This is a genomic window from Paenibacillus sp. FSL H8-0175 (assembly GCF_045040615.1).
Classification (GTDB): Bacteria; Bacillota; Bacilli; order Paenibacillales; family Paenibacillaceae; genus Paenibacillus_AQ; species Paenibacillus_AQ odorifer.
In genome coordinates this window covers 6,918,354-6,976,024 of record NZ_CP150299.1, presented here as the reverse complement: position 1 = coordinate 6,976,024, position 57,671 = coordinate 6,918,354, and the positions used below count along the sequence as shown (strand labels likewise).

53 protein-coding genes and 1 riboswitch (2 of these 54 cut by a window edge) are annotated in these 57,671 nt (G+C 44.6%); of the genes, 43 read left to right on the top strand and 10 right to left on the bottom strand.

Going from position 1 to position 57,671, the window contains the following annotated elements; all coding sequences use genetic code 11:
• Positions 1 to 69 carry the 5' end (the start) of a metallophosphoesterase gene (locus MHH46_RS30955; protein ID WP_076191614.1) on the bottom strand. 780 nt of this gene lie to the left of the window's left edge, so the window shows 69 of its 849 coding nt (coding positions 1-69); its start codon is at positions 67 to 69; its stop codon lies beyond the left edge, outside the window.
• A 108-nt stretch (positions 70 to 177) separates the two neighbouring features.
• Between MHH46_RS30955 and MHH46_RS30950 the strand changes: the two genes are divergently transcribed.
• From MHH46_RS30950 to MHH46_RS30940, 3 genes are all read left to right on the top strand, one after another.
• Positions 178 to 999 carry a methyl-accepting chemotaxis protein gene (locus MHH46_RS30950; RefSeq protein WP_036682244.1) on the top strand — a complete coding sequence of 274 codons (822 nt, stop codon included), beginning with the start codon at positions 178 to 180 and terminating at the stop codon, positions 997 to 999.
• 80 nt (positions 1,000 to 1,079) lie between these two features.
• Positions 1,080 to 1,358 (top strand): hypothetical protein, encoded by a 279-nt coding sequence (locus MHH46_RS30945; protein WP_038573810.1) that lies wholly within the window; start codon positions 1,080 to 1,082, stop codon positions 1,356 to 1,358.
• A gap of 139 nt (positions 1,359 to 1,497) precedes the next feature.
• Complete coding sequence (locus MHH46_RS30940; RefSeq protein WP_076191616.1) at positions 1,498 to 2,619, top strand: nitric oxide synthase oxygenase; 1,122 nt, start codon at positions 1,498 to 1,500, stop codon at positions 2,617 to 2,619.
• A 123-nt stretch (positions 2,620 to 2,742) separates the two neighbouring features.
• On the opposite strand, the gene MHH46_RS30935 is transcribed toward MHH46_RS30940, so the two are convergent.
• A complete protein-coding gene (locus tag MHH46_RS30935; RefSeq protein ID WP_076181870.1) occupies positions 2,743 to 3,384 on the bottom strand; it encodes a TetR/AcrR family transcriptional regulator in 642 nt (213 codons plus the stop codon).
• A gap of 187 nt (positions 3,385 to 3,571) precedes the next feature.
• On the opposite strand from MHH46_RS30935, the gene MHH46_RS30930 reads away from it, so the two are divergent.
• Entirely contained in the window at positions 3,572 to 4,324 is a 753-nt protein-coding gene (locus MHH46_RS30930) for an SDR family NAD(P)-dependent oxidoreductase (protein WP_038573803.1), read from the top strand.
• A 163-nt stretch (positions 4,325 to 4,487) separates the two neighbouring features.
• Positions 4,488 to 5,903, top strand: coding sequence for a hypothetical protein (locus MHH46_RS30925; RefSeq protein ID WP_076132753.1), 1,416 nt, complete (start codon positions 4,488 to 4,490; stop codon positions 5,901 to 5,903).
• Positions 5,904 to 5,970: 67 nt separating this feature from the next.
• On the opposite strand, the gene MHH46_RS30920 is transcribed toward MHH46_RS30925, so the two are convergent.
• Complete coding sequence (locus MHH46_RS30920) at positions 5,971 to 7,461, bottom strand: peptide MFS transporter (RefSeq protein WP_076191619.1); 1,491 nt, start codon at positions 7,459 to 7,461, stop codon at positions 5,971 to 5,973.
• 255 nt (positions 7,462 to 7,716) lie between these two features.
• Here MHH46_RS30920 and MHH46_RS30915 point away from each other — a divergent pair, with 255 nt between their 5' ends.
• The 4 genes from MHH46_RS30915 (at position 7,717) to MHH46_RS30900 (ending at position 11,030) form a co-directional block, all read left to right on the top strand.
• Positions 7,717 to 8,073 (top strand): nucleotide excision repair endonuclease, encoded by a 357-nt coding sequence (locus MHH46_RS30915; RefSeq protein WP_036682230.1) that lies wholly within the window; start codon positions 7,717 to 7,719, stop codon positions 8,071 to 8,073.
• Positions 8,074 to 8,207: 134 nt separating this feature from the next.
• On the top strand, positions 8,208 to 8,873 hold the full coding sequence (locus MHH46_RS30910; RefSeq protein ID WP_179086280.1) for a glycosyltransferase: 666 nt from the start codon (positions 8,208 to 8,210) through the stop codon (positions 8,871 to 8,873).
• A gap of 208 nt (positions 8,874 to 9,081) precedes the next feature.
• Positions 9,082 to 9,771 (top strand): hypothetical protein, encoded by a 690-nt coding sequence (locus MHH46_RS30905; protein WP_239498760.1) that lies wholly within the window; start codon positions 9,082 to 9,084, stop codon positions 9,769 to 9,771.
• A gap of 5 nt (positions 9,772 to 9,776) precedes the next feature.
• Entirely contained in the window at positions 9,777 to 11,030 is a 1,254-nt protein-coding gene (locus MHH46_RS30900) for a polysaccharide deacetylase family protein (protein ID WP_076191622.1), read from the top strand.
• 16 nt (positions 11,031 to 11,046) lie between these two features.
• Here MHH46_RS30900 and MHH46_RS30895 read toward each other — a convergent pair whose 3' ends face one another.
• Entirely contained in the window at positions 11,047 to 12,105 is a 1,059-nt protein-coding gene (locus MHH46_RS30895; RefSeq protein WP_076191625.1) for an endonuclease/exonuclease/phosphatase family protein, read from the bottom strand.
• A 155-nt stretch (positions 12,106 to 12,260) separates the two neighbouring features.
• Between MHH46_RS30895 and rlmN the strand changes: the two genes are divergently transcribed.
• From rlmN to MHH46_RS30875, 4 genes are all read left to right on the top strand, one after another.
• Positions 12,261 to 13,331, top strand: coding sequence for a 23S rRNA (adenine(2503)-C(2))-methyltransferase RlmN (gene rlmN / locus MHH46_RS30890; RefSeq protein WP_076181880.1), 1,071 nt, complete (start codon positions 12,261 to 12,263; stop codon positions 13,329 to 13,331).
• A gap of 79 nt (positions 13,332 to 13,410) precedes the next feature.
• A complete protein-coding gene (locus MHH46_RS30885; RefSeq protein ID WP_036682221.1) occupies positions 13,411 to 13,698 on the top strand; it encodes a DUF6509 family protein in 288 nt (95 codons plus the stop codon).
• A 222-nt stretch (positions 13,699 to 13,920) separates the two neighbouring features.
• Positions 13,921 to 14,400: a transcription elongation factor GreA gene (gene greA / locus MHH46_RS30880; protein WP_036682220.1), complete on the top strand. Its 480-nt coding sequence runs from the start codon at positions 13,921 to 13,923 to the stop codon at positions 14,398 to 14,400.
• 156 nt (positions 14,401 to 14,556) lie between these two features.
• Positions 14,557 to 15,486, top strand: a complete 930-nt coding sequence (locus tag MHH46_RS30875; RefSeq protein WP_076191627.1) for an AEC family transporter — start codon at positions 14,557 to 14,559, stop codon at positions 15,484 to 15,486.
• Between the two features lie 4 nt (positions 15,487 to 15,490).
• On the opposite strand, the gene MHH46_RS30870 is transcribed toward MHH46_RS30875, so the two are convergent.
• From MHH46_RS30870 to MHH46_RS30855, 4 genes are all read right to left on the bottom strand, one after another.
• On the bottom strand, positions 15,491 to 16,333 hold the full coding sequence (locus MHH46_RS30870) for an aldo/keto reductase (protein WP_076181884.1): 843 nt from the start codon (positions 16,331 to 16,333) through the stop codon (positions 15,491 to 15,493).
• Between the two features lie 58 nt (positions 16,334 to 16,391).
• The gene (locus tag MHH46_RS30865) at positions 16,392 to 17,600 is read right to left on the bottom strand and encodes an MFS transporter (RefSeq protein ID WP_076191630.1); all 1,209 of its coding nucleotides are present in this window, start codon (positions 17,598 to 17,600) and stop codon (positions 16,392 to 16,394) included.
• A gap of 209 nt (positions 17,601 to 17,809) precedes the next feature.
• Entirely contained in the window at positions 17,810 to 18,352 is a 543-nt protein-coding gene (locus MHH46_RS30860) for a hypothetical protein (RefSeq protein WP_081387818.1), read from the bottom strand.
• A 129-nt stretch (positions 18,353 to 18,481) separates the two neighbouring features.
• Positions 18,482 to 19,450 carry a Gfo/Idh/MocA family protein gene (locus MHH46_RS30855; protein ID WP_076191635.1) on the bottom strand — a complete coding sequence of 323 codons (969 nt, stop codon included), beginning with the start codon at positions 19,448 to 19,450 and terminating at the stop codon, positions 18,482 to 18,484.
• Between the two features lie 196 nt (positions 19,451 to 19,646).
• Here MHH46_RS30855 and MHH46_RS30850 point away from each other — a divergent pair, with 196 nt between their 5' ends.
• The 20 genes from MHH46_RS30850 (at position 19,647) to MHH46_RS30755 (ending at position 43,507) form a co-directional block, all read left to right on the top strand.
• Positions 19,647 to 20,594 (top strand): sugar-binding transcriptional regulator, encoded by a 948-nt coding sequence (locus tag MHH46_RS30850; RefSeq protein WP_076191638.1) that lies wholly within the window; start codon positions 19,647 to 19,649, stop codon positions 20,592 to 20,594.
• Between the two features lie 160 nt (positions 20,595 to 20,754).
• Positions 20,755 to 20,858, top strand: a riboswitch (purine riboswitch).
• 168 nt (positions 20,859 to 21,026) lie between these two features.
• Positions 21,027 to 21,641 carry a xanthine phosphoribosyltransferase gene (locus MHH46_RS30845; protein WP_076181891.1) on the top strand — a complete coding sequence of 205 codons (615 nt, stop codon included), beginning with the start codon at positions 21,027 to 21,029 and terminating at the stop codon, positions 21,639 to 21,641.
• Positions 21,635 to 22,954: a nucleobase:cation symporter-2 family protein gene (locus MHH46_RS30840; protein ID WP_076105084.1), complete on the top strand. Its 1,320-nt coding sequence runs from the start codon at positions 21,635 to 21,637 to the stop codon at positions 22,952 to 22,954. Before MHH46_RS30845 ends, MHH46_RS30840 begins: the two co-directional genes overlap by 7 nt.
• Before the next feature lie 211 nt (positions 22,955 to 23,165).
• Complete coding sequence (locus MHH46_RS30835; RefSeq protein WP_036682204.1) at positions 23,166 to 24,464, top strand: GntP family permease; 1,299 nt, start codon at positions 23,166 to 23,168, stop codon at positions 24,462 to 24,464.
• 33 nt (positions 24,465 to 24,497) lie between these two features.
• The gene (locus MHH46_RS30830) at positions 24,498 to 25,649 is read left to right on the top strand and encodes a glycerate kinase (protein ID WP_076124101.1); all 1,152 of its coding nucleotides are present in this window, start codon (positions 24,498 to 24,500) and stop codon (positions 25,647 to 25,649) included.
• Between the two features lie 109 nt (positions 25,650 to 25,758).
• Positions 25,759 to 26,793, top strand: coding sequence for a sugar diacid recognition domain-containing protein (locus MHH46_RS30825; protein ID WP_076181893.1), 1,035 nt, complete (start codon positions 25,759 to 25,761; stop codon positions 26,791 to 26,793).
• Between the two features lie 92 nt (positions 26,794 to 26,885).
• Positions 26,886 to 28,241: an MFS transporter gene (locus MHH46_RS30820; RefSeq protein ID WP_248548928.1), complete on the top strand. Its 1,356-nt coding sequence runs from the start codon at positions 26,886 to 26,888 to the stop codon at positions 28,239 to 28,241.
• Positions 28,242 to 28,308: 67 nt separating this feature from the next.
• A complete protein-coding gene (locus tag MHH46_RS30815; RefSeq protein WP_036682196.1) occupies positions 28,309 to 28,527 on the top strand; it encodes a hypothetical protein in 219 nt (72 codons plus the stop codon).
• A gap of 28 nt (positions 28,528 to 28,555) precedes the next feature.
• Entirely contained in the window at positions 28,556 to 29,245 is a 690-nt protein-coding gene (locus tag MHH46_RS30810; protein ID WP_076124098.1) for a hypothetical protein, read from the top strand.
• Positions 29,242 to 30,444, top strand: a complete 1,203-nt coding sequence (locus tag MHH46_RS30805; RefSeq protein ID WP_076181895.1) for a glutathionylspermidine synthase family protein — start codon at positions 29,242 to 29,244, stop codon at positions 30,442 to 30,444. Before MHH46_RS30810 ends, MHH46_RS30805 begins: the two co-directional genes overlap by 4 nt.
• A gap of 69 nt (positions 30,445 to 30,513) precedes the next feature.
• Positions 30,514 to 31,107: a hypothetical protein gene (locus tag MHH46_RS30800; protein WP_232061559.1), complete on the top strand. Its 594-nt coding sequence runs from the start codon at positions 30,514 to 30,516 to the stop codon at positions 31,105 to 31,107.
• Positions 31,104 to 31,496, top strand: a complete 393-nt coding sequence (locus MHH46_RS30795; RefSeq protein WP_038573772.1) for a DUF350 domain-containing protein — start codon at positions 31,104 to 31,106, stop codon at positions 31,494 to 31,496. Before MHH46_RS30800 ends, MHH46_RS30795 begins: the two co-directional genes overlap by 4 nt.
• 117 nt (positions 31,497 to 31,613) lie before the next feature.
• Positions 31,614 to 32,597 (top strand): ion channel, encoded by a 984-nt coding sequence (locus MHH46_RS30790; protein ID WP_339281506.1) that lies wholly within the window; start codon positions 31,614 to 31,616, stop codon positions 32,595 to 32,597.
• Between the two features lie 137 nt (positions 32,598 to 32,734).
• Positions 32,735 to 34,780, top strand: coding sequence for a catalase (locus MHH46_RS30785; protein WP_076191644.1), 2,046 nt, complete (start codon positions 32,735 to 32,737; stop codon positions 34,778 to 34,780).
• A gap of 171 nt (positions 34,781 to 34,951) precedes the next feature.
• On the top strand, positions 34,952 to 36,106 hold the full coding sequence (locus tag MHH46_RS30780) for a glycosyl hydrolase family 8 (protein ID WP_256717191.1): 1,155 nt from the start codon (positions 34,952 to 34,954) through the stop codon (positions 36,104 to 36,106).
• 31 nt (positions 36,107 to 36,137) lie between these two features.
• Complete coding sequence (locus tag MHH46_RS30775) at positions 36,138 to 37,691, top strand: hypothetical protein (RefSeq protein WP_081383189.1); 1,554 nt, start codon at positions 36,138 to 36,140, stop codon at positions 37,689 to 37,691.
• On the top strand, positions 37,688 to 39,238 hold the full coding sequence (locus MHH46_RS30770) for a hypothetical protein (RefSeq protein WP_076191647.1): 1,551 nt from the start codon (positions 37,688 to 37,690) through the stop codon (positions 39,236 to 39,238). The genes MHH46_RS30775 and MHH46_RS30770 overlap by 4 nt, the downstream gene beginning before the upstream one ends.
• Before the next feature lie 28 nt (positions 39,239 to 39,266).
• Entirely contained in the window at positions 39,267 to 40,517 is a 1,251-nt protein-coding gene (locus MHH46_RS30765; protein ID WP_036682179.1) for a glycosyltransferase, read from the top strand.
• Positions 40,518 to 40,569: 52 nt separating this feature from the next.
• Positions 40,570 to 42,666, top strand: a complete 2,097-nt coding sequence (locus MHH46_RS30760) for a cellulose biosynthesis cyclic di-GMP-binding regulatory protein BcsB (protein WP_081387819.1) — start codon at positions 40,570 to 40,572, stop codon at positions 42,664 to 42,666.
• Positions 42,656 to 43,507 carry a diguanylate cyclase domain-containing protein gene (locus tag MHH46_RS30755; RefSeq protein WP_076191650.1) on the top strand — a complete coding sequence of 284 codons (852 nt, stop codon included), beginning with the start codon at positions 42,656 to 42,658 and terminating at the stop codon, positions 43,505 to 43,507. Before MHH46_RS30760 ends, MHH46_RS30755 begins: the two co-directional genes overlap by 11 nt.
• 6 nt (positions 43,508 to 43,513) lie before the next feature.
• On the opposite strand, the gene MHH46_RS30750 is transcribed toward MHH46_RS30755, so the two are convergent.
• Positions 43,514 to 44,065: a helix-turn-helix transcriptional regulator gene (locus MHH46_RS30750; RefSeq protein ID WP_076191653.1), complete on the bottom strand. Its 552-nt coding sequence runs from the start codon at positions 44,063 to 44,065 to the stop codon at positions 43,514 to 43,516.
• Between the two features lie 144 nt (positions 44,066 to 44,209).
• Here MHH46_RS30750 and MHH46_RS30745 point away from each other — a divergent pair, with 144 nt between their 5' ends.
• From MHH46_RS30745 to MHH46_RS30710, 8 genes are all read left to right on the top strand, one after another.
• Positions 44,210 to 44,863 carry an alpha/beta hydrolase gene (locus MHH46_RS30745; protein ID WP_076191656.1) on the top strand — a complete coding sequence of 218 codons (654 nt, stop codon included), beginning with the start codon at positions 44,210 to 44,212 and terminating at the stop codon, positions 44,861 to 44,863.
• A complete protein-coding gene (locus MHH46_RS30740; protein WP_076181911.1) occupies positions 44,860 to 45,630 on the top strand; it encodes a class III extradiol ring-cleavage dioxygenase in 771 nt (256 codons plus the stop codon). Before MHH46_RS30745 ends, MHH46_RS30740 begins: the two co-directional genes overlap by 4 nt.
• A gap of 16 nt (positions 45,631 to 45,646) precedes the next feature.
• Positions 45,647 to 46,435 (top strand): SDR family oxidoreductase, encoded by a 789-nt coding sequence (locus MHH46_RS30735; protein ID WP_076191658.1) that lies wholly within the window; start codon positions 45,647 to 45,649, stop codon positions 46,433 to 46,435.
• 222 nt (positions 46,436 to 46,657) lie between these two features.
• Positions 46,658 to 46,906, top strand: a complete 249-nt coding sequence (locus MHH46_RS30730) for a type B 50S ribosomal protein L31 (protein ID WP_036682161.1) — start codon at positions 46,658 to 46,660, stop codon at positions 46,904 to 46,906.
• Between the two features lie 131 nt (positions 46,907 to 47,037).
• Complete coding sequence (locus MHH46_RS30725) at positions 47,038 to 47,559, top strand: YcxB family protein (RefSeq protein WP_076124082.1); 522 nt, start codon at positions 47,038 to 47,040, stop codon at positions 47,557 to 47,559.
• A gap of 83 nt (positions 47,560 to 47,642) precedes the next feature.
• A complete protein-coding gene (locus tag MHH46_RS30720; RefSeq protein ID WP_076191661.1) occupies positions 47,643 to 49,217 on the top strand; it encodes a diguanylate cyclase in 1,575 nt (524 codons plus the stop codon).
• A gap of 33 nt (positions 49,218 to 49,250) precedes the next feature.
• Complete coding sequence (locus MHH46_RS30715) at positions 49,251 to 49,958, top strand: DNA alkylation repair protein (RefSeq protein WP_076191766.1); 708 nt, start codon at positions 49,251 to 49,253, stop codon at positions 49,956 to 49,958.
• Between the two features lie 213 nt (positions 49,959 to 50,171).
• A complete protein-coding gene (locus tag MHH46_RS30710; protein WP_081387820.1) occupies positions 50,172 to 52,889 on the top strand; it encodes a CHASE3 domain-containing protein in 2,718 nt (905 codons plus the stop codon).
• Between the two features lie 459 nt (positions 52,890 to 53,348).
• Here the strand turns inward: MHH46_RS30710 and MHH46_RS30705 are convergent, their stop codons facing one another.
• Positions 53,349 to 54,389 (bottom strand): copper amine oxidase N-terminal domain-containing protein, encoded by a 1,041-nt coding sequence (locus MHH46_RS30705; protein ID WP_076181920.1) that lies wholly within the window; start codon positions 54,387 to 54,389, stop codon positions 53,349 to 53,351.
• A 191-nt stretch (positions 54,390 to 54,580) separates the two neighbouring features.
• Between MHH46_RS30705 and MHH46_RS30700 the strand changes: the two genes are divergently transcribed.
• Positions 54,581 to 57,166, top strand: coding sequence for a DUF2339 domain-containing protein (locus MHH46_RS30700; protein WP_076191664.1), 2,586 nt, complete (start codon positions 54,581 to 54,583; stop codon positions 57,164 to 57,166).
• 34 nt (positions 57,167 to 57,200) lie between these two features.
• On the top strand, positions 57,201 to 57,671 hold the 5' portion of the coding sequence (locus MHH46_RS30695) for an HAD family hydrolase (protein ID WP_076191666.1). 243 nt of this gene lie beyond the right edge of the window; the window shows 471 of its 714 coding nt (coding positions 1-471); the start codon lies at positions 57,201 to 57,203; the stop codon falls past the right edge of the window.

The window sequence follows — 57,671 nt, the reverse complement described above, 5'->3', positions numbered from 1 at the left end:
TGTTCCAAGAAGGCCTAGAGTTACTTGAGCGCTTTTCTGTAGAAATTGTCGTCTGCTAATAGTATTCATAAACAAATCATACGCGGGGATTGTTACTCTACTATGACAATATTCATTTAATAACCCATTGTGACGATAAAACTACATATACATTTTTTTAATATGGGAGATGAAGAGATGAGTATTATCGATGCCTTAGTCCTCGCAGCACCTTATTTCAAAAAGATTCACTCGCAGGATATTATGATTGGAATCACGGACAGGGAGATCTTCCATTATTACGCACCAAGTAAAGTTATTGATCTCGGATTGGTTAAGGGTAACCCTATCCCTCCTGAAGATCTGTCGCTTTCAAATGGACTGAAAGGTATAGCAAGCTCTAACCGAATCCCAGCAGAAATTTATGGAGCTCCTGTAATCTCAACATGTGTACCTATCTACGGAACGGATGATGATGTAATCGGGGTTTTTGCCATTGCCTATACACTAGAGAACGAGAATAAGCTTGAAGGATTCACAGATGAGATTAATGAGATAAGCAGTCATCTAATGGAGATGGTGCAGAGCGTAGCTGCCCAATCTCAGGAATTATCAGCAACCTCGCAGCAAATATTAGATAATACGCGTAGAGCCGTAACAGAATCACAAGAAGTGAATAAGGTTGCCGGCTTCATTCGTGAGATTTCTGAGCAGACGAACCTGCTTGGGCTGAATGCGGCAATCGAAGCCGCGCGTGTAGGAGAGCAAGGGGCAGGTTTTGGGGTGGTTGCTACGGAAGTACGCAAACTGTCCGTTAACACTAAAGAAGCAACCCATAATATTGAAAAATCACTGAGTGATGTTCAAAAGTCCATTAAGCAAATGGAGCAAGAAATTGAAGCGATCTCTGCTTCTTCACACTCACAAGCAGAATTGGTCACTGAATTCAGCGGTGTCATTGAGCGCCTGAATAAAGCGAGTAATGAAATGACGTCCTTTATGCAATCCATTATCCAGTAGATAGTGAATGCATAAGATGACTTCACCCAAACCATGCTAGAAGAGAACAGGCGCATTTCAGAAGGGAGCGTATTTCATTTATGAAACAACCCGATTCCAGTCTGCAAGCGAATGACAATGTAACTCAAGCCAAAAATTCTTTGGGCAAGCTTCATTTCTCTGTCTCTCAGGCACTTAGTCATCCAACAGAACAGACTTTGGCACAGGCTGAGAACCGCCTGGCACATACTGAGCAGGCGATTCAGCAAGCTCAGGACTGGCTAGGTCCTCAAGGTGTGGAGTTGGCTGAAGAACTGTTGACCGAGGATAAGAGCAGACTTGCCTCATTGAATAAGCAAGGGAAACGTTCAGAGCGCTAAATGTTCCTGCCACAACCTGTGAAGCTCCAAGCTTCACGGGTTGTTCTTATGCGCTTTTCCCTGAAAGATGTGGCATAGGAAGAGGGATGTTATACTGGATTGAGAGTTTAAGCAAGGGTTTAGATGGGGGATAAGGGATATGAATGGCAAGCACATCGAAGAATTAACCCGGCAGGCGGAAGCTTTCATTCGACAATGTTACGCTGAACTAGATAAGTCTGAAGCCGAGACGGATCATCGCATTCTAGCCGTACATGAGGAAATTAACCAATCAGGCAGTTACACACATACAACGGAAGAATTAGCGCATGGTGCAAGAATGGCCTGGCGCCACAATAGCCGCTGCATTGGGCGTCTTTTTTGGCAATCCATTGAGCTAATCGATGAACGCCAAGCAGAGACTGAGGAACAAGTTGCTGAAGCGTTGCTGCGACATCTGGAAAAGGCGAACAACGGAGGACGTATTCGTTCACTCATCACGGTCTTCCGCAGCGGAGAAGATCCGAATCAGCGGATTCGGATCTGGAACCACCAATTGATTCGTTATGCCGGGTATCCTGGCGATGAAGAACACGGACGTGCAGGCGATCCGGCATCGGATGAATTCACAAAAATGTGCCAGCAACTAGGTTGGCAAGGAACGGGTGGCGATTATGATGTATTGCCGTTAGTGATCAGTATTGGCAACGGGCATCCTTACGTTTTCCCTATTCCTGATCACCTCATTCAGGAGGTACCGTTAACACATCCTGAAATTGAACGTTTTGCTGAGCTTCAGCTCCGTTGGTATTCTGTACCCATTATCGCGGACATGCAGTTGGAAATTGGCGGTATTCTGTACACGGCTGCTCCTTTTAACGGTTGGTACATGGAGACTGAAATCGGCTCGCGTAACTTGGGGGATACCGGACGATACAACACTTTGCCGGCTATAGCTGATGTGATGGGACTGGATCGCTCCACCAACACAACGCTTTGGAAGGATCGGGCGCTTCTTGAGCTGAATCGCGCAGTGCTGCATTCCTTCAAGCAAGCAGGTGTCAGCATCGTGGATCACCATACAGCAGCAGATCAATTTGTTCGATTCCAGCAACAGGAGAACGAGCAGGGGCGCCAAGTCTCAGGGCGCTGGTCCTGGCTGATTCCGCCTATGTCACCTTCGTCTACACCGATTTGGCATGATCGTAGGTTAAAAGAATATGATTTCAGCCCTCGTTTTCTTTATCAACAATCACCCGTCGCAACCTGCCCGTTTCACTAGCTAACGAAGGTAGTATATAGGTCGCAACTTGAATCTGGATAGAGGCATTTTCCTCGGAAATGTCTCTTTTTGTTTGACTATAGAAAAAGCGCCAAGTTCCCCTTCTAAGGAAACTGGCGCTTTTTAGGCTTTTAAATGATCCAGAAAAATTTGTTTAAGCAGCTCAAGCTGATCGTCGGAGTCTAGATCCGATTCCAGCAGGAGAATGTTTTTTTTCATCGTTAGTTTTCTGGAAAAGAGGGCAAAGCTATTCATGAGCGTAATTAAGGTCTCTTTTACGGGGAGACCCGCACGAATAGAGCCGTCTTCTACCCCATTTTGAATGATCCTGGAGTATTCATGCCAAATTTTGCGGTTGAGTGCATTGAAGCTCAGAACATCCTCAATAGGTTCACTTGAGTGTGAGGCGTAGCTTTCGAAATTGACCATAAAAATAATACTTAGATGATTTTGATCCTGAATAAAGAAATCAAATAATTTCTCGATTTGTTCAAGACAAGTAAGGGGCAAGTCAGCTACGTATTTAAAATGATCGAGCATAGGCTCCAGCATTCGGGTGGCTACAGCCACTACGAGTTTTTCTTTTCTGGGAAAATAGCGAAATAACGTCGCAATCCCGATATTGGCTTCGCTTGCGACATCTTGCATCGTCGACTTTTCGATTCCTTTTTGTGATAATACTCGTTCTGCGGATTCGAGGATCGTAATTAATCGTTGCTGCTTACCATCGGATCTTTCTTTTTCGTATCGTGTTTTAGGATTCATGAGGGCTAGACCCTTCCATTTTTTGATTGGGATTTTCAATTATTAGTATTATATCCACCGTTTATTGGATTAAGCAAGGAGTGGTTGTAGTTCTTTTGTAAAAATGATATGATGTATATCACAGTGATAGTGTGACTATCATCACTCAAATATTATATCACAATATGATTATAGAGGAGACCTAATTATGAATCGTCTAACTAATAAAGTAGCAATTATTACAGGTGCAGGCAGCGGCATGGGCCGTGAAGAAGCCCTTTTATTGTCCAAAGAAGGTGCTACAGTTGTAGCCACTGATATTAACGAGGCTGCCGTACAAGCAGTTGTGAAGGAAATTGAAGCAAATGGTGGTCAAGCAGCAGCTTATGCACATAATGTGGCTTCCGAAGAAGACTGGATCAAGGTTGTAGAAGATGTGATTAGCAAGTTCGGGAAAATCGACATTTTGGTAAACAATGCAGGGATCTCATTCCCGGTTCAATTGCTCGAATCCACTGTTGATCAATGGAACAAAGTAATGAACATCAACGTGAGCAGCGTATTCCTTGGCATGAAGCATGTTGTTCCTCAAATGAAGAATAATAAAGGTGGTTCCATCGTTAATATTTCATCCATCGCAGGTTTGACTGGCAGCAGCGGTGCTGGTGCTTATACAGCTTCAAAAGGTGCAGTTCGTATGCTTAGTAAAGCAGCGGCTGTAGACTTTGGTAAAGATAACATTCGTGTGAACTCTGTTCACCCAGGATTTATCGAAACCCCAATGAGTGCTGAATTTGTAAATAACGAAAAAATGCATAGCTTCTTTATGTCTCAGACTGCGCTGCCACGTGTTGGACGTGCTTCTGAAGTAGCTGAAGCTGTATTGTTCTTGGCTTCTGATGAAGCTTCTTACATTACAGGTGTTGAGCTGCCGGTTGATGGCGGAGTTGTAGCTAAATAATAATCTCTAATTAAGAAACATTAAGAAGCCGTCCCATACGTAGATTTTCTCTACGCGCGGGACGGCTTCTTTTGCTGTTTTAGGCCCATTTCTACTGAACATTAGCCTACACCCCTGCATACCATATAGCACTCGGATAGTAGGAGAAGGGTGTGGTGCAGAGATGGGCATCCAGTTAACAGCGCTCCATTATGTATATCTGGCATTTATCGTATTTATAATGGCACTTCTGATCAAGAGACGGGACACAACGATGATCTGTATTGCGGGCATCTTTGTACTTGGGTGGTTAGCCACGGAAACCGTCAGTGGTTCAGTCACAGGTGTATTCAACTCTTTTGTATATGCAACCAAGGAGCTAATGGGTACGATCATGATTATTTCGATCATAGTAGCCATGAGCCGGGTATTAACACGCACGGGGATTAACGAAATCATGGTTGCTCCACTTACCCGCTTTTTGCGCACACCGTTCATAGCCTTTTGGGGGATCGGTCTGATTATGATGGTCACCTCATGGTTCTTCTGGCCTTCACCCGCAGTGGCCTTGATCGGGGTTGTGCTGCTGCCGGTTGCCATTCGAGTGGGACTGCCGGCTCTTGGAGCGGCGATGGCAATGAATTTATTTGGCCACGGGATTGCGCTCTCAGGTGATTACATTATTCAAGGTGCACCTAAACTAACAGCAGATGCGGCCGGACTTCCGGTGACCAGTGTCATGGAGGCGAGTGTTCCGCTTGTAATTGTTATGGGCGTGGTGACTACGATAACGGCGTATTGGATGATGCGCAGAGATCAGAAGAAGGGAACTTGGCGAGACGGGCTTATTGCCGGGAAAAGTGCCGTGAGTGCGTTATCTGCAGAGAATGATACGGCAGAAGATCCAGCGGTGATTCATCCAGCATTGAAACAATGGCTGGCCATCGCCATTCCCATCCTGTTTTTAGCCGATGTAGCAGGCATGTTCCTGCTCGATTTGCAGGGTGGAGACGCAACTGCCTTAGTTGGTGGTACTGCGGTATTCATTCTGGTTGTAGTAACCTTGTTGGCACATCGTAATAAAGGATTGGAGCAAGTAACCTCTTATCTGATTGATGGACTTACGTTTGGCTTCAAAGTATTTGGTCCTGTGATACCGATTGCCGCTTTTTTCTATCTGGGGGATTCGGCGTTTGCTGAATTATTCGGCAAGGTGCTGCCCGCCGCATCTCAGGGGATTGTAAATGATCTAGGGGTCGCTCTAGCGCATAACGTTCCTCTGAACGGCGCAGTGGGTGCTGTGACCGCAACTATAACCGGAGCCATTACAGGCCTAGATGGTTCAGGGTTCTCGGGCATTTCACTTGCCGGGTCTATTGGGAAATTGTTTGCGGTGGCCACACATTCCGATGCGGCGACTTTAACTGCGCTGGGTCAGGTAGCTGCAATTTGGGTAGGTGGAGGCACGCTGATTCCGTGGGCATTGATTCCGGCCGCCGCTATTTGCGGAGTAAGCCCCTTTGAGCTGGCGAGACGGAATGTTAAGCCTGTACTCATTGGGCTGGTAGTCACGACGATTGTCGCCATGTTTCTGGTGTAGAGGCTGGATAACTATAGGAAACTAAAAAAAGGCTGCCGAGAAGATCTCGGGCAGCCTTTGGATGTCTTTAATGTATCCCTTTCATGAAATTCTGAATTTTGGAAGAGAATAGGAAGAGGATAAGCGCAAGGATAAGGGCCACTCCACCAATTACTCCAAAGTACATCATTTCGGTATCCGGGGTATAGAACTTCACAATCTGAGCATTAATTGCTTGGGCAGCGGCATTCGATAAGAACCACATACTCATCATTTGAGCGGTAAAAGCCGCCGGTGCCAGTTTGGTCGTTGCTGATAAGCCCACAGGGGACAAGCATAACTCCCCGATTACAATGATAAAATAGCTGAGTACCAGCCATAATGGATTCACAAGTGAATTAGCTCCACCGAAATAAGCAGGTACTAGAATCACCAGGAAGGATAAACCGGCAAACAATAAACCAAGCGAGAACTTTTGCGGAATCGAGGGTTGACGGTTACCGAGCTTTAACCACAACCAGGCAAATATAGGTGCAAGAGTGATAATAAACAGCGGGTTAAGCGATTGGAACCAAGCAGGAGAAATGTGTAAACCTGCAAAATCCAGTTGGGTCCGTTTATCAGCAAAACTAGCTAGAACTGTGGAAGTCTGCTCTTGAATCGCCCAGAACATAATCGATGCGATAAATAAAGGAATGTATGCGAGAATTCTTGACCGTTCAACGGCTGTTGTTTTGGGACTGCGGTACATCATAATGAAATACATCGTAGGAATAAGTAAGCCTAATACCCCTACTATTTTTATTAATGTTTCAAAGGTAAGCACTCCGGTAAGAATGCCGATCGTAATCAAAATCGCAAGTACAACTAATCCTACACCAATCCAAGTAAAGATCTTTTTCTTCTGATCTGCAGGAATAGGGTTGTGTACAATCGTACCGGCCAGACCCAGATTTTTTGTGCGAGTCATAATATAAACGACTAGTCCAATAAACATTCCGACTGCGGCAATCGAGAAACCAAGATGGAAATTATTCATGCCTACTGCGCCAACAATTAGTGGGGAGAGAAATCCTCCCAGGTTGATGCCCATATAAAAAATGCTGAAGGCAGCGTCACGGCGGTTATCCTGCTCGCTATAAATTTCGCCGACAATACTTGAAACATTGGGTTTCAGTAGACCCGTTCCGAGTACGATTAAAACCATCGAAGCAAAAAACAATGTGGTATTGCCTGGAATAGCCAGTAGTATATGCCCGAACATGATTAAAACGCCGCCGTAGAAAACAGCCCTCGAAGTCCCGAGGAGCCGATCCGCAAGCCAGCCTCCGATGATCCCTGACATATATACAAGCGATCCATAGATAGACATAATAGAAAGTGCCATATCTTCAGGTAATCCGAGACCGCCTTGGCTCACTTCATAATACATGTAGTAGACAAGGATAGCTCGCATGCCATAATAAGAGAAACGCTCCCAAAATTCTGTGAAGAAAAGGGTGAAAAGTCCCTTAGGATGTCCGAAGAAACCCTTTTGCGGGACGCTATCTACTATTTTTTGCCGGTCTGTTACTGCCATGAATCAAATCCTCCTAGATGACAAATATCTATATATCATGATGCAAACGCCTCTATTTTATTTATAATCCTCTACTGTCTAAGACCGCAACCCTTGGGCAGGAAGGTTTTGAATAATGCCATAATTTTTAGTGATATTTCCATTAGATCAATCGAACTTGCTTTTATTGTATTTATTTGACTGCGCCAGATTGAATGGTCTTACTTAGCGATTTATGATACTATTTACTCCTATATAGAAAGAGGACGTGAGCTAATGATCAACATAACGATTCCAAAAGCGGATGTTAGTATTACTAAACAAATTAACCCGCAGTTAAGCAATATTTACGGATTTACGGACTTTCACCTGATTCCGAGAGATTACGGCGGTATCTTTATGTTCTACAATGATCAGGATGAGTTGTTGTTTGTAGGTAAAGCGAGAAAGCTAAGACCAAGAATTAAAAAACATTTTGAAGACACCGTATCTGACATCAAGCAACATCGGGACGAGGTCACCAGAATTGATGTGTGTTTGATCGAAAGTCCAGTTCATAGAGAGATCTATGAAACCTATATCATTAATGAACTGAAATCTAAATACAACGTAGATAAAGTGATGTTTAGATAAAAGTAAGACCCAGGCACCGTCCACGTGATGGTGCTTTTTTGTGTTCTGAGAATAGTTGCGAATGAAATGGAAGTAAAGGTGCACAATATACAAGATATTCAAATCCATCACTGTTCACAAGGAGATAGGTCATATTGAAAAATAAGTATTTGATGTTGAAGCTAACCTTATTGTGTATGTTTCTGGTTGTAAGTGTTACACCTACAATTGCCGATGCTGCAGCAGCTAAAGAGAAAAAGAGCTCCCACAAGCAATGCTTAACCCCCTCCGTAATTGAGCTTAAGGATAATCTTAGGAAGTTATGGATCGATCATGTGGTATGGACAAAGAACTACATTGTTAGCGCCTTTGCAGATTCTGAGGACAAGGATGAGGTACTGGCAAGGCTGTTACAGAATCAGCAGGACATAGGGGATGTCTTTAAACCGTATTACGGTGAGGCAGTTGGAGATAAGCTGGCTCAATTATTGCGGGAGCATATTCTTATTGCCGGAAAAGTTCTAGGTGCTGCAAAGGCTGGAAATCAGGCCGATGTGGAAAAATACAATAAAGAGTGGTATGCCAACGCTGATGACATTGCCAAGTTTCTTAGTAGCCAGAACCCCAAATATTCTTATGAACAATTAAAGGAAATGCTTCATGAACATCTGGAATTGATTACTGATGACGTGACAGCTAGAGTTAAAAAGGATTGGGATGCCGAAATTGCCGCATTTGATAAAGGGCTGGAACATATGATCATGTTCGCAGATATCTTAACCGAGGGATTGATCAAACAATTTCCCGATAAATTCAATTGAAATCAAAGCACCCGAAGGGGTGCTTTTTTTATTTTGCAGAAGAGAATAGGTCTTTAGGTGCATTTCAGAAAGTTAGATATAAAGGCTCACTTACATACAAGATAAGTAAACTATAATAGACTCGTGGGCACTCGACATTTTTTGACATTTTTTTATAATTGAGGTGATAAAATCGATGATTTCCCCCTTTTTTAAAAAGAAAGATTCAGTGGATAAGCAATCCAAGTCGGATATGGTTCAAAAGGTACAATTATTAGATGAACAGGTCGAAGAAATAGAAGAAAAGACCTCGGACGAGACTTTAGCTGGATTGGTTACTACAGGCAAAGCTCAGCTTGATAAAAAATCACTCGATTTGATCTTCTCCGTGGAGCAGATTATTCAGGCCAGACAACATGCGGAGACCAATATTAATGAGCTTCAGGATCGGTTAACCCATTCCAGCAGTCATGTGGAGCGCTTAAACCGGGATATGAAGAACCTCAATAAGGTTATTGAGGAAAGAGAAAAGAATGTCCGCGAGCTTGAGCATAAGTTGATTGAGAGAAATTTGAAGGTCGATCAAGTGCTGGAGGATTACCGGGAGCTTCAAACTACGCTCACAGCTGAGATTGAGGAATTGAAGAGTACCATTGAGCTGGAGCAGCAAAAATATGTAAATCTGATTCAAAAACATAACGAAGCCCATGCAGAGAAACTCAAAAAGATGAATGATCTGGAAGAGAAAATCGGACGGGTTGAGATTGAGAATGCACATCTAAAACAAAAGTACGATACGATTCGCCAAGAAAAGGCGTATCTCTCGGGTATGATCAGCGATTTCACCAATCGGATGACGGTTCCTTTTGGGAGTGGCAGTAGTCTGACGGATCGAAACGATGGAAACGGAGATACATAGGATTCATGGCATCTAAGGAACCGGACACCATTCTAATGATTGAGTTACTGTCGCTTGAGCATGAACAGGCCGGTTATCAGATTGAGGTAGGTCTAACCCGTAATGTTGGGTACGCAAGAAGCAAGCTCACCATAGATGAATTTACATACGAACAATTGAAGGCGCTAGGTCCCTTTTCCGGAGGGAGAATGAGATTGTCGCTGTATCCGAAGTGGGATCCGTTTCGGAATAGTTACTACAGCACGCTGATTATAATGAACAGAGCTTACAGCGAAACATTGTATTTTGCCTGTTCTGAAAATTATGTAACCCAACTTCTTCAATTAAAGCAGCAGGACTATCCTCAAGTAGAAGAGGAGAGGGTAGTTCAGACCATGCTTCCCTCTACAGAACCAGGGCATAGGATAAGCAGAAAGAAGACCAAACGAATTGGACTGGTTGCACTGCTGTGTCTCATGTTCGCTTGTTTGATATTTGTGTTACCTCTGCGAATGGATGGACAACTCGTAGATAGTGCTGAAGCGCTGGAGGAACCCGTATTAGGGGCCGACTCTGAGCCATTACTTTCGGTACCGTTCGTTACCCTAGCGCAGACGATATCGGTTCATAACCAGCAAGCTGAGCCTACACCAGAACCTTCAGTCCCTCCTCAAGAACAGACATTACCGTACGAAAAGTATGAATTACCCGAGAATGAATTTTTGTATAGTTTACCGAAGGGTTATGTTGCCTTGTCATTTGATGATGGACCGTCAAAGTATACGAAAGAGATCGTAGATATTCTAGTAGAACATAAGGTGGCTGCCACCTTTTTATTCATTGGGAATAAGGTAGCTCATAATGCGGAAGCCGTTAGGTATGCTAATGAGCATAAGATGTCGGTTGGGAGTCATTCGTGGGATCATAGCAAAATGACTGCTAATGGCGTTGAGGAGAACCGGATTAACTTGGCGAAGACTAATCAGGCGCTGGAGCAAATTACACAATCACCGATTACTATTTTTCGGCCGCCATATGGGGCGATCAATGACAAGTTAACCGCCAAGGTGACGGAACAGCAGATGAAGGTATTATTGTGGAATCGTGATCCCGAGGATTGGAACGTCAAGAACCCAGAGGATATTCTTCAATATGTTCATCATGCCGATCCGTCCGGCGGAGTCTATCTATTTCACGAAAAGAAGATTACTGTAGAAGCTTTGCCCGCTATCATTAAGTATTTCCAAGAGAAAAACCTGAAATTTGTTGTTTTTAAATAGAATCAGAGAATCCATGTTATTGCAGAATAAAAGTGGCTGTTACAGGGTTGTGATCACTGTGTTCGAAGGATAACTCATGACCCTGTACGCCGCTTATGCTGACGTTTGGTGAGACTAGAAAGCCATCAATCACTGCGCGGAAATTCACACCTTCTGAATAGGCAACATCGAGCGTCCGGACGGAGGGTACCTTGGCATCTACAGCCCACTGAAAGCCCTGTTGAAAATGTTCAGGGAATTCTTGCAGCCATTGCGGCCAATCCTGCGTTGTCTCGAAAGCATCAGGAGCTGTACCCGGAAGGGAATGGTTCCAATCTCCCCCTAAGATGAGGTAATTCCCTTTGTCATTCTCCTTCTTGATATAAGCCGATAAATACTCCAATTGCTGTTTGCGAATCGTTCCGCCTTGGTCAAAGGCTGATAAATGAAGATTGACTAGAATCAGTTCTTTTCCATTATCAACGGGGAACCTGCTCTCCACAAAAGCACGGTCGAGATCAAATTGTTGGCGAGGCCAGGTTTCTTTGCCCGGGAGATCATATCTAATATTACTTGTGCTGTTAAAACGGGATAAAGTTAATAAACCGCTGTTCACCGAGCCCATCGGATCAAGAACAGGAAGCGGTACCCAAGGTACCTTGTAGTTGGTCGCGAAAACATTGCTGTAATCAGCGAATTTATTCGACAAGTAAGAGACTTCATCTATACCGTTGCTACGGGAAGAATCGATGTCGACCTCCTGCAGCATGAACAGGTCCGAGTCTGTAACTGTCATAAGGGACGCTACGGCCTCAAGGTTTATCTTCGTTTGTTCCCTACTGCTTGAGCGTGACTTTGTTCCGCCATCCATAAAGAAATCTTGGCCTTTATCCAACCCGGCGTAGCCAATATTAAAGGTAGTTACAGAAAAGGACTCTCCCTGCTTCATTACTTGCTGCGGATTATTGTTTACAGTAAGTGTAGTAATCTCCTGTGGTTTATAGTCAGTGAGAGTAATATACACTAAAAAACCGCCAAGGATTAGAACGGCAGCTAGAAGGGTGAGGCTGATTGCTTTTATTCTTGTTGAACCCATATGATTCCATCGCTCCTTAGATACATGTTCATAGAACAGACTTTAATGGTGTAAACTTCGACACAACCCAATAACTCCCCTTGTTTTAATAAAAAAAATTTGAGACAATGAGTAGTGATGGTCTGAACTTTAACGTTTTGAAAAGAGGATAACGAATGAATATAGAATCCATTTATGGATTAACTTTTGATCAACTGGCGGCATGGCTGTTAGAACGTGGACATAAAAAGTTTCGGGCTACGCAGGTCTGGGATTGGCTTTATCGGAAGCGGATTACAGACTTTTCGGAAATGCTCGATGTAAATAAAGATTGTGTAGAATTATTAGAGCAGAATTTTGTCATTCATACCTTGGAAGAACATGTGAAGCAGGAATCTGCGGATGGAACGATTAAGTTCCTGTTCCGTCTAAAGGATGGCAACCTGATCGAGACCGTGCTTATGAGACAGAAATACGGCTTGTCTGTATGTGTAACCACGCAAGTGGGCTGCAATATCGGCTGCAGCTTCTGTGCAAGTGGGCTATTGGCGAAGAGCCGGGATCTCTCCAGCGGAGAGATTGTGGAGCAGATTATGAAGGTCCAGCAGCATCTGGATACGGCGAACCTGGATCAAAAGGTCAGTCACGTCGTAGTGATGGGCATTGGCGAGCCATTCGATAACTTCAAGAACCTGCTCGATTTCCTGGCGATTGTCAAAGATCACAAGGGACTAGCAATTGCGGGTAGAGGGATTACCGTATCAACGAGCGGATTGGCTAACAAAATCGTTGAATTTGCGGATGCGAATACGCAGGTGAACCTGGCGGTTTCTTTGCATGCCCCTAATAATGAACTGCGGACGCAGATCATGAAGATTAACAAGGCCATTCCAATAGAGAAGCTAATGGAGTCTATAGATTATTATTTGGAGAAAACCAAGCGGAGAATTACGCTGGAATACATTCTGATGAAGGATGTAAACGACGGCAGAGAGCATGCGCTTGAACTGGCCGAGCTGATTGGCGATCGACGCCCGCTCGTCAATGTGAATTTGATTCCTTATAACCCGGTGGATGAACACAGCCAATATCAAAGAAGCGAGCGGGAGACGGTGCGGGCCTTTTTTGATACCTTGAAGAAGCAGGGTGTCAGCGTAAGCACTCGTCTGGAGCATGGTGTGGATATTGATGCTGCCTGCGGACAGCTGCGAAGCAAACAAATCAAGAAATCCAAAGCCATGGCTTGACGGACTACCTCGACAACAATATGTTACTTTTTGTGATACAATGACGTGGCAGGTATTAGGAAAAGAGGTTGATTGAGTTATGTTGACATTTACGGGCTACAATGTGGAGAATGTAAAAGATCCTTTCGGTATACTAACCGGTAAACGGTATGAATTTGTCGTTCAACTGGACGTTCCAGAGGATGATGAGCTGTATGTAGAGAACGGAGTATCCGCTAGAGCGATTATTAAGGTGGATGAAGATCAAGTCAGCATCGTAAGTTATGATCTACAGGAGACAACTTCAGGTCAACTGCTCGATTTCGATATGGAAGAGGACGAGGAAGAAGCGTTACTCCTTTTTTGTAAAGAGCATTTGCCAGAATAATTAAGCAGCATTGACCTCCTTGCCCAATGTTCCATTGTGGCAGGGATTTTTTTAAAATATAAGCATTTATATGTTTTGTACTTTAAAGTATCTTTATATTTCTACGAGAAATGGTTGTCGTCCTTTAAGGACGACAATGTTGTTTCTTCTTGTAAGATCTTTCGCAAGTTTGGGATATATCGGTTAAAATATTATAAAGCATCCAAAATAGGAGTTGTATACATGTCTAATGAAGAAGTGTTCTTGACCAAAGAAGGGTTGGCTCAATTAGAGGAAGAGCTGAAGGAATTGAAAGGCGCAGGGCGTAAGGAATTGGCCGCACGGCTTAAATTGGCGATCAGCTATGGAGACTTGAAGGAAAATAGTGAGTACCATTCGGCCAAGGACGATCAATCGTTCATGGAGACTCGTATTATGATTCTGGAGAAAATGTTGACCAAAGCCAAGATCGTGGATGAGAGCCAAATGGATCTGTCAAAGGTTAGTATGGGTTGTATTGTTATTCTGAATGACATCGAATATTCGGAGAAGATCGAATATAGAATTGTTGGAGCTGCTGAGGCAGATGTTCTTAATAACAAGATTTCCTATGAAAGCCCGCTAGGCAAGGAATTGCTGGGTAAAAAGGTCGGCGATATTGTTAGTGTAAATGCACCGATGGGCATCATTAAATATGAGTTGCTTGAGATCAAAATGATGTAACAATATACCGAAAATCTCCCAACCCTTTGTAAGGGTTGGGAGCTTTTTTGCTGGTATGATAGGTTTTGGCTATGAGGTATATTGATTTCATATCTTAGACGTTCTGTGCTGTTGCGCTTATAGTTTGAAGTAACCTACAGCAGAGGAGTTCTATTCATGATCCAAAGTGTGTTATCGACGTTATACCAAGTCATCGTGCCTTTGTCCATTCCTGTGATCGTGGGTGCGCTACTTGGGCGGTTTAAGAATCTGGATACGAAGCCGTTATTGACGCTTTATCTATACTTTTTAACGCCGGCAATTATTTTAAATACATTGGCTACTGCCGAGATATCCATGAATGATATTTATAAGACGCTCACCTTTTCGCTTCTAAATCTAATCTTCTTATGGGCGATTGCGAATATAGTCGGCAAATTATTGAAGCTAGATCCATCCGAAGTATCCGGTCTGACCTTGATTTCAACGTTTACGAATAGCGTGAATTATGGACTTCCGCTGGTGTTGCTAGCTTTCGGACAGCTTGGTCTCGATAAGGCCTCTGTATATGTGATCGGACAAATGATTATCGTGAATACGATAGGCGTTTATTTTGCAGCAAGATCTCAGTTCTCGGTAAAAAATGCAGTAAAATCGGTCTTTTCACTTCCTGCCATTTACGCAGCTCTGTTGGCCCTTCTTCTCCGTATCTTTGGCCTGCATTTGCCTGCAGAGGTGGCTACAGGGGTTGCCTTGGTAGCTGGAGGATATTCACCGGTGGTACTGGCGATCCTTGGCGCACAGATGGTTAAAGTGAGAAACATGCCATCCGCACGCAAGGGTCAGTCTACTTTTTGGACTGGGCTGTCGATTCGATTAATCTTAGCGCCGCTAGTGGCTTACCTCGGATTATCGATCCTGCAAATTACCGGAACCTTGTTCTCTGTGCTGCTGATTTTGGCTTCTATGCCAGTTGCCGTCAACGCCGTCGTGCTAGCCGAGCGTTTTAATGCCTCACCGGAGCTGGTATCCAAATGTATTTTGTGGACGACGCTTGCTTCGTTTCTCGTGTTGCCGGTGCTTATAGTGTTAGTGCAAGGTGCGTAATCCCTTAGAAATCAAAATGATCTGGGTCTGGACCTACCCGCTGATCTTGGTTGAGAGAGTTAATTAGAGTCATATCCTCGTCAGATAATTTGAAATCAAACACGTCTACATTTTCGATGATCCGGTGTTCTTTAGTAGACTTAGGAATGGTGATAATCCCACGTTGCAGGTCCCAACGGACAATAACCTGAGCGACGGATTTGTCATGTTTGGCGGCAATTTGTTTCAGTACAGGCTGATCGAACAATTGACCTTGCATTAACGGAGACCAAGCTTCTAATTGGATTCCTTGCTCTTTGCAGAAGTCGAGCAGCTCTTGCTGATTCAAATAAGGATGTAATTCAACTTGATTGACCATCGGCTTAATCTCAGCATCCTTCAGTACATCTTCAAGATGGTGAATCTGGAAGTTGCTGACCCCAATGGCTTTTACCCGGCCCTCTTTATACAACGTTTCAAGCGCTCTCCAAGACTCTTTATATTTTCCTTTTACAGGCCAGTGAATAAGGTACAGATCCAGGTATTCAAGTCCGAGTTTAGCTAAGCTAGTCTCGTAGGCGGCAATGGTTTCTTCGTAGCCCATATCTGCGGTCCAGACCTTTGAGGTTACGAAAAGCTCTTCTCTGGACAAGCTGTTCTCTTGCAGAGCCTCTTGGATGGCTTGTCCCACGCCTGTTTCATTCTCATAAATTGCGGCAGTGTCAATGCTGCGGTAACCGTGTCTAATAGCGGATTTGATCGCTTGTATCAGTTCTGCGCCTTCTTCCACTTTAAATACGCCAAGCCCTAGCCAAGGCATATTTACACCGTTGTGTAATGTAGTTGTATCCTGTAGATGTTGAGCCATAATAAAGTAACCTCCTAAGATATTTAAAAGTTTGTTTGGGTTGTTAATGGACTGCTCTTTAAGCAGCTTTAGTCTGGAGAGGAGCCTCATCTTTCTTCTCCAGAGCACGGCTCCATGCCGTTAGTAATACAGCGGACAGAACCATGATGGCACCTACCCAAGTGGTATGAATCAGTCCCATATGATCTGTGACGATGCCGCCAAGGTACGCACCAATGGCAATACCAGCGTTAAAAGCAGCAATATTTAATGCAGAAGCTACATCTCGTGCACTTGGCGCATATCGATCTGCAAGCGTAACGACATGTACTTGCAAGCCGGGCACGTTCATGAAAGCTAACAGTCCCATAAAGAAGATCGTAATCAGTGCGGCAACCTTATAAGGTGCGGTAAAAGCTAAGACAAATAAGACGACAGCTTGGACTGCGAACATATAGAATAGAGCATTCATCGGTTTGCGGTTGGCGGCTTTACCTCCAATCACGTTCCCGATGGCAATCGCAATGCCGTATACAAGCAAGATTACAGCGACTGTATTCTCTTTGAAGCCGCTGATCTCATGCAGAAGGGGTGATAAATAAGTAAAGACTACAAATGTGCCCCCATAGCCCAAAGCCGTAATTGCGAAGGCAAGCAGTAAACGCCCATTGGTGACCAGCTTAACTTGCTCACGAAGGGGTGTATGGGTGCCATTGCGCAGCCCGGATGAAGGAACAAGGATCAGATTGCCGATGAGTGCTATAAGCCCGATAGCAATAATAGCAACAAATGCAGCACGCCAGCCGAGTTGTTGGCCAAGGAACGTACCTAGCGGAACGCCAGTAACAGTAGCTACTGTAAGTCCAGTGAACATGATGGCAATGGCACTGGCCTTACGATCCTCAGGCACGAGATCGGCGGCAATAGTCGAAGCAATCGACATGAACAAGCCATGGGCCAGAGCGGAAATTACTCTCGCGATTAACAGCAATGTAATTCCGTCCGCAGCCGCCGCAAGACTATTGCCGATAATAAAGACGATCATAATGCTTAGCAGTAAGGTTTTGCGCGATATCGACGTGGTTAGCGACGTTAAGATGGGTGCGCCAAAAGTTACTCCTAAAGCGTATAAAGTAACGGTCAACCCGGCTGTGGTTACCGGTATATGCAGATCCGTGGCGATTAGAGGCAGCAGCCCCACACTGATAAACTCAGTGGTACCAATCGCAAAGGCACTAATGGCTAGAGCTAAGAGCGCCAAGGTGCTTCTTTTTTTATCTAAGGACATTTCTTTCACTCCTACGCTGTGTTAATCACCGGCCGGTAAGTGCTATTATGAAGAGATCTGTCCATTAAGTATAGTACGTACTTTAAAGTGCTATAGGTACTAAAAAGTACCTATAGCGCAACTCGCCAAACCGCAAAAAGCATGGGCACCCTGATCTCGTCAGGTTTGCCCATGCTTTTTGCTATGCTTGTTATATAGTCCCAATAGGGTTAACGAGACCGTTGTTTAAGGTGGCGCCGTTTAGTTGTGCCTTTGTTAGTGGCGTGCCCACCCGATCCTCCACCAACCGCCTGCTGCTGTCTTGTTCCTGGGCTTTCAATAGCGGAGTTTGTTCCACCGGTGCTGAACGTTCCGCCTCCGCTTGCTACCTGAGTTGCGGAGGCATTCTGGCTCCGTTTAGGCAGTTTAACCGTCTGGGTATTGATAACGACCACAACTTCTTTGCGATACGGATATAATAAGAGGGGCTTAGCTTTGCCGCGTTTGTAGCCCCCGCTGCCTAGGTTAGTCGCATCACCGCCTGCGCCGATACTTTGTTGTTGGCGTGTATAGGGAGAAGCAATGGCGGCATTATTGCCGCTTGCGCTGCTGCGCCCTGCACCGCTTGCAATTTGTGTAGTGTTGGGGGCGTTCGTATATTGATTGTTGATGACAAAGACTAATCTGTCCACTCCGTGGAGGGGGGTCCTTGTAATTATGCGCCGTTTTCCTTTTTGAATAATGACAACGATCCGGTCTCTTTTATAGGCCACCCATATTCACTCTCCCATACTTTGACTTCATTAACATTAATGCAGATGGGGGGAATAAGTGATGAATACGGGCGATCTACCTCGAAAAACAATCATTTGCCTAAGTTAGCTGCCTACTAAACGGTTTATTTATTCAAAGCTATATTTGATCCCCCATTGTTCCCGGACATTGCTCATAATGTCCATGACATCCAAGGAGAGGTTGAGGGTCTCTTTATGGCTTTTATCTGCAATATACCGCTGCATATCTTCAATCTCGTATTGCAAAGCTTTGGCTGTATCTCCAGCTTCAATCGTCTCTACTGTGCCATCCAAATATTGAATGGTGGCTTTGCTGGCCCGCGGGAAATTGTCTACGGTAATAAATCCGAGCTCTCCTGCAACCACCCCCCGTTTAGGCATTTTGGAGCGCATTGTAAGGGAGATTACCGCCATTTCATCTGCCGCATTGTTAAGAATAATACCGGATTGCTCGTCCACTCCTGTCTCGAATTGTTTTACCGTAGTAAGAATCTCATGGGGCTGTTTGGACAGGAAGAATCTTGTGAAGGACAGCGCATATGTCCCAATATCCAGCAGTGCTCCGCCCGCCAGATCTTTGCTGAAGAAACGGTTGTTCACATCATATTCTTTATGGCTGCCAAAGGAGACCTGCACCATTTTGAGGCGCCCGATGATGCCGTCATCAATGAGCTGCCGCAGTTTCTTATACAGTGGCATATGGTAGATGGTCATAGCTTCGGCCACAACCAGATCCTTTTCAGCGGCAAGTCGGGTGACTTCTTGAAGTTGTTTGCTGTTCACCGTGATTGCTTTTTCGCAGAGAACATGTTTGTTATTCTGTAAGCTTTCAATGATGTATTCATAATGATTGCTATGTGGCGTAGAGATGTACACTACATCAATTGCAGGATCTTGCAGCATTTCACTGTAACTGCCATAAGCTTTCGTGGCTCCATATTGATTAGCGAATTGTTGTGCTTTCTCCAAGCTTCGCGACCCAACCGCATACAACGTTCCTCCCGTTTCATTCAGCGCAGCCGCAAATTCGGCAGCTATACTTCCTGGACCGACAATTGCCCACTTTAAAGGGTTCATTTCCAGCACCTCACTTGTTTGATTTTTTGTTTTTATTTAGAGATACCTTGATTCCATCTGATCCATTCATCTTCATAAAAGTTTTGATATTAAGCACATTTGTGCAATATAATAATAAATGTGCAAAACAATCGTCTACAGTATAGCGGGGGGGTCTAAATCCGTCAAACTGTTGAATACGCGGGGGCGTTGTAACATGGATCGAAAAGAAGATAAGAAGCTGCTTATTAAAATAGCACAAATGTATTATGAACAGAATTTAACGCAGAGTGATATCTCCAGCCAACTTGGTATATATCGTACCACCATCAGCAGGATGCTAAAGAGGGTACGTGAAGAAGGGATCGTTACAATAACTATTAATTACGATACTGGCGATCATTTTACATTGGAGCAGGAGCTGAAGGAGCGGTTCGGGCTACGGGAAGCCATTGTTGTGGAGGTAGATCCTGCACAGTCCAGCACGATTAAACGCAAAGCTATAGGACAAGCCTGTGCGAGATGGCTCGAGCAAGTGCTTCTCCCGAAAGATACGATTGGATTTTCTTGGGGAAGCAGCTTAGCTGCCGTCGTAGAAAGCCTAACACAAGCCCAGAGACCTTTTGTAACCTGTGTACCTACGGTCGGCGGCCCATCAGGAAAGATGGAGAGCGGGTACCATGTAAATAACATCTGTTATCAAGCTGCTCTAAAATGGGGTGCGCGCTCGTTAATGATTGATGTTCCAGCGATCACGGAGCAAAAGGAAACTAGAGATCAACTGATGAATTCGCAGTATTATCAGACCATTGCCAAGGCGTGGGACCATCTGGATATCGCTGTGTTCGGCATCGGATCGCCGGCAACGAAAGGGGAAGAGGCGTGGCGCGGTTTTTATGGTGATGCAGTGATTGCTGAGCTGGAGAATGGAAAGGTCGCTGGTGATATCTGTTCACGATTCTATGATGGCAACGGGATTCCCGTGCATACCGGAATATCGGATCGAACACTGACCATTGAGCTGGAGCAAATTAAGCAAGCACGGTATTCGATTGGTGTAGCGGAGTCACTTGAGAAGGTAACGGGGATCCTTGGGGCACTAAATGGGGGTTATATGAATGTACTTGTAACGACCCAAGAAACAGCGCAGAAGATATTGGAGTAGCAACTACTAAATGTAAACAATTGAATTTCGTGAAAATAACCTGAAAATGGCATGCAAATTGCTTAAAATTTTGCTTGTAAGCACCAGACAGAGCGTGTAAGATATACAAGGTATTCATATTGAACATTTATAAAAATATAAGTTTCACATTATACATTATCCTTATATTTGCTTGTCAACTCATATAATCTTGGGAATATGGCCCATAAGTTTCTACCGGATAACCACTGTAATTATCCGACTATGAGTGAAATAGCGCATCTAGGGTTCCGCTTCCTGACTATGGAAGGACTGGACCGAGCGATGCGGACACTATGCAGTGTTACACCACTAAGGGACAAAAACCCAGAAGGACAAATTCACTTGAGAGAAACGACTCAAGGGATTTGTCCTTTTTTTGTTTTTAATTCAGAAGGAGAGATCAAGTTTACTATGAAGGTACTTCAAGAGCGCATCAGACAAGAGGGTCTTATTTTATCAGATACGGTACTAAAGGTAGATTCATTTCTGAATCATCAGGTGGATACGGAGCTTGCCTTACAAATTGGACAGGAGTTCAAGCGGTTGTTCGGACATTTGCCTATCACTAAAATCATCACTATTGAAGCGAGTGGCATTCAATTTGCCATGGCTACGGCCATCGCCTTAGGCGTACCGTTTGTATATGCGAAGAAGAAGAAAGCAGTGACCTTATCTGAAGCGGTCTATTCCGCGCCGGTACATTCTTTTACACGCAAAGAGGATTATATGGTTAGTGTCTCGCAAAAATATATCGGACCAAGTGATAAGGTGCTTATTGTAGATGACTTTTTGGCTACTGGTGCTGCTCTTGTTGGACTGGTTGATATCGTGAAAGAGGCTGGCGCTGAGCTCCTTGGCGTTGGTTGTGTGATTGAAAAATGTTTCCAAGAAGGCCGGAGTCTACTCGAGGATAGAGGGATAGAAGTCCATGCCTTAGCCCGGATCACATCTATGTCACCAGGTGAAATTCACTTCATTGATAATGAAAGTTCAAAAGAGCCAATCAAGGAGAGTGCGAGATGTTAAGCAAGAAAAAAGTATTTGCGTTAGGATTTCAGCATGTACTGGCGATGTATGCCGGAGCAGTTGTTGTTCCGCTGATCGTAGGGAACGCGTTGAACCTGAATGCCACCCAAATGGCCTATCTTATCGCAGCTGATTTGTTTACTTGCGGGTTAGCTACTTTGCTGCAGATTATGGGCACTAAGTATTTTGGCAGCAGGCTGCCGGTTATTCTTGGATGTACCTTTACGGCAGTAGGGCCGATTATCGCTATCGGCAGTGCCAACAATTTGGCGACGGTGTACGGAGCAATTATTTTATCTGGTTTATTCGTGGTACTGGCGGCCCCCCTTTATGGGAAGCTACTGAGGTTTTTCCCAACGATAGTAACGGGCTCAGTCGTGACCATTATTGGGTTATCTCTTATTCCTGTAGCTATGAATAGCGTAGCTGGCGGAGAAGGCAGCGCTGATTTTGGGAATCCCCGCAATTTGTTGCTTGCACTGATCACGCTGCTGGTCATTTTAGCGGTTAACCGTTTTACTACAGGATTTCTTCGCTCGGTCTCTGTCTTGATAGGTCTTTTAGTGGGTACAATTATTGCTTATGGAATGGGCATTGTTAGTTTCTCTACAGTAGGTGAAGCCTCTTGGGTAAGTGTTGCACAGCCTTTCTACTTCGGATGGCCTCAGTTCAATCTTACGGCTATTTTCACTATGATCATTGTTAATATTGTTAGTATGGTGGAGTCCACAGGTGTTTACTTTGCGATTGGTAAAGTGACGGATCAGAAAGTGGAACAAAAGCAGATCGTAAACGGGCTGCGTTCGGAAGGTTTGGCGATTATGCTGGGCGGGATCTTTAATGCATTTCCGTACACAGCATTTTCGCAAAATGTAGGTCTGGTCTCGCTGACTCGGGTCAAAACTCGGAATGTTATTTTTGCAGCCGGTGGGATTATGGTTGTGCTTGGACTACTGCCTAAATTGGCGGCTCTGACAACAGTTATTCCCAATGCCGTACTGGGTGGAGCGATGATCGTGATGTTCGGATCGGTTGCTGTTTCCGGGATGTCGATTCTGTCAGAGGTAGATCTGCGTAAGGATGGTAATCTGCTGATTGCCGCTTGTAGTATCGCTGTTGGTTTGGGTTCGGCAACTGTACCTGCAATGTTCGATCAATTGCCTGAATTCGCTCGGATGCTGCTGCAAAACGGTATCGTCTCCGGTTCCCTTACAGCGATTGTGCTGAATATCTTCCTCTCGAAGACAAAGGATAATGTTCTGGCAGAAGATCCTGCTGCCCCTATTCTAACGAAAGAAACTCAAGTTTCTTAATACGTCTAATTCATGTTAAAAGACCAAGCTCTGGTGTGCTGAAACCTAAGCTTGGTCTTTTTCTCATGCTCAGAGCTTGTGCATATGCACAAAAAAATAGGTTGTCCCGTCAATATTATTGGGTTTGTAAGCGCAGTATACTCAGTTTAGAAAGCGTTATCAAATTACACACTGTATAGTGTCAAATTCTTATACTAGGGGGCAACTAGAGATGGAAGGCACAGTAATTAACTGGATGGGCGCGATTGCGGGATTGATTCTGGCCGTCGTATTGATTTTCAAAAAGGTTAACCCGGTCTACGCACTTTTTTTAGGCGCGATTGCCGGAGGGATATTAGGCGGGGCATCCATTGCAGAGACAGTACAATATGTCATCGACGGAACGAATAGTGTTATGGGTGCAGTTGTACGTGTTCTCGCAGCCGGTGTGCTGGCCGGGGTATTGATTGAATCAGGGGCAGCCGAACGAATGGCCGAGACCATAGTAGATAAGCTTGGCGAAAAGAAAGCGTTATTATCTATAGCGCTGGCAACTATGATTATTACAGCGGTAGGCGTATTCATCACAGTCGCTATCATTATTGTCGCTCCAATCGCTTTGTCCGTAGGTAAGAAGATCGGCATTTCCAAAACCGCTTTGCTGCTCGCACTGGTCGGTGGCGGTAAAGCCGGTAACATTATTTCACCGAACCCGAACACCATTGCCGTAGCTAAAGGCTTTGATGTAGATTTGGCTCAGGTCATGATTCATGGATTCATCCCAGCCGTTGCGGGTCTGATTGTCACTGTTATTATTGCTAATCTGCTGGTCAACAAAGGTGTGAAAATTGCAGAGGGCGACGTTGTAACTAAAGAGGAAGACAGTACTAAGGTTAAACCTAGCTTTGGCCGTGCCATCGTCGCTCCGGTTGTCGCTATTTTACTTCTAGCCATTAACCCAATCGGAAATATTCTAAATATTGAATTGCTGAAATCATTTAAAGTCGATTCTATGATCATCTTGCCTCTTGCCGGCATTATTGGATTGATTGCTATGAAACAAACGAAGAACATCATTTCTTTTACAACCTCAGGGTTAAATAAAATGACAGGTACAGCCATTATCCTGATTGGTGCTGGTGCTATCGCTGGTATTATCTCAAAATCGGATTTGAGTGCTACTGTTGTAGATGCAATAACGGCTATGGGGATTTCCGGAACGTTCCTTGCGCCAATTGCAGGGATCCTGATGGCGGCTGCTACAGCATCAACCTCTACGGCTTCTATCGTGGCTGCCGGATCATTTGGTCCCGCTATTCTTTCGATGGGCACAGCGCCGCTAAATGCAGCAATTATGGTGCACACCGGGGCTACAGTCATTGACCATCTGCCACACGGTAACTTCTTCCACGTGACCGCTGATTCCGTTAAGATGAACATTAAGGACCGGATGTCACTGATTCCTTATGAAAGTCTCGTGGGTCTGACGATGGCTATCGTCGCCACTATATTATACGGCTTCATCCTATAATTTATATTTGCAACTAGAAGGGACGGATATTCTATGAATAAAGACTTTGTCATCGTATTGGCACCGGATTCTTTCAAGGAAAGCATGACAGCCAAAGAAGCTTGTGAAGCCATGGAAAAAGGCATTCATAAAGTAAATTCTAATATTACTTGTATTCATGTACCCATGGCAGATGGCGGCGAAGGAACGATGCAGTCCTTGGTCGATGCAACGGAAGGTACAGTATATATAACAAAAGTTAAAGGGCCACTGGGCAATGAAGTTAGCGCATCCTACGGAATCACAGGAGACGGGCTGACAGGGGTGCTGGAAATGGCTAGTGCGAGTGGCATTCAGCTGGTATCCCCAGAGACACGTAACCCGTTGATTACAACTACCTACGGGACAGGACAATTAATCAAAGCATGTCTGGATCGTGGGGTCAGCAAGCTGCTGATCGGTATCGGTGGCAGTGCCACCAATGACGGAGGCGCCGGGATGGTGCAGGCATTAGGCGGCAGGCTGCTGGATGCCGAAGGCAATGAGCTGTTGTTTGGTGGTGGTGAGCTCGGCAGATTAGCCCGTATTGATCTGAGTGGATTTGACCCTCGCCTTAAGGATGTACAGGTTGAAGTGGCCTGCGACGTTACGAATCCATTATGTGGTCCGACCGGGGCTTCCAATGTATTTGGTCCGCAAAAAGGGGCTACTTCGGATATGATCAAACAGCTGGACAGCAATCTGCATCATTATGCGAGTGTCATCAAAGAGCAATTGGGTTTCGATATTATAGATATGCCTGGTGCTGGTGCAGCGGGTGGCCTTGGGGCAGGACTGGTGGTGTTCTTAAACGGAATATTAAAAAAGGGCATTGAGCTTGTGATCGACTATACTGGACTTGAAGAAAAAGTGCAGCAGGCGGACATGGTGTGGACCGGGGAAGGAAGCATCGATTTCCAGACTCAATATGGCAAGACCCCGCTTGGCGTTGCTGAGGTCGCTAAGAAATATAATAAACCTGTGCTGGCCTTTGCGGGACGGATCGGCGATCAGACGGAAGTGCTGTATGATAAAGGGATTGATGCTATTTTTGGGATCATGCCAGGTGCATCTTCATTGGAGGATGCTTTGAATAAAGGGCAAGAGAATTTGGAAAGAACGGCTGAGAATGTGGCTAGGTTAGTCATGCTGAACCAAGGAAGCTGATTGAATTATACAAAGTGATAGAGGGGCTGACTGAACGGAGTCAGCCCCTTTTTTCTTTTTTAAGGTAGAAGCTTTCTGAGTAGAATATAAAGGGACAGGAGGTACAGACATGAAGATATCGAAATCACTCGCAGGACAAATAGCACAAGAAATGATGAGCGTAGTTCCTTATAACATTAATGTTATGGATGAGAGCGGCTTTATTGTAGGAAGCGGAGATCTGAAACGGGTCGGAACCTTACATGAGGGAGCGAGAATAGCCATTCAAAGTGGGCATGTCTTTGAAGTGTACGAGGATGGCAGCGGCATGAAGCCGGGGGTGAATGAACCCATTATTATAGATCATAAAGTTTTGGGTGTGGTAGGTATTACGGGACATCCAGATGAGGTTAGGCCGTTTAGTAAGCTGGTCAGAGTCACTACTATATTACTTATTGAGCAGGAAGCAAGGAACAAGCTGGAACAGGATGAGCGAGTAAAACGTGTGAAATTTTATCATGAATTGTCTTATCGTAAAGAAGCATATGATCTTGAGTTTCTGGAACGGGCGGGCAGCTATGGGCTTGATCTTAAGAAAAAATGCTGGGCGATCCTAGTGGAAGGCGATGTGAACGGAAAAGAATTCAAAAATGTATTTAGGTCCTATCCACATTACTGGAATTTGGAGAATGATAAGGCGGTTTTTTTTATAACGGATGTTTTTCTTTATAAAGAGCTCATAGGAAAACTAAATTCATGTGCGAATGTGGGGCGAATAGGTTCTGGCGAAGCAGAGGAGTTAGCTGCTTATTCACTTGAACAGGCCCAGGCGGCGATTAGTGTTGGTAGTAGAGTCGACCCGCTCAAGATACTGTACACTTATGAAGAACTAAGATTCTTAATTCATCTCTCCTATGACGGGGCAGAACGGCCCGGGACGATTTATGCTCTACTGGATCAGTCGGGCGATAAGACAGGCCTGATTGAAACACTGCAAGTATTTATTGCTGAGAATGGGGACCATAATCGTACTGTACAGAAGCTGAATATTCACCGAAATACACTGAACTACCGGCTTAATCGCATTCATACATTAACGGGCAAAAATCCACGCAACTACATGGAGTTGTTTGAATTGTTGTGCGGATTGATGTGGCGTAAGTAGTCTAAATCCCCCTATTCCAATTGCCATCCTGATTTTATAGGCATAAACTTAGATAAGCTTGTATAGATAAATTAGGACAGGGATGGATAGGAATGAATGAGAAAGTAGTAATGAATGATAAAGTAGTCATGCCATTATGGACCGTGTGCCTTTTTATCGTAGTGATGAACACAACGATGTTTAATGTATCACTTCCAACCATTATTCAGGATCTCCAAATTTCTGCTGATCTAGGTTCATGGGTAATTTCGAGCTATTCGATTGGATATGCTTTATCGACGGTTATTTATAGCCGCTTATCAGACGTTGTGCCGATTCGGAGACTTTTGACCGTTGGCTTAATTACTCTTGGGTTGGCCTCAGTGTTTGGATTATTTGCGCATGACTTTAATACATTATTGATAACGAGAATAGTACAATCTGCTGGCGCGGGTGCGATGGCTGGATTGGGTCTCGTACTGGCTAGCCGTTATGTGCCTATTGAAAGACGTGGTGCGGCTATCGCCATGATCTCCGCAGGGAGTGCAATGGCCTTTGGTTTGGGCCCGATTTTTGGTGGTGTCATCAGTCAGTATTTTGGCTGGAACGGGTTATTCGGAATTACTTGCCTTGTGCTTGTTGTATTGCCAGTACTACTGCGTTTATTACCTAAGGAACAGCCGCAGCCTGCAAGCTTTGACGTTATTGGGGCGGCGCTGACCGTAGTAAATGCGGCAAGTCTGCTGGTAGCCGTAACTACCCAATCTCTGGTATGGTTGGCAGTGGGCGTAGTGTCTATTATCGTGCACGCTTGGTATTTGAAGAAGGCGAAGGAATCCTTTATTAACCCGCAGCTGCTAAAAATGCCGGGATACTTGAAGCTAGTTACCATAGGCTTTTGTATTCTGGTGCTGAACTTGGGGAATTTGTTCCTGATGCCGCTTGTGCTCGCTAATCTGTTTGGTAAATCCGCGTTGATGATTGGTTTGTTTATCGCACCAGGTGCGTTATTATCTGCATTTCTTACCCGTTTTGTTGGACGTTTTATTGACCGGTATGGCAACTTGCGCTTCTTAATCATAGGGCATTGTATTCTTGCCGCTGTTATGGCTGCATTTGCGCTGAACCTTTCTGTATCTCCTGTAGTTCTTCTGCTTGGTTATCTTTGCTTCTCTCCGGCCTTCTCGGCGACAATGGCATCCTTAAATAATGAAGCTTCTCGGGTTCTTCCGCGAACTTGGATTGGTTCAGGTATGGGGCTTTTACAACTGATTCAGTTTTTTGGAGGTTCTGTATCTGTTGCGGTCTGTGGGCTGTTGCTGCATGCTCAGCGTGATCTTGCGCCGGCAAAAGCCTATGAGCATGTATACGGACTGTTGCTCCTTGTCAGCTTGTGTTCGTTAGGAGTTCTCCTTTTATATAGACGTTCTTATTCCAAAAGTAATGCTGGGCAATCTATACAAGCTTAGAACTGAAACGAAAAGGTGATAAAAACGTATCAGATGCTATAGCAGATATAAGGAAGGAATGGTAATAATGGATAACGGGATGAGTGTAGTTTTAATCGAAAAAATGCCAGAAGGTGATCTACGAGTGATTGAAGAGCGTACGTGGAGCATGAATATGATAACTGCACTTGAACATGTCAATTATATAGTGGTGGGCAGTAAGGAATATGAGGCGGTTGAAGGACGACTGAATGTGGATGAGGGCAAGCTGGAGCTTTTGCTTGTTCCGATGCACACTGAGGGATAGAAGATCATCAGGGAAGGAGAACCTTACGATGGCTAAAGAAGAAAGGGATAAGGAATTGCCTGCATCAAAATTATTTACCGCAGATGGCAAACCCATCCGTGTATTATCAACATCGCTAGGCATAGCCTTATTAGCGAATGCTATGTTTATTCCTGGCGGAGCGGGGGCTAGCGCGAATACTTCTGCGGGCGAACCACAGCTAGTCTCTTGGTCTAATGAAGAGGTTAAAGCTTATTTTGATAAAAATGTGGATTGGAATATTCCCTACCCCGAAGAAGGTACGAAAGAGGTAGAGGAGCAAGGCCAAGGCGTAGTAACTTCAAACGGAACAACGGTAGTGAATAACTATGGCGGTTATCATTCAGGTTTTGGCTGGACGGATTTGCTTCTGTATCACATGTTGTTTAACAGCGGTGCCAATTACTCCTCCAGAGGATGGGCTAAGGACCGTCCTACCTATTATGGAGGCACGAGAACCACTTATAAACCACCTACTTATAGCAGCGAAAAGTTCCAGAATAAAAAGGTGCCCGGTTCTGTAGTGAAACCTAAAACCTCAACCTCATCCACGGGTTCCATCACGAGAAGAGGTTCCTCTTCAAAGAACGGAATCGGTGGCACTTCCAGTGGCTTAAACTCTTCGAAGAACTCTAAATCAAGCTCAGGCTCGAAATCTTCATCGAGATCTGGTTCTAGTAAGAGTGGTTTCGGCGGATGAGTGATCAGCAGAGCGTGTTTGAGATTCTGGATTTGTCTGATCTGGAGCGGGGCCCACGGGTACAAGCGCTGCATGAGCTTGGGTTCACTTGGGCAGATCTAGAGGAAGAAGAGTACTGGATGGATGCAATAGCTGTGATGCGCAGCGACATTTATAAAGAGCTTGAGGAAGCCTCCGCAAAGCTGTGGGCTATCCTCGATAAAGCGGTTCGGTATATACATCTAAAACGCGATTTGTATGAGCTGCTGGGCATTCCTCCTGTTCTTTGGGAGATGCTTGATGGGTTTCCTATTCCGGAAGAAGGTCTAATCAGTCGGTATGCAAGGTTCGATTTTGCGATAGCTAATGATGGAACCATCAAGCTTCTGGAACTGAATGCCGATACACCTACAGGTTATGTGGAGGCTTCCATAGCAACACCTTGGATCTGTGAACAGGCGGGTGTGACTAGTCCAAATCATGCGATGAAGGAACAACTTGCCGCAGCCTGGCAGATAGAACGTCCAGATACCGCAGCTTGTGTTGCTTATGGGTCTCATCTTGAAGATTCGGGTACGATTGAAGCCTTGGCCAGACATAGCGGGCTTACTATTCAGTGTGTGGACTGTCTCGACCTGTGGGTCGATGAGGGCATTTTGAAGGACGGGGAGGACCGGGTGATAAAGCGGATGTTCGCCCTATATCCTAAAGAGTGGATGGCCGTCGATGAAGGTGGAGATGCACTTGCCTATGCTGTTGAGCAGGGAAATCTTCAGCTTTTTAATGGACCGCACAGTATCCTGTTGCAGTCTAAGGGATTGATTGCAGCTGTGTGGGGAATGTATGAGCTTGGCTTATTATTTGACAATGAAGAGCGTGAGGCGATCTCACGTTATATTTTGCCGACTTATAATAAGCCTGTGTTCTCTGGCAGCTTTGTGTCCAAATCTGTATTTGGCCGCGAAGGCGGTTCTGTACGTCTCTTTGACGATAGTGGAACTCTAGAAATTGAGGACGAAGAGGGTTATGATAGCAGTCAGCTTTTTCCCTCTGTATATCAAAAAAGAGCTGAACTAGCCCGAATACACACCGCCGAAGGTGAATTCCACCTACTGACAGGCATGTTCGTCATTAATGGGAAGCCGTGTGGGCTGCTCGGCCGGGCTGGCGGACTGATTACGGGCAATGCCAGTCATTTTATCGCGTTGGGAGTGAGATAGTTGGATAAAAGTAAGGCTATAAACAAGTCGTCTACTAGATTAGTAAAGGCCCGGATCGGGGCTTTATGTATGATGCTTCTAACGGTATTGCTGCTTAGTGCATGTTCCAGTAATCAGGGGAGTGTGTTTGATTCAGGCACTGCTGAAACTTCTGACAGTGTTGCACGGGTACCTTGGGATTACCGGGTTGTGGAGAGTACTGTAGGTGATCTAATTGGTAGCGATATGACGGTGTTGCCGGATAATGAGCTGCTGCCGAATGATGAGAATTATGCTACTGGCGATAAAATATGGACATTGCAGTTCATGGACGCTGAGCTGATCACAGATGCCGACCAACGCAATGAAGTCCGCCTCTCTTCCTGGACGACCATTAAATCGTATCCCGATGAAAAAACAGCAGTCGAGGATCTTACCAACCTTAAGGTATCGGTAACTACAGATGTTGATCTTGTAGGAGTATACAAGACAAAATATAATGAGAAGACAAGAAACTTTGCCGTCCTTGAGCTGCCTTCCGGCAACCGGATCAAGCAGCCGATAGACGATGAGCGTTATGCAGCATTAGAGAAAGAAAAGACCGCTTCCGTAGTCCTTGAGGAAGTACATGATTTCGCCGATTATGACTCGGCATATGCGAAATTTCGGGGGTGGGCAAAGTGACGATTGTTGTTAATTTAATAGTCAGTATATTTGTGATTATTCTTCTGCAATTATTGGGTATGGTTATCTTTGGCTTGATGACCCCGTTCAAGGATATGGAAGAGCTGAAAAAAGGAAATGTGGCTGTAGCTCTAGCGCTTGGCGGCAAATTTCTCGCTACAGCAATTATCATTGGAGTAGCGGCGTATACGAATACCTCTATTCTGCATATGATCATTTGGTTTGCTGTCGGTTATGTATGCCTCATCGCTGCTTACTGGATTTTTGAATTGGCGACCCCAAGCTTTAAAATTTCAGAACATCTGGAAAAAGGCAATGTGGCAGTAGGCACTATGCTCTGCTTGGTGTTTATCGGCACAGCATTTGCAGTCAGCAGTTTGATTGTTTAGTTCAAAAATCGCAGATGGACATGGATAAGGCTGCCCTCAGTAATAACCTCGAGAGGCAGCTTTATTAATGTGAGGAAGGGATGGCAGATGCATTTTTTTCTGAGAATATCCAACAGGATGATGCGTTTACGCAAACGGTCGATCGGTCTGATTATTTTGATCTTTATAATTCTTAGCGCATCGATAGCTTACCTGCTTGAACCGAGTACATTCCACAACTGGTTTAATGCCTTCTATTGGGTCATGACAACGATGGCCACCGTTGGGTATGGGGATTATTTTGCCGAGACGGTAGTGGGTAAGCTATTCACCATGTTTCTATATATTTTTGGGATTGGTCTTCTCAGCTTGGTTATTGGCAAGGTTATTGACTCTATTGCAGAGGTGCAGAGAAGGAGAGGAGCAGGAACATTGAGCTTCCGGGGAAAGGATCATGTGATATTAATCAATTGGAGTAAGAAAGCGCAAGCTGCGGTAGATGAGGTGTTATGTTATTCACCTAAATGTCATATCGTCATCATTGATGAGATAGGACGGCATCCGCTGGAGCATATGGAACAGGTCCACTTTGTAAGCGGTGATGCTTCCAGCGATGAGATTCTCCTTAAAGCTAACATACACGAAGCCAGGGCAGCCATTGTGTTCGGAGACACACGGATTGATGAAGCATCGCTAATTGACGGGAAATCTCTGCTTATCGCCTCCAGCATTGAGCGCATAGCGCCACAAGTACATACTACCGTAGAAATTATGCAGGAGAAGAATATACAGAATTTCAGGCATGTTCAGGTCAATGAATTCGTTCTGTCGCATGATGCCATTTCTAGATTGGCAGTCCGATCCGCTCTGCAAGAGGGGAATTCAGAGGTGATTACGCAGCTGCTGAGCCGCCAGTATGGGGATGATATTTATGAGATTCCAGTGAATAGTGCATGGAAGACCTATGGGCAGGCGTTTCAGGAATTGCTCCTTCAAGGTGCAACTTTACTCTCGGATCGTAGTGACCTTAGCATCAATCGCAAGCTGGACCAGCCTATTCCTAAAGAGGCTAGATTATATATTGTTTCGGATGAAGAGACGTATCGGAGAATTAAAGGTTAGGTCAGTGATAAGCGAGTAAAGCGGATTTTCGGGAGAATGGCTTCTCGGAATTCCGCTTCTTTTTGTTTGCCGTTCCTTCCTTAAGGGTAAGAGATGAATATTATCGTTACTCTACCTTTCGGAAGGAGCCATTGTTAATGAGTGAACAGCAAAAAGTGAACGGAAATAGCAAAAATGAGCAACTGGAACAGTTTCGCAGTAAGGACGAAGGTCACGCTTTAACAACCAATCAGGGATTGAAAGTGTCCGAGGATGAGTTCTCCCTAAAAGCCGGTGACCGGGGGCCAACCTTGCTGGAGGATTTTCATTTTCGGGAAAAAATGACCCATTTCGATCACGAGCGGATTCCTGAGCGGATCGTGCATGCACGCGGATTTGCCGCCCACGGGGAGTTTGAAGTATATAAATCGTTGAAAGAATATACGAAGGCGAAATTCCTTCAAGATCCGTCCGTGAAGACCCCGGTGTTTGTCAGGTTCTCAACGGTAGCAGGATCACGGGGTTCGGCCGAAACTGTGCGGGATGCCCGGGGCTTCTCGACCAAATTTTATACCGAAGAAGGCAATTATGATTTGGTAGGCAATAATATGCCGGTCTTTTTTATACAGGATGCGATTAAGTTCCCTGATTTAGTGCATGCGCTTAAGCCGGAGCCGCATAATGAAATGCCTCAGGCAGCATCAGCCCATGATACCTTCTGGGATTTCATCGCCAATAATCAGGAATCGGCCCATATGGCGATGTGGCTGATGTCTGACCACGCCATTCCGCGAAGCTTCCGGATGATGGAAGGGTTTGGAGTTCACACCTTCCGTCTGATCAATGAACAGGGGAAAGCGCATTTTGTTAAATTCCATTGGAAACCAGTACTTGGTGTACATTCTTTGGTGTGGGACGAAGCACAGAAAATATCCGGAGCGGACCCTGACTTTCACCGCCGTGATCTATGGGAATCGATTGAAGCCGGCAACTTTCCGGAATACGAGCTGGGCATTCAGCTTCTTAGTGAAGAAGACGAATTCAAGTTTGATTTCGATGTGCTGGACCCTACAAAGCTATGGCCAGAGGAAGACGTGCCCGTGCAGATCGTTGGGAAAATGACCTTGAACCGCAACGTGGATAATGTTTTTGCCGAAACGGAGCAGGTGGCTTTCCACCCTGGACATGTAGTGCCAGGGATTGATTTCACCAATGACCCGCTACTTCAGGGCAGATTGTTCTCTTATACGGATACCCAGCTGATTCGGCTTGGGGGTCCTAACTTTCATGAACTGCCGATTAATAGACCGGTGTGTCCTTTCCACAACAACCAGCGTGACGGATATGGGCGGCAGACGATTAATCAGGGCACTGTGAGTTATCATAATAATTCTCTGGCCCAAAATACGCCGAGACCTGTCCCAGAGGCAGAAGGCGGTTATGTGCATTATCAAGAAAAGGTTGAGGGCCGTAAGGTACGGAGCCGGAGTAAAAGCTTTGAGGATCATTTTTCACAAGCCAAGTTATTCTGGAATAGTATGAGCCCTCCGGAACAATTGCATATTATCGAAGCTTATTCTTTTGAGCTTGGAAAGGTTAAGAGTAAGTCGGTCCGACAGCAGGTCGTAAATATGCTTGCTAACATTACCTCCGAGCTTGCTGTACCTGTGGCAGAAGCCATTGGAGTAGCGGCTCCAGAAGTTGGCGGTTCCGAGGTTACTCAAGCTTCCCCTGCCTTAAGTCAGGCTAATACGAAAAAACATCCCAACACGCGGAAAGTAGGCGTGATTATCGGAGATGGTTTTGATGAAGCTGCGGTAATGCCTGTGTTGGAAACGCTTATGGGAGCTGGGATACAACCGGAGCTAATCAGTGATAAGCTTGGATTTATTAAAGGCTCAAGCGGCACAGAGCTTGAAGTCATCCATACCTTGTCCACTACAGATTCGGTGCTCTTCGATGCGATTTATGCGGCGGGTGGAAATGCGGAACGCAAGAAATTCCATAAAGATGCAGCGTTATTCCTCAACCAAGCCTATGCACATTTTAAACCTATCGCGATGACGACAATACTTGCTGAGCTGCTTGCAACAGATGAACATAGAAGCAGTCCGGGAGTCATAATAGGCGATGGTGGGGAAGTTTTTGCGGCTAGCTTCGTTGCGGCCATTACTGCCCATCGTTTTTGGGAACGTATGGAATAAAGTAAGTAAATTACAAAAAAAGGAGGATCTGCTCGTCAGAAGGCGTGTGGATGCCTCTTTTTTTTTCATCTAATGGTTTCATAAATTTAACATTTGGATTAAGGATGTGATGTATATTACCGTTATAGATAATACTAGGCAATATAAGCAGATGCTTAGAGAGGTGATTTTTTGAGGAAAGAGATAGCTGTTGCTATAGTGGTACTTACAGGTTTTACAGCATTAACAGCATGCGAGCAAACAGCAATGCCGGCATCAACACCCTCGCCCTCCGCGAATGTTCATACAACAGAGCCACCGAATCCTACGGGTTCGGCTAATAATGATATGGGGGACCCTTCACAGGAATTGGATGCTTTAGAGCAATTTATTGTTACGAAGCTTACCGGCTCGTCCGGTGTTTATACGAATTTAATTGAAACAGAGCAATCCGGGGAAGCAGCAAGCGGCCATGAGATTCTAAGTGAGTCTGCCTCTCTGAGGATGCTGGCAGCCGTACGGAGTGGTGAGAAAGAGCGATTTGCAGAAGAATGGGCGCTGGCTAAGCAAACCTTTGATATGAAGGGTGGTTTTAGCTACCGGTATAGCCCTAAACAGCAGAAATTATATCCTGTGAATGCTGCAGTTGATGACTTACGTATCATTCGTGCGCTTTATGAAGCGGGGGATACGTTTAGAGATAAACAATATACAGAAGAAGCGGCTAAGTATGGTGAGAGGTTTTATAACTATAATGTAAAAAATGGATATATGTATGACTTCTATGATGAAAATTACAAAAAAACCAACACATTCGTTACTTTATGTTATATTGATTTAGGTACAATGCGAAAATTGTCGGTTTCTGGAGAATCTCGTGACTTTTTGTTGAATAATATGAGCGTTATTCTGAAAGATGGATATTTATCAGATGAGTTTCCCTTCTATGAAACAAGGTTTAATTATGAGAGTGGAACCTATAGTTCGGAGAATATCAATACAGTAGAATCGCTACTGTCTATTCTGGCTTTGGCAGAGGTAGACCAGCAGAAATCCTCCAGCATTAATTTTATCAAGCAGCAGGTCGAGGCTGGCACATTATATGGACAATATTCGCGTGAGGGAAAGCCGCTTAACGATATTCGCTCAACAGCCATTTACGCCATTACGGCTATGATTGGTGCCGAGACCGGAGACGATGCACTCTATCGCAAAAGCATTGAAAGAATGAACGAGTTCAGAATAACCGATGCCGGCAGCTCACTGTATGGAGGCTTCGGCGATGTAGCTAGTGGCCAAGCCTATTCCTTTGACAATCTGATGGCATCATTGGCCTATGTCTATTAATTTAAACCTATAGTAACGAAGGTGAATCTGCATGATAAACAACATGGTGAAATCACCTCTGAGGCAGGGGATGACACTCGCTAACCTACCGTTGCCATTGTCCCCGGCTTTTATCACTGCTTTTGGAGTGTTGCTTATAACCATCATCGCCTTATTTACCGCCCCGTATGTCGGAATGGCGGATAATGGTGATTTTTTTCGCAGCATCTATAGTAACGGAATTTATTTCAATCTGCCGGATTATGACGAGCAATACTTTGGTTATTTTGTAAAGCAATATGGAATCTTTCAGTATTTTAATGAGAATGGCGCGACATTATTTTCTTCACAGTCCCTATTTATCCAGCTGTCCATTGGACTTAATAAGCTGTTTTTTAGCAGCGAGGTTTTCGATATCCGGTTTCAAGCAGTCATTTACACGATTTTATATGCTGCGGCGATCTACTTATTAATAGAGGCTATTACATGGGGGATGACCCGCAAGCAGGGATGGCTCACTGCAGGTATTGCTATTTTTATATTTGGAGATACCGGGTATACCGCTTATTTCAACTCCTTTTACGGCGAGAGCGTCGTGATGATCACGATGATTACTATGTTCGCAGCTTGGTTGTTGTTATATCAAAAAAGATACAATGACTATGTGCTGCTGGCCCTGTTCTTGATCAGTACGATCATCCTGACTACTTCCAAACAGCAAAATGCGCCAGTGGGTATAATCATTGCGGTTCTGGGGTGTTCAATCCTTTGGATTCGCAGGGATAAGATCTTTCGTATTCTGACCCTGGTTTCCCTTGCCTTGATCCTGTTCGCAGGTGTGTTCACTTATTTGAATATCTCGGATGAGTTCGTGAATATTAACCAGTTCCATGCCATGACCCGAGGGGTGCTGAAGGATTCCACCGATCCGGAGAAGGCACTGAAGTCATTCGATATTGATGAACAATATGCCATCTTGAAGAATAGCATTTATTACGAGAAGTACGGAACTATTGATGTGAATTCACCAATCCTCCAAGAGAACTTTTACAGTCGTTACGGATTTGTTTCGATCCTTAAATACTATATATCGAATCCGGATCAGCTTAACTCGATTCTTAATGTTGCTGCTCAAAGTGCATTCTCGATTAAACCAGCGGCGATGGGCAATTATGAGCAATCCGTTGGGAAGGAATTTCGAGCACAAAGTCACTTTTTTACTGGATATAGTCAGCTGAAAAAGGCTTTGGCACCACGAACGATAGGTTTTATCTTCCTTTGGACAGTGCTTGTCATTGGTCTGTATATGCCTTCCCTCGTAACAGCCATCAAGGCACGCAATTTTAGAGGATTGCAGCGGATGGTATTGATTGTCGCTACGATAGGCATTGGTCTTTCAGGCATTTTTGTATCGATTATTGGTGCGGGTGATGCCGACATTTCCAAGCATGAATTCTTGTTCACTTTATCTTTTGATTTGGTGACCTTTCTGACAGTATCTAGTGTGATCGGACGCAGATTCTCGAAAAATCGCAAAAAGCCGGTTAACGAAAGTCCCACCACTTCTAGTCCATATACAAAGCCTCAAAAGGATGTGAGTGTTTGAAGCGCAGAGGGATCTTATACTGTATATTGCTGCTGACCCTGAGCTTAACCATCCTATTGCTTCCCGCCACTCCTGTTCAATCTGCTGCATCACCACAACAAGTCTTACTGCTCTATGACAGTCTTGCCAAGGGGACCGCTAAGGATGGAAATGTGACTGAACTTCAACGTCTGCTGGCAGCTTACTCGACAAAGGTTACACTTCGAAGCCTAGATCAATACGAGCAGGGGATGCTGAAAAATTACTCCAGAGTGATCATGGTCCGTAACGAAGCGGATATTTCGATCACGAATAAATCCTACATAGAGGATTGGGAGCATTATCAGGGGCAGTATTTGCATATCGGGTACAACCCACCCGCTAGTCTAACGAAGGCGTTACAGCTAACCACTGATGTGATCTATGACGGGAGTGCTGAGCTCGAAATCGGACAGTTCTCCGGAATTCAAGCTAAGGTGCAGGATATGCCTTATATTGTAGCGAGTCAGGCGGTCAAATCCTTCGGGCAACTCTCTTTTGCGGAGGAGGGTCTACAAGCACCGTACGCTGTGAGTAAGGGGAATGATACATATGCCCCATATTTTGAACAAGGGAATGTTAGTACGCTGGGGATGGCGTATGTTCTGAAGGATTGGCTCCATATCACTGCTGCTCCTAAAATGTACCTTGCGATCAAAGAAATCTATCCTTTCTCCGATCTGCGACTGCTGGCAGAAACGGGTGAGCGGCTGTATCAACTGGGGATTCCGTTTCTTGCAAGTGTGCGGCCTGTGTTCAGCAATACCGACTATCCGGCCATGCAGCGTTATTTAGTGGCTATGAAAAGTGTGCAATCCAGCAATGGAAGCATTCTGGTCAATGCCCCAGTGGTGATGCCAACGATAAGCTCCAGTGACCATACGCTTAAAGGAAAGATAAATGATTTCATCAATCTGTTGGCCGAAAACGGGCTTGGGCCGCTTGGAGTCGGTGCGGAAATGCATTGGTCGTATGACAAAGAGTATTCAGAAGCGGGGATGAGCTTTTTTGATTCTGTGGTGTTATATCCGGATGATCAGATTGATTATATGGAGCAGAGCGACACCTCTAAATCCTTTCCATCCTCTTTATATAGCGTTCCGCTGGAATTTCTTCAAGCTTTGCATACATCCAATAAAGTGATACCGCATTTGCCGATGGATACTGTAATCACCGTCGACATGCCCGAGGATGAGCGTCAGCTTGAAGAAATGCTGCAAAGTCTGGAACGGAATTGGGTTTCTTTTGCCGATTATAAGCAAGAAGAGCATCAGGTTGTTACTGATCAGAACACAATCTCCTCATTAGATGGAATGATTTCTATTAATGGACAACCTCTAAGCCTGGACTATACACCGGAAACAGTGGATAGCGATTATCGCTACACAGAGGAGCAGCAAAAGAGCTTCACCCGACTTTTTAATATTCAGAATCAATTTTTTATTGTTGTGATCATGATTTCTCTGCTGCTGTTTGGCGGATTGTTGATGATCGGATACCGGTTATATCGCAGAAAGTTTTTGAAATGAGACAACTAATCGTGATTTGGAGGACCCTATGACGATTTCAGACGTGCTGATGGTGATTGCGGTGATCTGTATTTGGTCTCTGCTGCTGGTGAATGTGACCCTCATTATCGCGGGCTATCTATATTACATTAAATCCGAAAATGAGGACATACCAGAGATAGAGGGCGAATATCCTTTTGTTTCAATTATGGTTCCCGCTCACAATGAGGGGGTAGTGATTTGTAAGACGGTTGAATCTCTGCTGGCGCTGGATTATCCGCAAGATCGGTATGAGATTATTGTGATTAATGATAACTCCTCTGATAACAGTGCTGAGCTGCTTGCGGGCATACAATCCCGAAATCCGGGGCGTCAGCTGGTAGTCATTAATACGGATGCAGTTACAGGAGGCAAAGGTAAATCCAATGCCTTGAATATAGGCTTTACCAGCTGTAAAGGGGAGCTAATCGCTATTTATGATGCCGACAATACTCCTGAGAAAACAGCTTTGCGTTATCTGGTTGCTGAGATCATGCATGATTCCAGCCTCGGTGCGGTGATTGGGAAGTTCCGGACCCGTAATCGTGATGCAAGTTTACTGACCCGGTTCATTAATATTGAGACCTTATCCTTTCAATGGATGGCTCAAGCGGGGCGCTGGAAGCTGTTCAAGCTTTGCACTATTCCGGGAACCAATTTCATTATGCGCAGGTCAATTGTGGAAAGCATCGGTGGTTGGGATGTCAAAGCGATAGCCGAGGATACAGAAATCAGCTTCCGGATTTATATGATGGGTTACCAAATCAAGTTCCAGCCGAAATCCGTCACGTGGGAGCAGGAACCACAGACCCTGAAGGTCTGGTTCAAGCAGCGAACCCGCTGGGCGAAGGGCAATATTTATGTCATTGTCAAAAATATTCCGCTGCTGTTCAATAAATCGGCCGCAAAGGTCCGGTTCGATATTCTTTATTTTCTATCCATTTACTTCTTGCTGCTGCTGTCGTTAATCACCTCGGATGTGCTGCTGATCCTGCATGCTTTGGGTTATGTGCATACTACTATTGCAGGTCTTAGTAATTTCTTATGGCTGCTCGCTATTATTCTTTTCGTTGTGGGGACCTTCATCACGCTAACGACAGAAAAGGGCGAGATGAGCTTGTCCAATCTAGGGATTGTAATGTTGATGTATGTGTCTTATTGCCAGCTGTGGATGGTTGTCGCGGCTAACGGATTATATCTATATCTAAAAGACCTCATCTTCAAAAGAGAAGCCAAATGGTATAAGACGGAGCGCTACTAACGAGGCACCAAAAAGTCATATGAGAAAAATGTAATCACAGGAGAAACAGAACATGAAGATAAAAAAACAGCTGGTTATACTGTTAACCTGCCTCTCCCTTTTGTTAATTCCAATCCATCCTGCTGCCGCAGAGACGTTGCCGCAGGAACATAAGTCCACTTACACAACCTCATTTACGGGAACGGACTCGTCCTTAACAGGTTCGAGTGCCCAGCAGCAATATTTTGAGGTTCTGGATTATTGGAATGTGGATCAAGTAAAGATCAAACTGCATTTTCAAATTTCACAAATTACCGAAGAGCAGATTTCTAGTGTTACCTTAACGCTAAACGGCAGCCCGTTCTATACGTTTCGTCCGTCACTACAAGACAACGGCGAACAGCTGTTGACCCTTGTGGCGCCCAAGGGGTTTCTGAAAAAAGGGACGAATACGCTGGGCATTCAGGGCTATTTAAAGACAGATCGTCAAGATGACCTCTTTTGTTCGGTCGATGAAACGTCGGATAATTGGCTGCATCTGTTCAATACGTCCAGTATTAACGTGATTTATACCGCAAAGCCCTTGAGTGGAGGGATCAGTGACTTCAGCGAGCGATTCGCCGGGATAGATACCTTAACGAAGAATCAGAGTATTCTGACTGTACCGGACAAAAGCACAGCGGCAGAAATGGAAGCAGCCACTTATGCTCTCTCCGGGTTTGTTAAGGGGATTACGTTAAATGATAAGACTATTCCCTTGCTTCCCTACCGGGCAGACACTGTGCAGAATAAGGCCGCAGTTGTACTGGTAGCTATGTATGACAGAGTACCAAGCGGGCTGAAAGCTCAGCTAAGCTCCACTGAAGATTTGGGTACGCACGCGCTGCTCCAGCTAGTGAATAAGGATACCCAGCCCACCTTGGTTGTAACCTCGAAGGATGAGAACTTGCTGATTAAAGCGGGTCGTTTGATTGCTAATCCAGAGCTGATCGGGCAGATCACTAGTGATCTGAAAACAGTAACGGATGCTACAGAAGTGTCAGCACCTGCGCTTTCGATTAGCTCTAACATCACGTTCACTGAAACAGGTGATAAACTGACCGGGGCACATCATCAGGAGCAGACGTATTTTATTTCATTGCCAGCGAACCGCTCGATTGCCGATTCCGGTAAAATCAGCCTGGATTTCCGTTATGCACAGAATTTGGATTTTACTCGTTCATTGGTTACCGTGAGCATCAACAATACTCCGATTGGCAGTAAGAAGCTGACTAAGGAACTGGCGAATGGCGATATTCTTAATCTCTCGGTGCCTCAGAATTTGAATATCTCCGGAAATTTCTCGGTGACAGTGGCTTTTGATTTGGAGATCGAAGGAGCCAGATGTATTATCGATCGGGACCAAATGCCGTGGGCTTATATCAGTAAAGATTCTGTAATGCAGCTGAATACGAAGGATCGCACGGATCTCTTATTTAATAACTATCCATATCCGTTCATCCGCGATGGGATCTATAATCATGTGGCGGTTGTACTGCCCGAACAAATGGATGATTACGCCTATTTAAGTGTATCGAATATCTTTAATCTGCTTGGTAAATATGCCAGCGGAAATATAGGGAATATCCAGTTCTATACCGATACCGTCAACGCCGATCATTTGAAAAATAATAATATCATCGCTATTGGTGCTTATAAGAATAATAAGGTGATCCGTGATCAGAATGCTAAGCTTTATTTTCAATATAACGGAGATGGAACCACAATTCGCTCCAATGAGAAAATGAGTATTGAAGAGCAATACGGCGCACGAATCGGAACACTGCAGCTGATTGATTCGCCATTTGAGGCGGGACGTGCATTGCTCGCGGTTACGGGGGTCAGCTCGGAAGAGTATTACTTAGGATCGAAGCTGCTCGCTACAGAGCGGGATAAATGGAAGGTATTTGGCGATGGCGCAATCGTTGATAAAGACGGTAATGTCAGCGCACACCGCTTCAAAACGATCACTGGAGCAGCCGAGGACTCTGTGGCCCAGAAAATAATGGAACGGTCGGATGTACTCAGTTTTATCATCGTGATTTTACTGGTGCTGACGCTGGTAGTTCTATCGCTGATCCTGCTGCTTCGCAAACACATGAAGAAACGTGGTGATAAGCGTGAGACGTAATCGCAGCTTAGTGTCGGACATCGCTCTCTTATCATTCCTGGTGTTATCGTTCCTCTGTATCGTCTTTATTGCGGGTGCACCGGATGATTACCTCCAGAATATTATCATTTTAACGGTGGCTTTTATTCTGGCCATTGTTACGTATTTTACGACGGTCACTGCGGGTCTGGTCTTGAATCTGGTATTTATCTTTGCTTACGGATTCTACACGATGTACCAGACGATAACGCTGGGGGAAACGATTAGCCTGAATACTTATTTCTGGCTAATTATGACTCCGCTATTAACGGTCGTTCTATGGGTATTCACTTTAAGCAGCCGTGATTTGCAGGTGGAGAATGAGCAGCTACGCAAAAAGACTGCCAATATGGCTATCGTCGATGAAAACACAAATTTGCGGAACAGTATTTCTTTTCAGACGGATGCTACATTATTTACAAGCATTTCGACCCGCTATCGGATTCCGCTCACCCTGCTAGTGGTGAAGGTGAAGTATTGGAAAGAGATCAGACGGATCATTCCTGAAGATCAGCTGGCAGAAGCTATCTATGACGTGTCTCAGCTTAGTCAGGCGAGTATTCGTACCAATGATGCACTCTATCTGCTAGATAAGGATGAAGCAACATGGGGCCTGCTGCTGTTCACGGACAGCGATGGGGCGAAGATTGTGATCGAGCGGATTAAGCTCAAGCTTCAGGAGTTGAATGACAATAATTTCTCCAGAAAATATAAGGTCAGCCTGGGGCTTAAGATTGGGGCGGTCGAATACCGAGCCGGCACGATTGAGAATCCGCTGGATTTCATTGTTCAGGCCAAAAAACAGCTGGAGTACGACGTGTAGACCAGCTTAAAAATCAACGGTTTCACTATCAGCCTCTGTATGGATGGCGATGAGCACGCTTGCCGGCTCATCGCCTTTATTTATGACCAGATGTGGCACACAGGCATTCCAGCTAAAGGAATCCCCCGCTTGGAACATCCCGAAATCTTCACCTTGCTCCGCATACACCTCACCTTTTATCACTAAATGGACCTCTTTGCCTTCGTGCGCCTGCGGAGTTTCACCCGTAGAAGTACCCGGAGGGAAATGGACAAGCACCATTCGTACACCACCTGCCGAGCTTAAATGCTCAACTTGCAGTTTATCACTTCCGCTACTGGTGATTTGCCGCTCCTTGGAGCGTACCACCTGCATCCGCTCTTCCTTTTTTAACAGCAAATAAGCCAACGGAACGTTCAGCGCATCCGCAATCAGGCTAAGGGTTGCGATCGAAGGAGAGGTCTTATTAGTCTCAACTTGGCTCATAAAACCTTGTGACAGGCCAGTAGTTTCACAGATTTGGGCAATCGTAATATGTTTTCTTTTACGGATTGTACGAATGTTTGAACCTATATTCATTAGTAAAGCCCCTTTTGATATTAGTAATAGCAAATATATTTTTATATTAACAAATTATTAATTGACATACTAGCTAGAGGTTTATAATATTATCTTTACAAATATTATTTTTGTATTACAAATATTTTGAAGGAGTGTTTAGTTATGAAGGCACCTTATATATATGATGTCAGTCTACCTTCCGGTTACGATGAGAATCGGGTTTATCCGGTTATCTTCACCTTGCATGGCAAAGGTTCCAATGAGAAGAATATGTTCGGGCTTGTTGAGTCCTTGTCTGAAGAGTTTATTATTATCGGGATTCGGGGAAATATGATTTTAGGGGCAGGATTTCAATATTATGATCTCAAAAGTCTAGGTCATCCCATCCGCGAGCAGTTTGATCAGGCTGTATCGCAATTGCAGCAGTTTATCGAATACGCCACCGACAAATACCCTATAGATGCTAAACACCGTTATCTGCTTGGCTTCAGTCAAGGAGCCATTTTGTCCATGACTCTCGCGCTTACAATGGGGAATTTGCTTCGGGGAATTGTAGCGCTGAACGGTTATGTTCCGGGGTTTGTGAAGACGGATTATGAGCTGAAGAGTGTGCAGGAGTTATCGGTCTTCATCTCGCATGGTGAATATGATTCTGTATTTCCAATTTCAGTGGGGACAGAAACAGCCGCTTATTTCGAAGGTCTAACCCCATTATTAACCTTTAAAACTTATCCTTCGGATCATGGTGTATTACCGCAGAATCAGCAGGACCTGATCGCTTGGTTACGGCAGAACTTAGGGAGTGATAAACTATGATACCTTCTTACTTTATTGCCCATGGTGCTCCTTCTCTGGTACTTGATAACAATGCATATACGAAATTTCTTGGGGAGCTCGCTGAGAGGAATGTCAAACCGAAAGCGATTGTTGTATTTTCTGCACATTTCGAAGAACACACACAATCGGTTGGAGTTATGGAGACTTTCGACACCATCTATGATTTCTATGGCTTCCCAGATGAGATGTATCGAATGACTTATCCTGCCAAAGGGGACAATGAGGTTGCACAGCAAATTATGTCTCTGTTCCACAAGAATGGGATTGCCAGCAAATTAAATACAGAGCGTGGACTAGATCACGGAGCTTGGGCTATTCTTAAATTAATCTATCCGAATGCAGATATTCCTGTCGTATCTTTGTCAGTTAATCGAGAGCTGTCCAATGAACAGCAATATTTAATGGGTAAGGCTTTATCTGAGCTGCGTGAGCAGGATATTATGATTATTGGCAGCGGTGGAACCGTCCATAATTTGCGTAGCGTGAAGTGGGGAATGGAGAACGTCGAGAAATGGGCGGAGACATTCGATGACTGGCTGCAGCACAGGGTGGAAGCTTGGGATACAGAGTCGCTATTTAACTATCAGGAGCTTGCTCCTTATGGCGTTGATGCAGTGCCGACTAGTGAGCACTTTATCCCCTTGATAATAGCTATGGGAGCTGGCGATAAAGGGAAGGAAGCGAAGCTGCTGCACCGAAGTTATCAGTATGGCAATTTAAGTCTTAGCTGTTGGGAGTTTAATTAAGAAGGAGGCATTAATGATGGACTTGGGACTTCGTGGGAAATCAGTTTTTGTAGCCGCAGCAAGTAAAGGGTTAGGACTCGCAACTGCGCTGGAGTACGCCCGTGAGGGAGCGAAGGTAATGATCGCCAGCAGGAGTATGGAGCAGCTTGCAGACGCACAGAAAGAGATTCAGGCAGCCACAGGACAGCAGGTGAACATTGTTCAGATGGATGTGACTGTCCCAGAGGATATCGTACATGCTATTCAAACGGCTGTAGCCAAAAACGGTGGGCTTGATATTGTAGTGACCAATGCGGGGGGGCCTCATGGCGGAGGTTTCGCTGATATGGAAGACGCGGATTGGAACCAAGGATTTGAGCTCACACTGATGAGCACCATTCGTTTGATCCGTGAATCACTGCCGCATCTGCGCTCTTCTGGGGCAGGGCGAATCGTTAATATAAGCTCGATTTCTATCAAGCAGCCTATTGAGGGGTTGATTCTTTCCAATGTTTTTCGCGCTGGCGTGTATGCCTTGACCAAGAGCTTGGCTACTGAGCTGGCTGCGGATCGCATTTTAATTAATACGATCGCACCAGGGCGTATTGCAACCGACAGGATTCTTCAACTAGACGGCAAACGCGCGCAAGCAGAGGGGATCCCTATGGAGCAGATTCAAGAGGAAGCGCTGCTGCAAATCCCGTTAGGAAGATTGGGCACGCCCGAAGAATTCGGCAAGGCTGCTGTTTTTCTAGGCTCTTTTGCGAATACTTATGTTACGGGACAATCTCTTTTAGTCGATGGAGGAATGGTGAAATCGCTCTAACTCCGGCGTTATGGGTAGGCTTGGAAAGGTTATGGAAATATTAGTAATTTCAATATTAGTTGCTTTGTGCTCTAAATAAGCGTATGATGGAGCGGTGGTCTAAATCGTAAGATTTACGAATTTTCCTACGTTTATTAGGTTATACTATATATAAACCTACAGATCATTTGGATAATTTACCATAAAGGCTCCACGAATTTATTCAGAAGGAGGACGATCAGAATGAGAGAAGGCATACATCCTAAGTACAACCAAGTGATTTTCTTGGATGCAAGCGTAGGCTTCAAATTCTTGAGTGCATCTACTAAATCATCCAATGAAACTATGGAATGGGAAGACGGCAACACTTACCCAGTGCTCCGTGTGGACGCAAGTTCCGCATCCCACCCATTTTACACTGGTAAACAAAGAGATACAGAACAAGGCGGCCGTGTTGACAAGTTCAAACAACGTCTTGCACAAAAGAAATAAGAATCCTTACGGATTGAAGAGGGACAACCCATGTAGAAGCAATCGCTTCGGGGATGTCCCTTTTTTGTGTTCAGGCATGTTAAAATGAGATGAATTTAAAAATATACATGGCGTCGAGGGAGCGATCAGTGATGGAAAATGTAATAAAAGTAGATACAGTCCTAAAGAGTGAAGACGTTCAGGAGTTTAACTTATGGTTCAGCTTGAATAGCCGGATTATACTCAACTCTTTTAGCGTAGTCGCTTACTTTATGATTTTGTTATTAATTACTAAGGATTACAGTACTCAAAGCATCTCAATCCTGGCTGTGACTGCTATAATTCTTGCCGCTGTCTTATGGTATATGACCAAGGCAAGCTTGATCAAAAAATCGAAAAAGGCGTTCAAAACAGATAACCTAATTCAGCAACCGCAAAATTATACGATTTCAGATGAAGGCATATCTTATCTTTCCGAAGCGGGCACTGGGCAAGTGAAGTGGGAAGAGATACATAAGATAGGTGAAACTACGAACTTGTTTGTGTTTTTTGTGTCCACACAGAGAGCGCTGATTATCCCTAAACGTTTCTTTGAATCGGCACAAGATAAAATAACATTTAAGGATTTAGCCAGAAAATATATGTTCTCCAATCGGGTGAAATTTAAAGCATAAGATGTGCTGTTATTGTTGATTCATTTGTACCAAGGATTAGGCTATAATGATAGGAGCGACTTGAAAAATAGGAGAAATATGGCATGCCATGGATTCAGGGATATCCGTATTACTTATTAATGGGCAGTGTTCTAAGTCTGTACATGGGCGTCAGCTCCTATCGGCACCGTAAGTTAGCAGGGAGACGCTATTTGTGGATCTTAATGCTGTTAGTCAGCCTTATATTTGTTGCAACAGCGGGAGAGATTATGTCACCCTCTTTTCAGTCTAAGCTGTGGTGGAAGAATGTACAGCAGGCTCCGCTTTTTTTTAGTGCGCTCTTTACTTATGCTGTGGTAAAAGAATACGTATCTCCTTCCACAGGGCGCCTGCCCGTGAAGCTTGCCATCTTCTCTATCCCTATTGTTATGGATGTACTTCTTATTTTTACGGATAGCTATCATCATCTGATGCGCAGTGAAGTGTCCGTCCTGACGGTTGCGGGTGTTAGTGGAATTGCTGTAAAGCCTACGCTCCTTAGTATGGCTTTTATTGCGTATGATCAGCTTTTTGGGCTATATGCAGTCTGCTTGCTTGCAGTTTCCCTACTGAATACCCCGAGAGTTTATTTGCGGACTAATGTCCTGCTGTTGGCGGGTTTGCTGGTTCCGGTTATTTCCGTCTTTTTACTCCCCCTCTTGAAGATTACCATTACAGGTTTTACGGCGTTTACTTATTTGCCTGCGATTATAGCGGCTTATTTTGCACTTTTTGTTAGCTCCAAATTAACCATCTTCCCTCTAACCAAAAACAAAATTCTAGAGCACATGAAAGACGGCGTAGTTCTGACTGACCGTTATGATAATATCATTGGCATAAACGATGCGGCGACTGCTATTTTATACGACATTACCGGAATAGCGAACGATAATTGGATGGGAAAAAACATTGATCTTTTTACGAAGTCTCACAAAGACATTGCAGCTCATTACAGTCAGAGGACGGAAGGACAGTTTGAGGTAGTTTGTTCTGGCGCAGGGGAGCTCTGTTATGGGGTTTCTTTAATTGCTACGGAGCATGCGACAACAGAGAATAAGGGTATGCTTATTGTGTTTAGTGATCATAGTGAGAAAAAGCGATATGAGCGTGAACTGGTCTATCAGGCAACGGTTGACGATCTGACAGGGCTTTATAATCGCAGGCATTTCATGCAAAGGGTTCAGAATCAAACGATCCCGGATGGATTAGGGTTGGCTCTGCTGTTATTTGACATCGATGATTTTAAATTAATTAATGATACTTATGGTCATTTAGCGGGCGATCAGGCGTTAGTTGATTTCTCGAATAAAATCCTTCAGGTATACCAGAATAAAGGTATTGCTGGAAGAGTAGGTGGCGAGGAATTTGCTGTATGCTTTTTCGCTGAAGATAAACGTGCAGCCTTAAAAGAAGCAGAGGATTTTCGTACAATGATGAGTGATTACACGATAATCTTGAATGAACAGGATAGCATTCATCTTACCGCAAGTATCGGAATCTCTTTTACGGAGCGTAGAGAGGTGACTTTCGAAGATTTATATCGGGAAGCGGATGAAGCGTTATATCACTCTAAGAATACAGGGAAGAACAGAGTTACGTTAGGTCGTGAACCGATCATAAGAGAAGCGGTAAAGGGATAAGAACATCGAAGATAAGGGAGTGGCCTAATGAATCTGACTGTTGATGAAGTGATGAGCAAGCTTGAGGAGTTGGGTACAGAGCAGACGAAACGTACTTTCTTACGACATGGCGCAGTGGAACCTTTATTTGGAGTAAAGGTAGGGGATATGAAGAAGCTGGTTAAGGATGTGAAAAAAGATCAGAGTCTGGCAAGGGCTTTGTATCAGACAGGCAATTACGATGCAATGTATTTGGCTGGACTAACGGTCAATCCTAAGAGTATGACGAAGGAAGAGCTTCAAAGCTGGGCTTCGGCGGCCAGTTGGCATGCGGTAGTGGAATATATAGTATCCCCTCTCGCCGCAGAGAGTCCATATGGATTGGAACTTGCGAGAGAGTGGATTCGTTCCTCGGATGAACTAATAGCCATTTGCGGCTGGAGCACTTATGCCAATTACATTTCAATTACACCGGATGATAAGCTGGACATCGCTGAAATTAGGGAGTTGTTACAACAAGTAGGCGCTACTATTCATCGGGAGCGGAATCGTGTCCGTTATACGATGAATACTTTCTTAATTATGGTGGGCAGCAGTATCACAGAACTGCATGAGGAGGCAGCAAAGATCGCAGCAGGTATAGGTAAGGTCCAGGTGAACATGGGACAAACCACTTGTAAAGTTCCTATGGCTGTTGATTATATTGCTAAGGTTGAACAAGCTGGGAAGCTTGGTGTGAAGAAGAAAACTTGTATTTGCTAAGTTAGATATTTAGGTAACCCTTCAAGGTGAAAGGCACTTGTGGGGTTTTTTTTATTCCGGGAAAAACAAGTGTTTCAACCCTGCGGAAATTGTTTAAATTAGCAGCAGTCAAAATTTACATAGAAGAATTAATGAAGCCTTATTCAAGTAATCTTTTACAATGATGTAGAATAGAAAGGGGTTTATAGTTAGAAGACAGGACGGAGGCTAGTTGTGAACAAACGCCGATTCACTTTGCAGTATAAAATACTGTCAATTACAGTTTTAATCGTGATCTGTCTATTAGGATTCGTTTTTGTCATGCATGGAAGAATCAATGCTCTACAGCGGGAAACCAGCTTCATCTCTCATCAGGATCGAGAGATTACTAATTTAGCTAATCTAATTGAGAAGAATATTTTGGATATGGAAACCGGACAACGCGGATATGTCATCACCGGCGATAACAAGTATCTGGAGCCCTACAATTTGGGTAAGGCTGAATGGGAGGCTAATTATGATAAGCTCTACGTGCTGACTGCTAATGATTCTTTACAGCTACAGCGTCTGTTGGGTATTGAAAGTAAAATTAAGCAATGGATCGAACAGTCCGGAAATTATGTGATCCAGTTGAAAAAAGAGGGACAGGACGTTGAGCTCCTAAGATACTTTAATTCCGACGATGGCAAAGATCAAATGGATCGGATTCGTAATCAGATCAGCACTTACCGCGAGACGATGAAAGAGAACACCAACAGTCTGATAGCTAGACAAGCAGACAAGAATAAATTATTGCTAGAGCTTCTTTATATTGCTTGGGCAATTATAGCGGTTACCGCGATGGTCGCTTCGTGGATCAATTCACGCTCCATCGTTAGTACGGTTCGTAAAGTTACCCATACGATTGCAGAATTGAAATCTGACGAAGATATGAAGACAAGGATAGAGATCACCACGAATGATGAGATCAGGGATCTGAGCGTAGCTACGAATCATCTGATAGACACGCAACAAGAACGGATATGGATTCAGGCTAACGCAAACGAACTGTTGGCGAGGTATCAGGGCATCACACATATCTCGCAACTGGGCGATATTTTTCTTGGCAAAACCGCAGAAGTGATCAATTATCCATATGGATCCTTATATGTTCGAACACAGGATCATGATCGGGATTTCTTTAAGAGAGTCTCTATTTTTGGCGGAAGCAGTAACATTCCAGATCAGCGGGCATTCCAGACCGGAGAAGGTCTAGTTGGACAATGTGCTAAAGAGGCGCGTTTGATGCAAATACAGGATCTGCCGGAGGATTATATTAACATACAGTCTGGGCTGGGTGTTTCTGCGCCGAAGGCGCTTCTGTTAATGCCGATTTCTTTTTCGGGTGAGGTAGTTGCTGTGGTGGAAATCGCCGCCTTTGCTCCACTTACGGAATTGCAGGTTAAGTTCCTAGGGTCTATTTCGAATGCCTTTGGCTCTGCAATTAACAGCACGATTAACAGTATGAAGATTGACCAACTTCTGGCACAATCTCAGCGTCTAAACGAAGAACTACAGGTATATACCGAGGAACTACAGACTCAGTCTGAGGAGCTGCAGATCCAAACGGAGTCACTGCATGCAACAAATAGAAAGCTGGAGGATAAGAATCTGCTGGCGGAACAAAAGTCATTAGAGGCGGAAAGAGCTCAAATGGAGCTTAGTGAATACACAGAGTTATTGCAGCAAAGCTCACAATATAAATCTGAGTTTCTGGCTAATATGTCTCATGAACTGCGAACTCCGCTGAACGGCATTCTGCTGCTCTCCGAATTTCTTATGGAGAACCAGTCGGGAGCTCTAAGCGAAGAGGATATTGAATTCTCAAAAGCCATTCATTCTTCGGGACAAGATCTGCTGGCGCTGATTAACGACATTCTGGATTTGTCCAAGGTTGAGGCAGGAAAGCTGAATATTGAAATTGAAGCGATAAATATATCGGAGATTCCGGAGGCAATGATCCAGAACTTCAGTCAGCTTTCCCGCAAAAAAGAGATTCCTTTGCAAATACAGCTCGGAGAGGACTTACCCCCGCTGTTTTATTCGGATGCTCAAAGAGTACGGCAAATTATTATAAATTTGCTGTCCAATGCGTTTAAGTTTACAGCGGAAGGCGCAGTCACTCTGGAAATCCGTTTAGCAACTAAGGACGAGTTGCTGGATTTGGCAGGTTCGTATACAGGGGAATTTATTGCCTTCGCCATCAAAGATACTGGAATTGGGATTTCAGAAGACAAACAGTCAATTATCTTCGAAGCATTTCAACAGGCGAATGGAAATACAGAACGTCAATATGGGGGAACTGGGCTTGGTTTATCCATATCCAGAGAGCTGGCAACATTACTTGGTGGTAGAATTACGCTGGAGAGCCAAGAGGGTGTGGGCAGTGTCTTTACAGTGTATTTGCCTTTGCAGCTTGAGGCTCCAAGCCTTGAGGAAGTGGCTGATCAAGCGACTGTTATTCAAGAGATCGGGAGTGGAGTGGTACTTGCCGCTACAACGGCTGAGGATACACGTACTGACTTCACTTCTCTGAATCAAAAGCATGTACTTATCGTGGATGATGATGAACGGAATTTGTTCGCTTTATCAAATACCCTAAGAAAGCGCGGGCTGCATGTAACTACAGCTACTAACGGAGAGAGCGGCCTGTATGAACTGGAGCAAGCGGCTTCTATAGATATCGTTCTTATGGATATTATGATGCCAGTGATGAACGGGTATGAGGCAATCAATCGGATCAGACAAATGCCCGCAAAGAAGGATATTCCCATCATTGCACTGACTGCAAAAGCGATGAAGGAAGATAAGGCTAAAATCCTACAGGCTGGGGCAACAGATTATCTCAGTAAGCCTGTTAACTTGGAGCGTTTATTAGCGTTGATGCAATTGATACTGGCTAGCGATTCATGAGCTAGACCTCCAACTTCGGACAACTCGAGTGAAGTTGCGCGAACGAAGTAACTATAATCTGCTCTGCTATCGGACACAGCTGACCGTTAACGCAGCTTTTTACCACATTTATAATTCTAACGGACCCCACTGACACTATTGGCATAAAAAACATCGAATATGCCCCTCTTTTTAATGAATAGTGGCGCTGGAGTCCGAAACGCTGCTCTGAAGGCAGAAAATTCGCAAATAAAGTCAGCTGGGTCCGTAAGGCTCGCGATTATGATCATCCCAAACTCTGCAGCAAGGCAAGTAAAAGTGTGACCAAGCGTTCAGCCGGCTTTCGTTTACCTCACAAATCGGCTGAAGCGAGTCAGCCAACCTATAGTCTATAACGCAAAACAGCGATCCTCCCATAACGGAAGGATCGCTGTTTTAATGTCTCTTTGGAATCTTTTTAATAAGATTCCAGTCTCTCTCTTATTGTTGTGCAGAATCTACTACAACTTTGACAGCTGTGCCGATTGGTGGCAGGCTTCTGGTCAGCACTGGGCTGTAGAATCCGATAACTTTTGTGCCTTTAACAAGCTCGCTGCTTTTAACAGCTTCGCCGTCTTTGTTAATGAGCACTGTGTCTTCGCTAATGCGCAGTACTACTTCTTTTTGTGACAATTCGCTCAGGCCACTACCTTTAACAGTGATACTGATATTTCCCTTATCGTCTTTTTGAACTTCTTCAATAGTACCAGCAGTACCTAGAAGATCATCTTGTTTTTGCTTATCCAGAACGGTGATTTTGTAAGTTGGTGTTTGTGGCGGAAGACTCATAGTCATGACCATGGAGTGTTCTGCTTTTACTGTCATCCCGATATGGAGATCTTTGAGTGCAATTTTAGTGCCGTCAGCCATCTCAATAGCCGTATCTTCCCCTACATTTAATACGATTCCATCCGTACCTACACCTTGGATTTGAACGGATTGGTATTTACCACCATCATAGACTGCTGTAATCACACCAGTCTTAGTCATGTGCTGCTCGGCGGCATTTGTGTTGATCACAATGGAATCTCCCTTCACAGTCATGTTTTGATGAATTACTTCGCTTAAAAAGGAAGCTGGGACATACAAAGTGGAGTCAACCAATTGTGGTGCAGTTCCAAGTGTTGTATTCATTTTGTTGATACTATAACGATCTTCTCCAGCTTTCACTGTAGTGAATACAGCGCCATTGATAAGTTCAACGGATTTATTCTGTGCATTCCAGGTTAATTCAAATCCAAGGGCTTCAGTAATTGAACGTAGTGGTACCATCGGCTCTTTACCGCTTGTGCTTTGGAAGCCTGTTTCTTTAATAGTCGATCCGTTGATTTCAATCGCAAACGTCTTTTGATTAACGCTAGCGGAGGTTTGTTTAGCCTCATTTTTAGCAGAAGTTGTGGTGGGTGCAGCATAAGCTGCTCCTGTAGAAAGTGCTAGGGACAAAGTTAAAAGAACTGTACTTGTTTTTAAAATGTTGTTCATGGTTGTGAGCTCCTTTTAAAATCTTTTGTTAGTGTTGTTATTATTCTGACGGGACACCCCTCCAAAATGTTGCAGTTTTTTTGCATCCCGATTGTAATCTTCATTCACTGCAAATATAAAAAAAGCATAAGACCCCCCAGCTATATGTAGTAATATGTAAGTATTAACAATCGCTCACATAAGGAGGCGCTATGGAGTCATTCAAAGATCGACTGAGATTCATGAAGGTACAGCAGGACGGGCTGATTAAGGAATATGAGGCTCTGATCGCGGAATATGAAAGTCACGATCTGGTCAACGAGAATGAATACTTGAAGAAGCAATATGAGAAGCATAAGCTCGCTTTGGTCGAGCTAAAGACTCAGGTAGGTAAGCTTCAAGAAGAGAATACTGAGCTAAGAGTTGCGCTAACGGAACAAATTTTAGATGAAAAGCTGGGCATTCTTAAAGTGTCGAGGCAGAAGCTGCAAACTTATTTTGCCTCTAGAAGCCACGCTCATACGGATCGGCTGACGGCTTTTGAAGTGGAGACGAAACGCCATATTCAGCAGCTGTACCACACAGCCTCCAGGCAGCTGGGTGAGGAACAAGCAGAGATATCCAGTCGACTCGGGGCGTTGGCGGAAGAATTAAATGAGCGTGTGCTGGCACAGCGGCAGAGACTGAGGGAAGCGGAGCTTCGCCTCAACTCGGGCATGGATAATGGATTACATGATTTTGCTTCGGAAGAGATCAGTGAAGAGGTGCTTAAGCGCCGAAGAAAACAAAATCAGATCGAAATGAAGATTGGACTAAGCTGGATTAACAAGCTGGGCATTCTGCTGTTGATTTTGGCGGTGGGGGCAGGCTTCCGGTATACCTATTCCAACTGGTTCACAGGTTATATGAAGGGAAGCGCTTTTTTTCTACTGGGGTTATTGATGCTGGGAGGCGGGGAGTGGCTATACCGCAAAGGAAAAGGCACCTTCGCTTTAGGGCTGCTTGGCGGCGGGATTTCGGTGCTGTATGGCTCTATTTTTTATAGCTATTTTCTGCTTGATATTATTAGTATATATGTAGGTTTATCCTTGTCTGTACTCGTTACTTTAACTGCGGTACTCCTGTCTTTAAGGTATGAATCACGGAGTATTTGTGCGCTTGGCTTAATCGGAGGATATCTGCCCTTATACTCTTATCTGGGGGCGTTTGGCCTTTCGGGCAACGCGGTTTATGTGGCTATGGGTTACTTGTTTCTATTGAATTTATTCATCTTATTGATTTCTTTCCGCAAACGCTGGAACGTTGTCAATTATATCAGCTACTTATTTAATACACCCTCCATGCTCATATTAATAGCTTTGTCGGATAGCAACGGAATTAATATGTGTTATGCTGTTTTGACTTTTGCGATGTATCTGGGAATTACCCTGTGGTACCCCTTCATATATCGTTCCAAGCTGTCCTGGTGGGATTTCTCTCTCTTAGGATGTAATACGTTTATTAGCTGTCTCACCTTGTATATTTTATTTATGAATGCAGGACTGAAGGATTACAATGGTGCACTGGCGTTGCTTTTCTGCCTGCTGTATCTCGGTCTGGGTCGAGGGCTTGAGAAGCTGATGCCACAGGAAAAAGAAAGCATGCTGCTGTTCTACGCCACTTCACTGACCTTCGGCATATTGATGATTCCTTTTCAATTTGGAGCGGCTTGGTGGTCCATCGGTTGGCTGATTGAGGGCGTCGTTCTTACGCTGTATGGCAATCTGAACCGCTTTAAGGGGATGGAAAGGGCGGGCTGGGGCATTATGATGCTCTGCCTTGTAGTATTCTTCTGTCTAAATGTACCGACGCAGTGGGTCGCAGACTATCAATGGACGAATTTTAGAGATGTCTACTTCCCGCTAAAATATGTCTTTATCACAGCAGGCATGCTGATTGTCGCGGTGTTGTATGCTGTTCAGCATAACCGTAAGGATGCTCTTCAGCGCAGCGAACCTTATGAAATCACCTTAGCGTTGTGGTTTAAATATGCGGCGTTATTAAATTTCTGGATTTACGGCTTGTATGAATCGGGAAGATTGTATCATCTGGTTGTACCGGAGGATTTTGCGCATAGAACCTTCTATAATTTGCTGCTGTCCGCTGTATGGACCTTGGTTCTGGCTTACGTGCTGCCAAAGGTGAAGGTGCTGTATGACACGATTGTTAAATATTTTGTGAGACTTCTGTTTGGGATTGGCTACGTCATTTGTATAGTGATTACAGTAGGACTGCCAAGTCTGCAAAATAATTTCGCGCAAAATACAGCAGCTGATTATATCGCACTGGCCGTACTGATTATCTTTAATATCTTTGTTTGGTTTAGCGGACGTGATCTGCTGATTGCAGCGCTGAATCGTCAGTTTAAGAGTATGGAGATCTATCCTGTTTTCATGGCGATTTATTTACTTGGCATTATCACCGCTTTCCTAGGAGTGCAATTGCAATTGAGTGATGCAGGGTTAATTTTTAGTCTCATTTATCTACTGTTAGCCGTTCTATTTATCATGTATGGCTTCCGCAAAAGGTATGTGTACATCCGGCGCTTCGGCCTTGGATTAACGCTGCTGGCCACGGGCAAGCTGCTGCTCTATGATTTGGGTCTGCTGAATACTGGCAGCAAAATCATAGCCTATGCCAGCTTTGGTATCTGTTTGCTCGGCATCTCCTATCTCTATCAAAAGGTGTCAAACCGGATGGAGGAGGGCCAGACAACCACCGACAATGGCAATGGCAATGGCAATGGTACTAAGGGATAAAACACAGAGAGAATAATAGGAAGGAAGACGGTGGATGTACGAGACTTATATTTTCGACCTGTATGGCACATTAATCGATATTCAGACAGATGAGGAGAAGCAGGAGGTATGGGATCGATTATCGCTCCATTTCGGATATCAGGGGATGTCCATAACAGGAAGTGAGCTACAGGCACAATTTCTGCGGGAGAGGGATTTACAGCTCGCCGAAGCCGCACGGAATTGTCAGTATCCAGATTTCGTAATGGAGGATGTGTTTCGTTCTGTGGCCCGTCAATTGGGTGGGGAACCGGATCAAGCGTGGTTACATGAAACGGTTAGATGGCTGCGGACATTATCGATGATCCATATCTCACTTTATGAGGGTGTGGTTGAAATTCTGCAAACATTAAGAGAACGTGGCAAAAAGGTGTTTTTGCTCTCCAATGGCCAGAAAACCTTTATAGAAGCAGAATTAATGATGCTGGGTATTCTTCCTTTATTCGATGGCATTGCCATTTCCTCC

Coding starts and splice junctions, on each gene's coding strand:
- MHH46_RS30950 (WP_036682244.1), top strand. CDS start 178: ATGAGTATTATCGATGCCTTAGTCCTCGCAGCACCTTATTTCAAAAAG.
- MHH46_RS30945 (WP_038573810.1), top strand. CDS start 1,080: ATGAAACAACCCGATTCCAGTCTGCAAGCGAATGACAATGTAACTCAA.
- MHH46_RS30940 (WP_076191616.1), top strand. CDS start 1,498: ATGAATGGCAAGCACATCGAAGAATTAACCCGGCAGGCGGAAGCTTTC.
- MHH46_RS30935 (WP_076181870.1), bottom strand. CDS start 3,384: ATGAATCCTAAAACACGATACGAAAAAGAAAGATCCGATGGTAAGCAG.
- MHH46_RS30930 (WP_038573803.1), top strand. CDS start 3,572: ATGAATCGTCTAACTAATAAAGTAGCAATTATTACAGGTGCAGGCAGC.
- MHH46_RS30925 (WP_076132753.1), top strand. CDS start 4,488: ATGGGCATCCAGTTAACAGCGCTCCATTATGTATATCTGGCATTTATC.
- MHH46_RS30920 (WP_076191619.1), bottom strand. CDS start 7,461: ATGGCAGTAACAGACCGGCAAAAAATAGTAGATAGCGTCCCGCAAAAG.
- MHH46_RS30915 (WP_036682230.1), top strand. CDS start 7,717: ATGATCAACATAACGATTCCAAAAGCGGATGTTAGTATTACTAAACAA.
- MHH46_RS30900 (WP_076191622.1), top strand. CDS start 9,777: ATGGCATCTAAGGAACCGGACACCATTCTAATGATTGAGTTACTGTCG.
- MHH46_RS30895 (WP_076191625.1), bottom strand. CDS start 12,105: ATGGGTTCAACAAGAATAAAAGCAATCAGCCTCACCCTTCTAGCTGCC.
- rlmN (WP_076181880.1), top strand. CDS start 12,261: ATGAATATAGAATCCATTTATGGATTAACTTTTGATCAACTGGCGGCA.
- MHH46_RS30885 (WP_036682221.1), top strand. CDS start 13,411: ATGTTGACATTTACGGGCTACAATGTGGAGAATGTAAAAGATCCTTTC.
- greA (WP_036682220.1), top strand. CDS start 13,921: ATGTCTAATGAAGAAGTGTTCTTGACCAAAGAAGGGTTGGCTCAATTA.
- MHH46_RS30875 (WP_076191627.1), top strand. CDS start 14,557: ATGATCCAAAGTGTGTTATCGACGTTATACCAAGTCATCGTGCCTTTG.
- MHH46_RS30870 (WP_076181884.1), bottom strand. CDS start 16,333: ATGGCTCAACATCTACAGGATACAACTACATTACACAACGGTGTAAAT.
- MHH46_RS30865 (WP_076191630.1), bottom strand. CDS start 17,600: ATGTCCTTAGATAAAAAAAGAAGCACCTTGGCGCTCTTAGCTCTAGCC.
- MHH46_RS30855 (WP_076191635.1), bottom strand. CDS start 19,450: ATGAACCCTTTAAAGTGGGCAATTGTCGGTCCAGGAAGTATAGCTGCC.
- MHH46_RS30850 (WP_076191638.1), top strand. CDS start 19,647: ATGGATCGAAAAGAAGATAAGAAGCTGCTTATTAAAATAGCACAAATG.
- MHH46_RS30845 (WP_076181891.1), top strand. CDS start 21,027: ATGAAGGTACTTCAAGAGCGCATCAGACAAGAGGGTCTTATTTTATCA.
- MHH46_RS30840 (WP_076105084.1), top strand. CDS start 21,635: ATGTTAAGCAAGAAAAAAGTATTTGCGTTAGGATTTCAGCATGTACTG.
- MHH46_RS30835 (WP_036682204.1), top strand. CDS start 23,166: ATGGAAGGCACAGTAATTAACTGGATGGGCGCGATTGCGGGATTGATT.
- MHH46_RS30830 (WP_076124101.1), top strand. CDS start 24,498: ATGAATAAAGACTTTGTCATCGTATTGGCACCGGATTCTTTCAAGGAA.
- MHH46_RS30825 (WP_076181893.1), top strand. CDS start 25,759: ATGAAGATATCGAAATCACTCGCAGGACAAATAGCACAAGAAATGATG.
- MHH46_RS30820 (WP_248548928.1), top strand. CDS start 26,886: ATGAATGAGAAAGTAGTAATGAATGATAAAGTAGTCATGCCATTATGG.
- MHH46_RS30815 (WP_036682196.1), top strand. CDS start 28,309: ATGGATAACGGGATGAGTGTAGTTTTAATCGAAAAAATGCCAGAAGGT.
- MHH46_RS30810 (WP_076124098.1), top strand. CDS start 28,556: ATGGCTAAAGAAGAAAGGGATAAGGAATTGCCTGCATCAAAATTATTT.
- MHH46_RS30805 (WP_076181895.1), top strand. CDS start 29,242: ATGAGTGATCAGCAGAGCGTGTTTGAGATTCTGGATTTGTCTGATCTG.
- MHH46_RS30800 (WP_232061559.1), top strand. CDS start 30,514: ATGATGCTTCTAACGGTATTGCTGCTTAGTGCATGTTCCAGTAATCAG.
- MHH46_RS30790 (WP_339281506.1), top strand. CDS start 31,614: ATGATGCGTTTACGCAAACGGTCGATCGGTCTGATTATTTTGATCTTT.
- MHH46_RS30785 (WP_076191644.1), top strand. CDS start 32,735: ATGAGTGAACAGCAAAAAGTGAACGGAAATAGCAAAAATGAGCAACTG.
- MHH46_RS30775 (WP_081383189.1), top strand. CDS start 36,138: ATGATAAACAACATGGTGAAATCACCTCTGAGGCAGGGGATGACACTC.
- MHH46_RS30765 (WP_036682179.1), top strand. CDS start 39,267: ATGACGATTTCAGACGTGCTGATGGTGATTGCGGTGATCTGTATTTGG.
- MHH46_RS30760 (WP_081387819.1), top strand. CDS start 40,570: ATGAAGATAAAAAAACAGCTGGTTATACTGTTAACCTGCCTCTCCCTT.
- MHH46_RS30750 (WP_076191653.1), bottom strand. CDS start 44,065: ATGAATATAGGTTCAAACATTCGTACAATCCGTAAAAGAAAACATATT.
- MHH46_RS30745 (WP_076191656.1), top strand. CDS start 44,210: ATGAAGGCACCTTATATATATGATGTCAGTCTACCTTCCGGTTACGAT.
- MHH46_RS30740 (WP_076181911.1), top strand. CDS start 44,860: ATGATACCTTCTTACTTTATTGCCCATGGTGCTCCTTCTCTGGTACTT.
- MHH46_RS30735 (WP_076191658.1), top strand. CDS start 45,647: ATGGACTTGGGACTTCGTGGGAAATCAGTTTTTGTAGCCGCAGCAAGT.
- MHH46_RS30730 (WP_036682161.1), top strand. CDS start 46,658: ATGAGAGAAGGCATACATCCTAAGTACAACCAAGTGATTTTCTTGGAT.
- MHH46_RS30725 (WP_076124082.1), top strand. CDS start 47,038: ATGGAAAATGTAATAAAAGTAGATACAGTCCTAAAGAGTGAAGACGTT.
- MHH46_RS30720 (WP_076191661.1), top strand. CDS start 47,643: ATGCCATGGATTCAGGGATATCCGTATTACTTATTAATGGGCAGTGTT.
- MHH46_RS30705 (WP_076181920.1), bottom strand. CDS start 54,389: ATGAACAACATTTTAAAAACAAGTACAGTTCTTTTAACTTTGTCCCTA.
- MHH46_RS30700 (WP_076191664.1), top strand. CDS start 54,581: ATGGAGTCATTCAAAGATCGACTGAGATTCATGAAGGTACAGCAGGAC.